Genomic DNA, 55,783 nt, shown 5'->3' on the forward strand with positions numbered 1-55,783 from the left:
TCGCAGCCCTTACCCCTCCGCTTCGCTTCGGGGTACCTGAGCGCTGCGCGCTCAGGAGTGACAAGCCTCGCTGCGCTCGGCCGAAGGCCGCCTTCAGCGCCTAGGCCCCTCCGCTTCGCTCCAGGGCAGTGAACCGTCTCGCTGCGCTCGACGGGGCTCCGCTTCGCGGAGCAAGGTCGGCCCTTCCGGCCGGAGTCCTGCGCTTCGCTCCGGACTGATTTCTCTCCTCCGCGCTGCGCGCGGAGGAGAGAACGGTTGCGCTCCGCGCAACCGGGGCTGCTTCGCAGCCCTTACCCCTCCGCTTCGCTTCGGGGTACCTGAGCGCTGCGCGCTCAGGAGTGACAAGCCTCGCTGCGCTCGGCCGAAGGCCGCCTTCGGCGCCCAGCCCCTCCGCTTCGCTCCAGGGCAGTGAACCGTCTCGCTGCGCTCGACGGGGCTCCGCTTCGCGGCGCCAGTCCGGCGCTTCGGGCCGGACTGGTTTCCTCCGCGCAACGCGGAGGAAAGAACGGTCGCGCTGCGCGCGATCGGGGCTGCTTTGCAGCCCACCCTCCGCTTCGTTCCGGGTGCCTGAGCCCTGCGTGCTCAGGAGGGACCGCCTTGCTGTGCTCGGCGAGGCTCGGCTTCGCTGAGCCAGGGCAGGCCCTTCGGGCCGGAGTCCTACGCTTCGCTCCGGACAAGGTTCGGGGTTTCGCTTTGCTCCACCCCAACGAGCCTGCAGAGCAGGACCGTTGGGGTGGGTCAGCTGCGCTCCCCCACCCGCGGAGTAGGGAATCGCCTTGCTTGGCTTGGTGGACCGGCCCAGAGGGCCCGAGTCTTACTGGATGTCTTTGCGCTGGGGCAGGAGGAGTCGGCTTGGTGGTCTTTTGCCCTCTTTGCTTAGTTCTGGGGCAGGAGTCATGGCCGGCTCTTTGTTTGCGTCGCAGGTCTGTTCTGGGTGATCGGGTGAGGGCGTTGGCTGGAGAAGTGGGGGTGGGGGGCTTGAGGTGTGGTGGGGAGATGGTGGGGGAGTGGGGTGGGGTGTTAACGGCGTTAATGGTGGGTTGAGGGGGTGATTCAAAGTGATGTGCGGATAGAGATAGGAATCAGTCAGATTCTGCGTGGTTACGGACAGGGTGTCCGGTCCGTGACGGTGGGGTGGCTGGAGTGGTTCGGCGTCAGGGAGTGGGGTTGTGGTGGGGGTTCACGACGGCATTTCGTGCGCGCAGCGCGGCAGGAGACGGCCTATAGAGGGTACGGAGATGCGTTGTCGCAGGTCAGGCGGGGTGCGGGGGGAAAGTTATGTCCCCTCAGAAGGGACATAACTCGGGCGATGTGTCCCTGGTAGGGGGACACATCGACTGCAAAACGTCAGTGGGGCTGACGCTTTTTGGGGTAAAATGTCGGGGGGGCTGACGTTTTGCGGGAGATACGTCGGCGAACTGCGCCAGGGTGGGGTGGCGTTGGGCGAGGGGGGTCCGGGAGGGCCTGTCCGGGGGCCGTGGCCGAGATGTGTCCCCCCAGGGGGGACACAAGACACGCCGAACGTCAACGAGCGTGACATTAGTGTCACCCTTGTTGACATACTCTCTCTGCAGATCAACGAAGTGGAGAGCATCCTCGTGTCATCAGAAGCACAGCGCCGCCGGCAGAGTCCGTCGCGCGCGCCGCGTCCTGATCTCCCCGTTGATGACGCGATCTCGGCGTGGAGTCAGCCACTGGCTCCGGTCAAGGATCTGGACAGCCTCGCGAAGAGGTATCCCAGTCGGAAGCTCACGCTGGACGGTGAGCGCAAGCCGCTGGAGTTCTACGGGACGCAGAGTCAGCCAAATGCGTTCTCGATGGACAGCCTGGAGTTCTTCCTGGTGATCGCCCAGTACTTCAGGGAAGCCTTGCCTCTGAGACTGATCCTGCTGCTGATCGCGTGCCAGCGGGCGGGAGGGCGGATTCCACTTACCCAGGAGGAGATGGCTACGATCCTGGATGTCAGTCGGACAAAGACGTCGGAGGCGCTGCACACCGTCATGTCTCATGGGATCGTCTTCAAGGTGCGGCGGGGTGTGTACCAGTTCAACCCGCCCTACAGTTACCGGGTGGCCGAGTTCATCCCGGGAACCGAGACGGCGGGTGAGTTCGTGAAGGTGGAGCAGCACAGCACCATCTCGCAGATTCGCAGCGACACGAGCTTGCCCGACCTGGTGCGGTTCCCGTCGCTGGACCACATGCGGCAGGCAATCGAGGAACTGCGGGCCGAACGGTCCAAAGAGCGCGCTGCGCGCCGGCTGAGCCGGGCACAGCGCAAGGAAGAAGGGACAGCTCAGTGAGCACCTTGCGATTCGCTGCGGTCAACGCCGACGGGCTTCTCTCCGACCTTGACCTTCCGCCTGCCGCGTACCGTGTGCTGCTGAAGCTGCGTTCGCTGAGCGAGCCGGGTGGGCGGATCCTGATCGACCAGGCCAGCATTGGTGGGCTGTTGGAGTTGAGCAGGCCGAGCGTCAACGCCGCTCTGCGCAGTCTGGAGCTGGCGAAGCTCGTGCGGAAGGTCAGGAACGGGGTGTACCAGATCAACCCGATGCTGGCCGGGTACAACTCGTTCGAGGACGCTGTCGCGGCCGTGAACGAGATGGCTGCCGACGAGCGGCTGGACGCCCGTGGGTACGTGGCCAGTTACCACCAGGCGGTGGCGGAGTACCAGGACCAGCTGGCCGAGCAGCGGAAGAAGCGGGCGGCGCAGGCCGCTGCGAAGAAGGCTGCGGAGTCGAAGCGGCGGCGGACCCTGCACGCTGTGGGGTAGGTGGGTTGAAGGAGGGGGCTTGGAGGGCCTCTGGTGGCCTTTCAAGGGCTTTTGAGGGTCTCGGGATATCCCGGGGCCCTCAAAGGGTTTTAGGGGGGTGGGGAGGCGTGTGGGGGCTTGGGAGGGGATGGGTGAGGGGATGGGTGGGGGCGGGTGGGGGCCCTGGGGAGGGAGCTGTGTTGGGTGGGTGGGGGCGGGTTCAGGGGGCGGCCGGTTGGTCGGTGGTCGGGCGTTGGTGGTGGGGTTTTCAGAAGGCGACGTCTACGTAGTCGATGTCGGTGAACTCGACCAGGAGACCGCCGGCTCGGGAGCCGTTGTCCTTGAAGTAGATCTCCTGGAGGGCTTCGGCCGTGATGTGGCGGAGCTGGGCTTCGGTGGCGCCGGTTTCCTGGGCGGCGAAGAGGCGCCCCGCGTATTCCGGGGGGAGGTGCTGGGTGATGCGGCGCATGCGGCCGTCGTCGGTGGTGCCCGGGGCCGCGGTGAAGCCGAAGCGGGCGCGGGTCTCGATGACGAGGCCGGTGGTGCGGGCGGCCTGTTCGCGGGCGCGCTTGCGGACCAGGGGCTGCCAGCGGCGGCGTACTTCGGCCTCCATGCGGGCGGCCAGGGCCGGCTTGGGCTGCTTGATCTCGTTCTTCACGTACCGCTCGACCGTGCGCTGGGAGATGCCGAGGAGGGCCGCGACGTTCCTGGTTGATTTGAGCTGCTTGAGGAGGTAACGCATCTGGGCGCCCGCGGACTTGGGGATGGGGCGGGTGAAGTGCTGTGCGTCGGCCCGGGTGAGGCTGTCGGAGATGTCGGACATCGGTTACTCGCCGTCTGCTGCTGCGTCGTGGCCCTTGATGTGGCGGGCCGGGTTGAGGTGTTCGTCGAGGAGCTGGACGGCCCACAGGAGGGGCTGGGTGCCCTCGTGCTTGACCATGCCGGGGCTGACGCCCAGGCGGAAGCCGCCGGGGAGCGGCTTGCCGTCGGGGGTGCGGGGGAGGAAGTCCAGGGGGCTGGGGCCGTCGGAGAGGTAGACCGCGCAGTCGGACAGGACCGCGATGGGGTAGAGGCCGGCGGAGGTGGCGAGCTTCTGCATCTTGCGGTGCATGTTGACGCGGGCCGTGGAGATGACGGCGGCGCGGATGTCGGGGCGCCAGGTGGGGCGTTCGAGGGCGGGCCAGGGTTCGCCCGGGCGGTAGCCGGCGCCCTGGGGGCGCTCGCGGAGCTTGCCGATGCCGCCCTTGACGGTGGATTTGATCGCGGAGAGGACGGCGGTGGGGAGGGGGCTGTGGTGCTTGTGGGTTTCCATCGCGGTCAGGAACTCGGGTTCCGTGAGGGTGGGGGTGACGCCCATGTCCGCCATCGTGGCCAGGTAGGCGTCGCGGAGGCGGGTGTACCAGGCGTCGAGGTAGGGGCCGTGTTCCGGGCGGATCCAGGCCTCGGTGGGGTGGACGTCGTGGCCGAGCTCCTGGGCGTAGGCCAGGGTCGGGGTCGCGTACCAGGCCGGGCCGGCGGGGGGCCTGCCGTGGGGGGTGAACGGGCTGGGGAGGCGGGGGTCCAGGGTGAGGGAGGAGAGGTCCGCGAGCCAGCAGCCGGGGAGCTTCGGGTCGAAGCGGGGGCTGGTGGTGTGGACGGCGGGCCCGGTGCCGACGGTGAGGCGGTTCGCGGCGGCGGCGAAGGCCATGTTCACGTCGATGCCGACGGCGTGGGTGCGGGCGCACTCGGCGTCGGTGAGGAGCTCCGGGTCGCGGATCCAGTCGTACGCCTCCTCGTCGAGGACCTGGTCCGGGGTGCGCTGGTGGGAGCGGGGGTAGAGGGAGGCGACCACCGGGTGCTCGTCGGGGGCCTCCGGCGGGGCCGGGTCGACGGGGCGGGTGAGGGAGCCGGGGACGGGGGCTGATTCCCAGGTGTTCGTCTGCGGGTTGCGGGCCGCGCGCGTGGGCGGGCGGAGGGCCGTCATGAGTTCGAGGCCGGTGACCGCGGTGGAGCCGCGGGGGGTGAGGACGCGGGTGGCGTAGGTGGAGAGCAGCTCGGCGAGTTCGGGGGCGGGGAGGTCGGCGGTGTCCTCGCCCCAGGCGCGGGGGTCCAGGGCGCCCCAGGGGAGGACCGCGAGCTGGACGCACTGGCGGCCGGTGGTGGGGGAGGCCGGGCGGTAGATGCGGGCCCAGGGGCCGAAGCCGCGGCGGGTGAGCTGCCACTTGGCCTTGGTGAGCTGCTTGATGACGGGGTGGTTGTCGGGGAGACGGAGGGCGCGGCGGTCTTCGAGGGCGAGGGGGAGGCCGAGGCGTTCGGCGGCGGGGGCGGTGAGGACCAGGAGGGGGTCGCCGTCCTTGCCGTTGCGGTGGAGGCGGGGGGCGCGGAGGTCGGCTTCGGGGCTGAGGGCCCAGGTGATGAGGGAGGGGAGGTCGGAGGTGGGGTGGGTGAGGAGGACCCCGCCTGCGGCGTGGGCGTGGCCGGTGCCGTCCAGGACGGCTAGGGGGCCGTTGCCCTGGAGGGGGAGGGGGGTGGGTGAGGTGGGCTTGGTGGGTGGGGTGGGCTTGGTGGGGTGGGTGGTTCGGGTGGGGGGCGTGGTTTTGGGGTGGGGGGGTGCTGTGGGGGGCGTGGGGGTATTAACGGCGTTAATGGTTGCCGGAGGGGTGGGGGGCGTGGTGTTAACGGCGTTGACGGTGGCCTGGGGGGTGGGGGGCGCGGTGTTAACGGCGTTAATGGTGGATTGGGGGGTGAGCGGCTCGGTGGTGGGGGCGGGCGGCCCGGCGGTGGGGGTGGGCGGGTGGAGGGCGGACAGGCCTTCGAGGAGGCGGGCGTAGGCGGCGCGCTTGGGGGGGCGGGGGGCCGTGCGGCCGGTTTCCCAGGAGGTGACGGTCTCGCGGCGGACGGAGAGGGCCTTGGCGATCTGGTCCTGGCTCAGGCCGGCCGCCTCGCGCAGGCGCTTGCGCTCGTCGGGGCTGGGGAGGCCGTCCTTGGCAGCGGCCTCTTCCAGCAGGGCGTCGACCGCGGCGAAGAGGGTCGTCTGTTCGTTCTCGCTCATTGCTACCTCCAGGAGCACCCTATGTGAAGCGCACGGTTGAACGCACATGGAACGCACGTGGGGGCGTTAACGGCGTTAATGCCGTCAGCGCCCCCGGCGTGCGTGCGGTGCCGTTCAGATGCGCTGCATCAGGAGTTCCGTGACGGCCTTGAGGTCGTCCGGGGTCAGGTGGGCGGTGAGGGCGTCCGCGATGGTCTCCGGGGACTGGGCGGAGATCGTGATGCGGGGCGTGGGGGCGGGGGAGGGGGCCGAGGGGGCGGGCGGGGTGGGGGTCGGGGCGTTAACGGCGTTAACGGTCGGGGGGGTCGGGCGGGTGCGCTGGCGCGGGGGGTTGACGGTGTTGATGCTCTCCGTGGCGGCCGCCGCCTGTTCCTCCTGGGGGAGGCGGCCGATGCGGCGGGCCGGCTCGACCTTCAGCTCGCCCGTCTCCACCTTGTCCTGGAGCTCCGGGGTCAGGTTGAGGAGGGTCAGGCGCTGGGAGACCCACGCGGGGGTCTTGCCGATCCGCTTGGCGACCTGGGCCTGGGAGCCGTGGACGTCGACGAGCTCCTGCAGGGCGCGGGCCTGGTCCATGGGGGCTACGTCGACCCGGTGGACGTTGGCGATGAGCGCCGATTCGAGGATGTCGGCGGCCGAGGCGGAGAGGGCGTCGTTGACGTGGATGTGCATCGTCTTGAGCCCGGCCAGCTGGGCGGCCGCGAGCCGGCGGTTGCCGTCGATCACCACGTACGGGGCGCGGCCGAGGCCGTCGGTGGCGCCCGGGTGGGCCTCCATGAAGGCCATGCGGGTCGCGACCGCCAGCGGCTGGAGCTGGCCGCGGACGGTGAGGGACTGGGCCAGCTCGTCGAGGTCGGTGAGGTCCTCGCGGAGGTTGAACGGGTTGTGGGCCAGGGCCTCGATGGGGACCTCGGAGGGCGGGACCACCCCGGAGGTGGGCGCGCCCGTGGCCTCGGCGATGGCGGCGCGGCGGGAGCTGACGCCGACGGGCTGGGCCCGTGCGAAGGACGCCGAGACGCCGAGCTTGTCGGCCTTGCTGCTCATGAGATCTCCCGGGCGAGTGCGCGCAGGGCGACGGCCTGGTCGCCGTTGGGGGCGTAGACGAAGAGGGGCTGCTTCAGGCGGACGGACTCGCGCTGTTCCTTGAGGTCGGGGACGATCGCCACGACCCGCGGATCCTTTATGTCCATCCATGCCTGGAGGGAGCTGGTCGCGATGTAGCCGCGGCGGCCGTCGTAGAGGTTGACGACGAGGCCGAGGTAGTCGATGTCCAGGCTGAGGTCGTCGCGCAGGTCGTTGATCTGGGAGGTGAGGAGGTCGTACGCGTCGGCCGAGGAGTCCTCCGCCTGGACGACGATCAGCGCGCCGGAGGCGCCCGGCTGTTCGGTGTCGCGGCGGCGGCCGTAGTAGATCGCCGCGTCCATGCTCAGGCCGAGGCTGGGCGGGCAGTCGACGAGGATGACGTCGTAGTCGGACTCGACGGGGGCGAGGGCGCGTTCGAGGGCGGCCTCGCGGGCGCGGACCGTGGAGAGGCGGACGTCGAGGAGGAAGGCGTCCGTGCAGGCGGGCAGGAGGTGCAGGCGGTCGCCGAAGCGGTCGTGCTCGATGGGGGCGATCAGGTCCTGGAGGGGGCCCTTGGCCTCGCCGGCCATGTGGCAGGTGAGGCTGTCGCCGCCGATGGGCAGCGGCTGCTGGCCGAGCTGCTTGGTGAGGTGGCCCTGGGGGTCGAAGTCGACGAGCAGGACGCGCATGCCCAGGCCCGGGAGGTCTTCGAGGTCCAGGGGCGTGGTGGTGGGGAGGGCGCCGTCCGTCTCCTCGGGAGGGGCGAGGCGGGCCAGCTGGCGGGCGACGCGGACCGGGTGCAGGGTCGAGGGGTCCTCGGCGAGGGCCTCGGCCGTGCCGGCGGTGATGGCGGTCTTGCCGACGCCGCCCTTCTGGTTGCACACGACGATGCGGCGGACCACGGAGGGACGCTGGACCGTGGGGGCCGGGTTCATCTCCAGCCAGAGGCGGACCGCCTGGGCGAGACCCTGGATGAGGGAGACGCCGCGGTCCTTGGAGTCGGTGCGGAAGGACTCCCACTGGCCTGCGGGCAGCCACGTCGAGAACGACTCGGCGCCGGAGGTGTCGACGGGGGAGGGGGAGGAGGCGAGGGCGCTCCAGTGCGCGATGCCCTGGTGGACGGCGTCCTGGATGTCGACCCGCAGCTGGGCGGTGCGGATCTTCAACTCCTGGCGGAGCCACGGGGGGAGCTTGGAGACGACCTTCTCTCGGTCGCTCGGGGACGAGGGCGAAGTCATGAGAGGGACTTTACTAACGTTCTTGGGTCTATGTGGGCGCCACGCTTGGGTTTTGCTAACGAAATGGGTGGGGAGGGGGTCCGGGCATGCGAAAGGGCGGCCCCGCGGGTGCGCGGGACCGCCCTGGAGGGGTCGTCAGGGGCGGGGGAGGGGCGGTGCGATGGCCGGTTCGAGCGTCCTGCGGCACTCGGGGGAGCCCGCGGGGTCGAAGAGGGGGAGGCGGTCGGCGGGCACGATCCCGGGGAGGAGGTAGGTCCAGAGGTCGACGACCCGGGTGTGCAGGTCCTCGCGGCCGGTGCGGACGTGCGAGGTGACCTGGACACCGGTGAAGGAGCCGACGAGGAAGGTCGCGAGGTCGTGCACGTCGACCGAGGGCAGGACGTCGCCGCGTTCCTGGGCCGGCGTCAGACAGCTGCGGCAGGTCTCGATCCAGGTGTTGTACGGGGACGGGTCGGGGTCGGTGAACGAGCCGAACTCGATGACCAGGCGGATGCCCGCGCGGATGCGGACGTTGGTGCGCAGACCGCACGCCATCCGGTGGGTGAGGTCGATGACGGTCTGGAGTCCCGGTTCCTCGATGGCGGGGACGTCCTCGGAGACCTGGAACTGCTCCTCCACCAGGGTGCGGGCGAGGGCCTGCTTGGAGGGGAAGTGGAAGTAGAGGGCGCCCTTGGTGACTCCGGCGTGCTTGACCACGTCGCTGAGGCTGGTGCCGCCGAAGCCCGCGTGGTCGAAGGCGATGGCCGCGCCGTCGAGGATGGCCTGCCGGGTGATCTCGGCCCGTTCCTGCCTGACCCTCGCCACGTCTGTCTCCCGATGCCGGTTTCGTCCGTTGGTATGGAAGATCAATCTAGTGGGAGGGGAGGAAAAGAAACCAGTCGACCAGTACTTTTAAGGCGCTTAGTAGGTGGGGGTTTGGGTGTTGGGGTTGGTTTGGTTTGGGCTTCGGTGTTAACGCCGTTAATGGTGGCTGTCCGGGGGCCCGGGGGCCCGGGGCATTAACGGCGTTAACGGTGTCCGGCTGTTACAGGTGCATGCCGCCCGAGGCGTCGAGGAGTTGGCCGGTGACCCAGCGGGCGTCGGGTGAGGCGAGGAAGGCCACCGCGTCGGCGATATCGGAGGGCTGGCCGATGCGGTCGAAGACGGACAGGCCGGCCAGTCGGGCCGCCCCCTCGGGCGTGGTGCGGTGCTTCGCGTTCATGTCGGTCTCGGTGAACCCGGGGGAGACCGTGTTGACGGTGATGCCGCGGGGGCCGAGCTCCTTGGCGAGGGCGAGCGTGAGGGTGTTGAGCGCGCCCTTGCTCATGGAGTACACGACGGACTCCGGGTAGGACATGCGGGTGGCGGCCGAGGAGATGTTGATGACCCGGCCGCCTTCCGGCATGCGGGTCAGTCCCTCCTGGGTGAGGAGGAGGAGTGCCTTGACGTTCACCGAGAAGATCCGGTCGATCAGCTCGGGCGTGACCTCGTGGATCCGTGCCGAGCCGCTCACCGCGGCGTTGTTGACGAGGACGTCGAGGCGCGGCTCGATGCCGCGCCGGACGAGCTCGGCGTCGAAGGCGGTGTAGAGGGAGGCGGTGTCGCCGGCGACGCCGAGTTCGACGCGCAGGGGGAAGGCCTCGCCCCCGGCGGCGCGGATCGAGTCCACGACCGCGTCGGCGGCTTCGACGCTGCGCGCGTAGTGGACGGCCACCAGGGCGCCGTCGGCCGCCAGGCGCGTGGCTATGCCGCGGCCGATACCGCGGCTGGCGCCGGTCACCAGGGCTGTCTTTCCCGCCAGCGGGCCGCGGGGGCGGTGGGGTTCGGGGTGGGGCGGGAGGGCGGGCTGTGGGGTGAGCCGGGGGGCGGGGAGCGTGGTCAAGGTGAGCACCGTTCTGCGGGACGGGTCAGGATGATCAGACATAACATTGCGGCTGATCGGTTTTTTCCTGGGGGAGGGAATGTCAGCTGATGGCCGAGCCGCAGCGGCTGGTGATCACCGGCGCCACCGGATTCATAGGCTCGGCGGTACTCGCCGAACTCGCCCGCATCGGGGAAGGGGACGGGACGGCGGGGCCCGGGGGGCGCCCCGGTCCGCGCCCTGTCGTCCGGGCCGTGGGGCGCAGGGCGCCGGAGCCGGCCGGCCGGGCCGACGAGTGGCACCGGGGGGACCTGTCCGACCCCGGATCGCTGCGCGGGAGTTGCGAGGGGGCCGACGTCCTGTTGCACCTGGCCTCGCGGATCGGGTCCGACGAGCGGGAGTGCGCCGCGGTCAACGTCGCGGGTACCGCGGCGCTGATGGAGGAGGCGAAGGCCGCCGGGGTCCGGCGCATCGTGCACCTCTCCACCTCGGCCGTGTACGGCCGCGGGCCGCACCGGGGGATCGCGGTGGACGCCGTCGTACCCGCGCCCCAGTCCCCGGCGAGCCGCACCCGGCTGGCGGGGGAGGCACCGGCGCTCGCCGCGGGGGCGGTGGTGCTCCGGCCCGGTCTGGTGATCGGCGCCGGGGACCGGTGGCTCGTCCCCGCCCTGGACCAGCTCCTCGCGGCCACCGGGGCGCTGTGGGAAGGGGGGCGGGCCCTGCTGTCGGTGGTGGCCGTCGGCGATCTCGCGCGGCTCGTCGCCCGGCTCGCGTTCGGACACGGTCCGGCGGGCGGGACCGTCTGGCACGCCAGCCATCCGGTGCCGGTGCGGGCCGCCGAGCTGGTGCGGGTGCTGACGGAGCGGGGGGTGCTGCCGCCCGTGGACGGTGACCTCTCCGAGGCCGAGTGCCTGGAGCGGATGGCCGCCTCCGGGTGCCGGGTGGGGCCGAGCCAGTTCAAACTGGTCGCGCAGGACCACTGGTACGACAGCGCGCGGGTCTGGGACGCCGCCGGCTGTTCGCCCGGGCCCGGGCCGCTTGCTTGCCTGGACGAGGCCGCCACCTGGTACCGGGAGTACCTGGCGCGGGTGTGAGGTGCCCGTGGGTGGGTGTTGGGCGGTGGTCGGCGGCCGCCGCGGTGGACGCGGTTTTGGTGGTGGCGTCGGGAGACGGCGAGAGGGCGAGAGGGCGAGTGGTGGCGGACGGAGTGGGGGCCGCTGGAGTGGGGGCCGCTGAGTGGCAGGGTGCGGCGGCCGTGCGGTTGTTGTGGGGGCCGCCGGTGACGCCGGCGCGGGGACCGCGGCGGGGGCTGACGCTGAGGCAGATCGCCGAGGCGGGTGTGGGGATCGCCGACGCGGAGGGGCTCGGTGGGGTGTCGATGCAGGGGGTGGCCGGGGAGCTGGGGGTCACCAAGATGGCCTTGTACCGGTACGTCCCGGGCAAGGCGGAACTCGTCGCGCTGATGGTGGACGCCGCTCTGCCCGATCCGGCCGGGGGGCTGGACGCCGCGCTGGCGCGGGCCGGGGGTGGCTGGCGCGAGGCGCTCGGGGTGTGGGCGCGGGAGCTGCTTTCCGGGTACCGGGCCCATCCGTGGCTGCTGGACGCCACCGTGGGGGCGCGCGTGTTGGGGCCGACGGAGGTCGGATGGCTGGAGCGGGCGCTGGCCGCGCTGGCGGGGTGTGGGCTGACCGGGGCCGAGGCGATGGACGTGGTGGTGCTCGTGACCGGGCACGTGCGGGGGATCGCCGGGCAGGAGCGGGCGTCGGACGGCGGGGCCGGAGGGGTGGATGCCGAGCTGGGGGCCGTGCTCGTGCAGGTGGTGCGGGAGCGGGGGGAGGCGTACCCGGCGCTCGCGGTGGCCCTGGGCTCCCTCGCGGAGCACGGGGGGCAGGACCAGGGGATGGAGTTCGGGCTGGAGCGGATCCTTGACGGGGTCGGGATGCTGGTGGAGCGGAGGGGCGGGGGCTGAGGGGGGCTCTGGGGAGGGGAGTTCGGGTCGGGGTGGTTGTGGGGCGGTGGCGCTGGGCGCCACCGCCTTTTGCGTTTCTGGGGGGTTGAGGGGTGGGGGTTGGGGGCTGGGAGCTGGTGCGGGGCATGGGTGTCTGTCGGTCGCCGGGTGGACGCGGTGGGGCTGCGTGGACAGGTTGGGGGAGGGGCTTGGCGGAGCTGCGCTGGTGGAGGTGGTGGTGATCGGCGGGCGGCGCGGAGGCGTACGAGGGTGGGGGCGGGCGTGGGCGTGGGCGGTGGGTGCGGGGAGTGTTAACGGCGTTAAGGGTGGGGGCGTGGTCCTGGGGGTGAGGGGCTGGTGGCGCTGGTGGCGTGGTGTGGGTGCGGGGGCGTTAACGGCGTTAATAGCGGGGGCCGGGGACGGGGGAGCGTTAACGGCGTTAACGGGGCGGAGGAGGCGGTGGGTTGAGCGGGTTGAGCGGGGGGTGGGTGCTTGCGGCGTTGGTGGTGGGGCGGGGAGCGAGGACGGCGTTGCGGGTGGGGTCGGGCGTGGGCGGTGGGTGCGGGGGAGTTAACGGCGTTAAGAGCTGGGGTCCGGGGTTGGTGCTGGTGGTGTGGGCGGTGGGTGTGGGGAGCGTTAACGGCGTTAACGGGGGACGGAGGGGGGCCGGGTGGGTTGAGCGGGGGCGGGAGCGAGGACGGCGTCATAGGTGGGGGAGCGTTAACGGCGTTAATGGTGGCGTGGGGGTGAGGGGTGCTCGGGGGTGTTCGCAAAGTAGCGCCGTCTGCCCGCAGGGCGGGTCCCCGCGGCGTCCGGTGCTCGGTGCGCCGGGCGCGAGACCTCGTACTGGACGTACTCGGTCTTGCGTCCGGTGCGGCGAGAGGGCGTGCCGGGGGTCGCGGGGCGGACATCCCCTAGCGGCGATATCGGTGGGGGCCGGGCGGGGAGTGTCAACGGCGTTAACGGTGGGGGCGCGGAATGCTCATCGGCTTCGGGTGGGACGCGAAGGGCGTGCCTTCCCCGAGTGGGCCCGCGAAGGTACGTCCGTGGTGCGCCTGGTGAATGTCTTGGTCCCGGGGCGACGACATCGTCCGCGAGGGCGCCCGCTGGATGCTGGCTGCTGCCGTAAGTGCTCGAAGGGCAGTGAGGTGCTGTGCGGAGGGCCCAAAGCCGTCAAGAAGATCACCGACGAGGTCGCCCGTCACTGGCTCCATCATGATCGAACGCCCCGGACCCGCCGCGGCCTGGGTGGGATGCCACACTTCGCCCATGATCGATTCCAAGGACACCGTTCGCCAGTTCCTCCTGCAGGTGCGCTCGGGGCTGCACCCTGACCGAGCCGGTCAGTTCATGGCCGACCGGGTCCGGGCCCATCAGGTCGTCTCGGAGGCACCGGTGGTCGTGGAGCGAACGCCACAGCAGTACACCGAGCACGTCCAGGAGATGCTCGACGCATACGGCCCCTTCACTCTGACCGTGGACGAGCTCATTGCCGAAGGGGATCGGGTCTACGCCCGCTGGACCCAGAACGGGCGACACGTCGGACCGGTGGACGGACACCTGCCGACCGGGGCGCGGGTCACGGCGATGACCAGCGCGGTCTATCGCGTCGAGGACGGATTCATCGTCGAGTACTGGATCCAGATCGACCGGCAGGGAATCACCGCTCAGCTACGGCAAGCGGTCGCCGAGCACTGATGCCGGCTCGATCGGCAGGTATGGACACGGACGGGGGTGGGGGCCGGGGGGATCCGAACACGTCCGTGGGGTGGGGTGCTCCGGTGGGAGTCTGGTGGGGCTCCGGTGGGGGAGCCGACTGTGGCGCAGGATGCCGGCCCCTGTCTGTGGGGCGGACCCCTGATGCGGCGGATGCCGTGTGGAGAGCCCCCCATGGTCAAGCAGGAACGTGCCGCGCGCACGCGGGAATCGCTGGTGCGGGCTGCCGCCGAGGTGTTCGCCGAGGAGGGGTTCACCGCAGCGTCGATCGCCGCGATCAGCCGGCGGGCCGGGGTGAGTACCGGTGCCCTCCACTTCCACTTCGAGGGGAAGACCTCCCTCGCCCTGGTCGTGGAGGAGAGGGCCGTGCGCACGCTGCGGGAGGCCGCGGCGGTGGAGAGGGGGCCGTTGCGGGCGCTGGTCGGGTCCACATACACGCTGGCCGAGGATCCCGTCGTACGGGCGGCGTTCGCACTGTGCGCGGACTCCGGGCACCGCAGCCGGGTGGACCTGCGGCGGCAGTGGTGGTCGTCGGCCGCCGAGTTGCTGGCCGCCGCCGAGCGGGCCGGCCTGCTGGCCGAAGGGGTGTCCCCGCAGGACGTGACGCGCCTGGTCGTGGCGGTGACGGTCGGGCTGGACGGGGTCGGGTCCGGGCGCAGTGCCCGGCAGCTTCTGAGCCGGATCTGGAGCGTGGTTCTGCCGGGTATCGCGAGGGGCGAGGCGGCGGCTGCGGCCCTCGTCGAGGCAGCGACCGGCCATGAAACAGACTGAATGGTTTGATTTTTAGCCCTCAGGGGGTGTTATATGGCTGCTGCCGCGAGGTGGAGTAGGGGCGCCGCTTGAGCGTGGGTGAGGGCGAGTTCTGCGAAAGCCCAGGTCAAGTGGCATTGCTGAGTGGCGCCGAGATCTCGCCAGGGTCCAAACTGGCTGCCCGGTTTCGTATTGACAAACCGTCCGGCCTGTTTTCTACTGACTCTTGCGACTCATCCAAAGGACAGGGGAGTACGACGTGGACATCGATGTACTGGGCGCACTCGCCGTGCGGGAGAACGGGATCTCCATCACGCCCACCGCCCCCAAGCCCCGGCAGGTCCTGGCGCTCCTGGCCCTCCACGCCGACCAGGTCGTCCCGGTGTCGGCGCTGATCGAGGAGCTGTGGGGCACGATGCCCCCGCGCAGCGCCCGCACCACGCTCCAGACGTACGTCCTCCAGCTGCGCGCCCTGATCGCGACCGCCCTGGAGGGGACCGACGGCGAGCGCACCGCGAAGGACGTGCTCGTGACGCTGCCCGGCGGGTACCTGCTCAACAGCGACGGCGGAACCAGCGACGTGCGGGAGTTCGACCGGCTGGCCGGCATGGGCTACCGGGCGATCGACGCGGGCGACTTCCCGGTCGCCGCCCAGCGGCTGCGCGAGGCGCTCGCCCTGTGGTCCGGCCCCGCCTTCGCCGACGTACAGGGCGGCGTGCAGCTGGACATGGAGACGCGCCGGCTGGAGGAGACCCGGCTGTGCGCGCTCGACCAGCGCATCGAGGCCGACCTCAAGCTGGGCCGCCACCGCGAACTGCTCGCGGAGCTGACGGTACTGGTGAGCCGGTACCGCACCCACGAGAACCTGCACGGCCAGTTCATGCTCGCCCTGCACCGCTCGGGCCGCCGCGGCGAGGCGCTGGACGTGTACCAGCGGCTGCGCGCCACGCTCGTCCGGGACCTGGGGCTGGAGCCGTCGACGGCGCTGCGCCGGCTGCAGCGGTCGATCCTGATGGCGGGCCCGGAGGCCGGCGTCGGGAAGCAGGCGCCCGTGGCCGCCGCCGCGGTCGCCGGAGCCGGGCTGAGGGCAGACCGGCTCGTACGGGCCTGACCCGCGCGGCTGGTGCCGGCCGGCGGCGGGCGGTGCCGGCCGGGGAACGGCCGGGGAATGGCCAGGGACGCAGCGGGGGCGGAAGGAGACGGAGCGGTGCAGGAGAGGTCGGAGCGGACGCGCAGGCGGTTGGTCTTCGCCGGCGCCGAGTTGTTCCACCGCAACGGGTACGCCAACGCGACGCTCGGAGAGATCGCGGGTGCGGCCGGGGTGACGAAGGGGGCGCTGTACTTTCACTTCGCCTCGAAGGACGAGCTCGCGGACGCCGTCCAGCAGCGGGGCTGCGGTCTGCTGCACGAGGCGGTCCGGGGGCTGCGGGAGAGCGGGGCCTCGCCCCTGCAGGCGCTGATCGACACCACGCACTGGCTGGCGCGGACGCTGCACGAGGATCCGGCGATCCCGGCGAGCTTCCGCATCACCAAGGAGTGCGCCGGCCAGCAGCCTCCCGCGGTCGACTTCCACGGGGCGTGGCTGGAGGCGGTGTGCGAACTGCTGCGGATGGCGCGGGACGTGGGCGAGCTGCCCCTGGATCCGTCGGCCGACGTGCCGCAGGGCGCCGCCGGGGACGGCGGGGGTTCGGCCGCCGACCGGTGGGAGAGCGCCGAGGCGCTCGTGGCCGCCGCCGTCTGCGGGATCGAGGTGCTGGCCGGGACCGGGCTGTCCTACGCGGAGCTCCAGCGGAAGGTGGCCGCCCTGTGGGGGCTGCTGCTGCCGAGCCTGGTGGGGACCGAGCGGGCGCGGGAGTACCGGACGCGGCCCCGTGACACGACCCGTGATACGCGGGTCCCGGCGGACGGGGAGCGGAGCTACCAGTTCCTGGGGAGCGGGGTTTAGGGCCAGGCGAACGGACCGCCCGTGCGCGGGCGGGGGCGGTGGGGCGAAGAGCGACGAACCGAGGAGGGAAGACCGTGAAGATTCAGGTGCTGGGTCCGCTGAGTGCCGACGTGGACGGGGACTCGATCGTGCCGACGGCGTCCAAGCCGCGTCAGATCCTTGCCCTCCTCGCGCTGCACCCCGGGCGGGTGGTGCCGGTGCCCACCCTCATGGAGGAGATCTGGGGGCACGAGCCGCCCCACAGCGCGCCGACCACGCTCCAGACGTACATCCTCCAGCTGCGGCGGCGGCTCGGCACGGCCATGGGGCCCGGCCGGCCGGGGGCCGCGAAGGAGGTCCTCACGACGCGGCACGGGGGGTACCTGCTCCAGGTGCCGCCCGGGGCCGTCGACGTCAACGTGTACGAGGGGCTCGTCGCCCGGGGACAGGCCGCCTTCGACGGCGGTGACGACGCCGGCTCCGCCGCGCTGCTGCGGGAGGCGCTCGCGCTGTGGCAGGGGCCCGCGCTGGTCGACGTACGGGTGGGGCCGGTCCTGGAGATCGAGGTGATGCGGCTGGAGGAGAGCCGGCTCGTCACCGTCGAACGGCGGATCGACGCCGACCTGAGACTCGGACGGCACACCGAACTCCTCGCCGAGCTCACCGAACTGGCCGCCCGGTACCCGCAGCACGAGGGGCTGCACTCGCAGCTGATGGTGGCGCTGTACCGGTCCGGACGGCAGGCGGGCGCGCTGGACGTGTACCGGCGCCTGCGGGGCCGGCTGATCGGGGAGCTGGGCGTCGAGCCGTCACCGCAGCTCCAGCGGCTGCACCAGGCGATGCTGAAGGTCGACCCGGCGCTCGACGTGGCGGCGGGGCCGAAGCGGGGGTCGACCTTCGACCTCTACGCGGCGTAGCGGCGGAAGGGGGTGCGGGCGCTCGACGGGGCCGCGCGGCCGGGGCGTCCGGCATGTGGAATGGCCGGTGGGGGCGGGGACGCCGGTGTGATCATCGGCCGATGAGTGAGGAACAGCGGACCCCGCCCGAGCTGGTGGGCGACGAACGGGCCACCCTGACCAGCGTCCTGCAGTGGCAGCGGGACACCCTGCGGATGAAGTGCGCGGGCCTGACGGACGAGCAGCTGCGGCGTAGGGCCGTCCCGCCGTCCGGACTGAGCCTGCTCGGGCTCGTACGCCACCTCGCGGAGGTGGAGCGCGGCTGGTTCCGCAACGTGCTCGGCGGGGAGGACGTACGCGGGTACTTCCCGAGGAACGAGGCCGGGGAATGGACGGAGTTCCACGTCGACGACGCGGACCCGGCCGAGGCGTTCCGGATCTGGGAGGAGACCTGCGAGCGTTCGCGGAGGATCGTGGCGGCCGCCGACTCCCTCGACGTGCGGGGGCACTTCGGCGACCAGCCGTACTCGCTGCACTACATCCTGGCCCACATGATCGAGGAGTACGCCCGGCACAACGGGCACGCGGACCTGCTGCGCGAGGCGATCGACGGGGTCACGGGGGAGTAGCCGGCTCCTAGGAGGAGCGTTCGGGGGCGGTGCGGTCCACTGCGTCCAGGGCCGTCTGCCACGGGAAGTGCGGCGGGGCGTCGGTGCCGGCCGGGCCGGGGACGAAGCCGCCCTCGCCGAAGAGCACCTCGGCGCCGGCCCCGCGCAGGACCGCCAGGGACTGCTCGAACTGGGGGTGTGCGGCGAGCGCCGCGTTGGTGCAGGGCATCGCGACCACCGGGACGCCCTTGCCGAGGGCCTCCGCGGCGACCCCGACGGTGAACCGGTCGGTGAGGCCCAGCGCCCAGGCGTTGACCGTGTTGAAGGTGGCGGGGGCGAACAGGACGGCGTCCGCCGACGGCCACACGTCGGGCTCCCCGGGGAACTCGTACTGCCAGCGCACCGGGTGGCCGGTCAGGGCGGCGAGACCATCGAGGCTCCCGGCCACCCACTGTGCCGCCGCCGGGGTCAGCCCCACGCACACGTCCCAGCCGCGCGACTGGGCGTCCTCGATCACGTGGGCCACGTCGAAGACGGGCGGGGCGGCGGAGCAGAACAGGTAGAGAGTCCTCGTCATGTGGATCATGGGATCACACGCCTGTGGTCCTGTTGTCCCGAGGGTCCGCCGGAGCCGCCGGAGCCGCCGGAGCCGCCGGAGCCGTCGGAGCCGTCGGAAAGCAGGGAGACGTGGACGTACGCGTATGGGGGCGAGCGTCTGGGCCATGTCGTGTCCCGCCGTGCGGGGATTGACTGGTCCCCATGACGACGAACGCGAACGAGACGAAGAAGACCCTGGTCATCGGCGGCAACGGCAAGACCGGGCGGCGGGTGGCGCAGCGGCTGACGGCCCAGGGACGGCCGGTGCGGATCGGCTCGCGGACCGGCGCGCCGGCCTTCGACTGGCATGCGCCCGCCACATGGGGCCCCGCGCTGCGCGAGGTGGACCGGGTGTACGTCACCTACCAGCCCGACCTCGGCTTCCCCGGGGCCGCCGACCAGGTCGGCGCCTTCGCTGAGGCGGCCGTGGCCGCCGGGGCGCGCCGGCTGGTGCTGCTGTCCGGGCGCGGTGAGGAGGCGGCCCGCACGGCCGAGGACCGGCTGAAGGACTCCGGCGCCGACTGGACCGTCGTGCGTGCCAGTTGGTTCCACCAGAACTTCGACGAGAGCTTCTTCCTGGAGCCCGTGCGGGCCGGGGAGATCGCCCTGCCGGTGGCGGACGCGGTCGAACCCTTCGTGGACGCCGGGGACATCGCCGACGTGGTGCTGGCCGCGCTCACCGACGACCGGCACGTCGGCCGGACGTACGAGCTGTCCGGGCCGCGGCTGCTGGGCTTCGCCGAGGTGGCCGCCGAGCTGTCGAAGGCGACGGGGCGCGAGATCGCGTACGTGCCGATCTCCGAGGGGGAGTTCCGGGCGGTGCTGCGCGAGGAGGGGCTGCCGGAGGAGTTCGCCGAGCTGTTCACCCTGATCCTGGACGGCCGCAACGCGCACCTGGTCCACGGGGTGGAGGAGGTACTGGGGCGCCCGCCCAGGGACTTCGCCGACTACGCGCGGGAGGCGGCGGCGCGCGGGGTCTGGGACGTCTGAGGGGGACGGGGGCGGGAGGACCGGAAGGGGGACGGGTGAGGATGGGGTCATGGACACGTTGACCGGTCTGCTCGACGGGCCCAAGGCCCGGGGCGCCGTCCTGCTGAAGGCCGTCTTCGACCCGCCCTGGGCCGTGCGGATCGAGGACCGGGCCCCGCTGTCGGTGATCACCATGGTGCGGGGGCGGGCCTGGCTGCTGCCCGACGACGGGGAGCCGGCGCTGATCGGCCCGGGTGACGTGGCGGTCGTGCGGGGGCCCGGGGCGTACACCCTCGCGGACTGCCCGGACTCCCCGGTGGAGATCACGGTCGGCCCCGACCAGCGGTGCAGGGCGCCGGAGGGCGAGGACCTCGGCGAGCGGCTGGCGCTCGGGGTGCGGACCTGGGGCCGGCCGGGGGCGGGTGCCGGTTCGGCGGTGATGCTGAGCGGGACGTACCAGGCGCCGGGCGAGATCGGACGGCGGCTGCTGGGCGCGCTGCCCGCCGTGCTGGTCCGGCCGGCGGGGGCCGCCGACGTCACCCTGATCGCGCTGCTGGCCTCGGAGGTGGCGCGGGACGAGCCCGGGCAGGAGCTGGTCCTGGACCGGCTGCTCGACCTGCTGCTGATCGGGGTGCTGCGGGCCTGGCTCGCCGCCCCGGGGGCGGGGGCCCCGGGCTGGTACCGGGCGCAGGGCGATCCGGTCGTCGGGGTGGCGTTGCGGCTGCTGCACGAGTACCCCGCGTACGGGTGGACCGTGGCCGAACTGGCGCGCCGGGCGGGGGTGTCGCGGGCGGCGCTGGCCCGGCGCTTCACCGAGCTCGTCGGGGAGCCGCCCGTCGCCCATCTGACGGGCTGGCGGATCGCCCTGGCCGCCGACCTGCTGCGGGAACCGGACGCCACGGTGGCAACGGTGGCCCGTCGGGTGGGGTACGGGAGCGCGTTCGCGCTGTCGACGGCCTTCAAGCGGGTCCGCGGGGTGAGCCCGCAGCAGTACCGGGCCGGGACCGGGGCGGAGACGCCCGGGCTGCCGGGCACCGTGGTGCTGGGATAGGCCGTCTCTTCCGGATCCGGCCCGGAAGAGACGGCCTAGGACCAAGGGCCTGGGAGGGTGCGGCTGTTGGCCGATCTTTGGTGGGGGTGGGCGGCCTAGCATGATCCACATGGAGATACCCGAGCACCACAGGCAGGCTGTCATCCCCCACATCATGGTCGACGGCGCCGCCGAGGCCATCGCGTTCTACGCGGAGGCGTTCGGCGCCGTCGAGCTCTTTCGGCTCGAAGGTGATGCCGGGCGGATCGCGCACGCCGAGGTCGGTATCCACGGTGCCACCCTCATGCTCGGTGACGCCGACGTCCCGTTCTCGGTTCCGGGCCGGGTCGGAGCGACGGTTGCGCTGCACGTGTACGTGCCGGACGTGGACGGGCTGACCACGACGGCCGTGGCCAGGGGTGCCGAACTGCTCGCGGCGCCGGCCGACATGCCCTACGGCGCGCGGCAGTCGATGCTGCGCGATCCGTTCGGCCACGTCTGGATCTTCCTCACGCCGATCGCGGCGGCGTGATCGGCGTGAGGCACGTCGTCGGACAGGAAGGAACCACGTACTCGGTCGGCCGTGCGCTCGTGCTCGGCCCGGGAGGGCTCGCCGGCACCGCCTGGACGGCCGGGCTGGTCCACGGTCTGCGTCACGAGGGGGTGGACCTGGGCGAGGCGGACCTGATCGTCGGCACCTCGGCCGGTGCGATCGTGGCGGCGGCGCTCGGCGCCGAGGGCGGCCTCGGCCGCCTCGCCGACCGGGCGGCCGGCGATCGCCCCCGGCCCGCCGGCCCGGACCCGGGACGGACGGGCGAGGTGTTCGCCGTGCTCGGCACGCCGGGCCTGGCGCAGGACGAGGTCCGGCGCCGGGTGGGACGGATCGCCTTGGACACGGCCGACCCGCGCGCGCAGCGGGAGCTGCTCGCCGTTCGTCGCGAGCTGATCGGCACCGACGCCTGGCCGGAGCGTCGTCTTCTGATCCCGGCCGTGGACGCGGCGAGCGGCGAACCCGTGGTCTGGGACCGCGACAGCGGCGTGCCGCTGGTCCACGCGGTCGCCGCGAGCAGTGCGTTCCCCGGCATGGCGTCACCGATCGCGGTCGGCGGCCGGCACTACATGGACGGCGCACTGCGCGAGGGCGCCAACGCGGACCTGGCCCGCGGCGCCCGCACGCTCCTCGTCGTCGAACCGCTGGCCCATCAGTTCCCGCGGGAGCCGCACCATCAGGCGCAGGTCGCCCTCGGCACGCGAACCTTGCTCACCGTCGCTCCGGACGAGGCCTCGGTCCGTGCCTTCGGTACCGATCCGGGCGATCTCGCGGCATGGGCCCCTTCCTTCGGGGCGGGATGCGCGCAGGCCGCCGGCGAGCGTGAGCGGCTGCTCGCCGCCTGGACCGGTCCGCGGGCCGAGTGAACCCTCCCGGTGGTCAGGCGGTCAGGGGTTCGGGGGCGAGGTCGAGGACGGCGACGGGTTCGTCGCCGCTGAGTTCGCCGGTGCGGCGGAAGCCGAGACCCAGGTAGAAGGGCTCGGGGCTGTCCTCGGCCGGCTTCCAGGTGACGTACACGCGAGTTCCGCCGCGGCGGCGTATCTCCTCGGAGACCGCCCGCACGGCGAAGCGGCCGTAGCCCTTGCCCTGCCGGTCGGCCGCGATGTTCAGGCGCCACAGTCCCGAGCGGCGGTGCTCGGGGTCCTTCGCCGGGTCCCAGACGTAGTCCATGAAGGCCATGACGAAGCCGACCACCTCGTCCCCGTCGACGATGGCGCGGGGCCAGGCGGTGTCCCCGTGGACGTAGGCCTCGGCGAGGGACTTCATGACGGGGGAGACGAGGTGCTCCTGACCGGGGTGGACGCGCACGGCCGACACCGCGTCGAAGTTGTCCGGTGTCACCGGTACCAGGCGGAGTGAAGAACTGATCATGGGCGCCCAGCCTAGTGCGTGGAGAACCCTTGAAAAGAACGGGACGTGCGGTATATTTCTGTCCCGGGAGAACGGAGGGGGCGCGTGGGGCGGGAACAGGGCGCGGTGGCCCCCGGGGCGGAGCCCGGAGGCTCCGCCCGATGGCGGCCGGTCAGTGCGAGGCGGCCTCTTCGGCCGCGGCCGCCTGGTCCTGGGCCAGCCGCCGCGCCTCGTGGTAGACCTCGGCCGCCCTGCTCTCGCCGAGGTGGAGCGAGGCGAGCACCGAGGGCTGCGCGACGCTGGGCAGGAGGTGGCGCAGCAGTGCGTTGACGCGCTGCCCGAGGTCCTGGTGGTCGGTGAGGACCTGGGACATGGACTGGATGCCGCCGTAGGCGCCCGTGATGACGTCGGCCGTCTCGGCCGGCACCACGTGGGGGAGCAGCTCGCCCTGGGCCTGGGCCTTCTCCAGCAGGTCGGTGAAGGTGACCACCCAGTTGCGGAACGGGCCGCTGCGGTCGAGGCCGACCGCGTTCTGGTCCAGGCTGAGCCGGACCCCGGCCCGGACCATCGGATTGGTCTTCAGGCGGTGCGTGTGCAGCATGACGACGTCCACCACCTCCTGGAGCTTGGCGGCGCGCTCGGGCAGCAGGAGGTCCTCGTTCTGCGCGGTGAGGACCCCCTGTGCCAGGTCTTCCTTCGACTGGAAGTGGAAGTACAGCGCTCCCTTCGTCACCCCGGCGACGGTGAGGATCTCCGAAATGGTGGCCGCCTGATAGCCCCGTTCGTCGAAGACCTTCGCCGCCGCGCTCAGGATCGCCTGTCGCGTGCGGATCGCTCGGACCTGTTCAGCCACGTTGGCTCCTTCCCTCGCTGCTGCTCGGAGCGTCGGAAGCCCTGATGCAAACCGTCCGTCCCGTTCGTATCTTACAGCGGGTGACGCCGACGCCAACGTGGCACCACCCGCCGGGCCGAAAATGGCCGGGGCGCGGGGACGTGCGGACGAGGGGTGGCCGGTGGCACCGGTGCGGTCGGAGCCCTGCCGGTCAGCAGTCGTAGGAAGGCGCCGTGACGGTGCCGCTGAAGACGATCTCCCCCTCCTGACGGCCGGTCACGCGGACGAGTTCCTCCGCGCCCGGCACGTCCTGGTACAGGCGCTCGGTCTCGATGACGCAGGGCAGGTCCAGCTCGGCGTACCGCTTGAACTCGCCCGCTATGCCGAGCGGCAGGAAGGAGGGGCGCCCCAGGGTGGCCGCGGCGGCCTGCCGGGCGGCCTCCATGAGGACCATGCCCGGCACGTGGTCGACCCAGTGGTCGAAGAGGACGGGGTGGCTGGTGTCGACCCGCAGCTGCCACCGGTTCTCCTCGCCCAGGGGGGAGAGGACCACGTCGGTCGGGGACAGCCGGGCCACGCTCTGCGGCGCGGCGGGAGCCGTGAGCGGCAGCGCCCGGTGGTCGGGCAGCAGCGTGTGGGCCGGGCGCAGCCGCTCGTAGACGGCCGGGCTGGTGCAGGTGACCGAGGCCCGGCCCGTGGCGACGACGTGTCCGTCGCGGCGGACGACCGCCTCGTAGCCGAACCCGGACAGCCGGCCCGCGCGCCGCTTGACGTCCACGCACGTGACGTCGAGGTCGAGGACGGCCGGCGCCTCGTCGACCCGCAGCAGCTCCGGGCGGACCAGGGCGACGCTGAGGTCCCACAGGACGAACTGGTGGCCGAAGGGGACGGCGAACTCCGCGTGCCCCAGGAGGTAGGCGATCTGACGAATCGTTTCGGCGCAGAGGAGCGGATCATAGTGGCCGCCGGCCACGGGCCCGAAGAAGGAGTGCGAGCGGGGCCATTGGGCGGTCACCGAGAAACGTGCGTCGTCGAGCCTCTGCCAGTCGACGAGAAGGACCTGGGCCGCGGAGGCGCGGTGCACCAGTTCCTTCGGAACGGTGGTGAGGGAGGGGAGGCGGGAATCGGCCCGCTCGCCTCTGGCCGCAGCCGGCTCCGCCCGGTCGTAGACCGCTGTGCGTCCAACGTGAAACGTGCTCGCGCTCATTGTTCCCCCTAGACAGCGCTGACCAGTAACAGGTGTGACTGCTCAGAAAAATATATACCAACCGGTTTTTTCTCCAGAGGTAGCCGGAACCCGGTCCGCGAATTATGCGGAACAGCCGATTCCGGCCATCTGGTCGGCACATGTTTGCCCTGTTCTCCGCCGGTTGACCGGCGGCGAATCTTCGCCACACGCAGAGAAGGATCTCAAGCGCGTCAAGAGCAATCCTTTAGCCAAGGGGCGGGTGAAGGGGGTCGGAACCGGGGGAGCGGAGGATCGTTGCCCGCTGCACACTTCCGTTTGCGTGGAGGGGGGCACGGCGCGCGGGGCGCCGGCTTTACGGTGGGTGGGGGCGGGCCGGCGGGCCGCCCGCGGGGCGCCGGATGCATACGAGACGCGCCGTTCCGCCTGGTTTGGCGCGGCCGATGGTGTCGCAGGGCGGCGCGGGGGTGTGGGGAGAGCGGTGCCCACCACACTCACGGAGGGTGTTCCCGGGGGCGGGTGCGGGGCGGACGAATGATTTGCCGGCGGGAAGTTTCCGGCCGATGGCGGCCTCCCGGGCTGCGGTGGTCCGCCATGTGGACAGCCGGGAACCGGCCATCGGGCGGCCCCGGACCGGTCCCGAAGCGCCGGTCCGGCGGGGCACGGGAAGGGCTTCGCGGCCGGCCTCGCGCGGCCCGGAACGGGTGCGCCGGGCGCCCCGGCGGGACGGGCCCCCGGGCCCCGCTTCGAGGGGCCCTCCAGCGGGGTTGTGGCCCCGCTCCGGCGTTTGCCCACCGAGGTTGCACGTCAGCAAACCGCGAAAGCGGTTTGTAGAGCCCCTCCAAATCCATACCTCGTGGGTGCGAAGGGGAGTGGGTGGGTCCGGCAGGAGGGGTGAGGGAGGGGTGAAGGAGGGAAATCAGCCAACCCTTCGGTCTGTTCCCGGCCGTTTCGCGCCACTCTGGCGGCTTCTTGGGAGGGTATCTGGCGGGGCCGAGGGGTGGCGGGGAGCTCCTGGAGCGACTCGCCGACCATTGAAACCGCAGGTCAAGTGGGGTTCTGGGAGGTGCGGAGGCGAGGCGACGGCGTGAAAAACGGTACAGCCGGTTTGGTATTGACAAACCGGCTCAGCTGTTTTTTCCTCATTCCAGCGAACTTCAAGGGTTCATCCAAGGACGAAGCAGGGGAGTACGGCGTGGACATCGATGTACTGGGCGCACTGACCGTGCGGGAGAACGGGGTCTCGATCACTCCCACCGCCGCCAAGCCCCGCCAGGTCCTGGCACTGCTCGCGCTCCACGCGGACCAGGTGGTGCCCGTGGCCGCCCTCATAGAGGAGCTGTGGGGCACCGAGCCGCCGCGCAGCGCCCGGACCACGCTCCAGACGTACGTGCTCCAGCTGCGCGGGCTCATCGCCACCGCCCTCGAAGGCACCGACGGGTCGCGCACCGCCAAGGACGTCCTCGTCACGCTGCCCGGCGGGTACATGCTCAACAGCGCCGGCGGCACCAGCGACGTCCGCGAATTCGACCGGCTGGCCGGCATGGGCTACCGGGCCATGGACGCCGGGGACTTCCCCAATGCCGCCCGGCTGCTGCGCGAGGCCCTCGCCCTGTGGTCGGGGCCGGCCTTCGCCGACGTCGAGGGCGGGGTGCAGCTGGACATGGAGACCCGGCGGCTGGAGGAGACCCGGCTGTGCGCGCTCGACCAGCGCATCGAGGCCGATCTGCGCCTGGGCCGCCACCGCGAGCTGCTCGCGGAACTGACCGTGCTGGCCAGCCGCTACCGCATCCACGAGAACCTGCACGGGCAGTTCATGCTCGCCCTGCACCGCTCGGGCCGGCGCGGCGAGGCGCTCAGCGTCTACCAGCGCCTGCGCTCCACCCTGGTGCGCGAGCTCGGCATCGAGCCGTCCGCCGCCCTGCGCAGCCTGCAGCGCTCGATCCTGATGAGCAGCCCCGAGCCCGCGGCGGAATCCCCGGAGACCGCGCGCAAGCGGCTCGCCCGGGTCGGCTGACCCCTCCCCGGAGGGCAGGGAAAGGCGGCCGATATGAGAGATCTTTGTCAGGTCTTTTACAGAGGCTGCCAAGAAACCTGAGAATTAATTTGCACAGCCGGGAATCGGAACAGATACGACGCGCCCGATCCAGGGGCTGAGCATGGGGTTTGACGTTCTGTCGGAATCTTGTGCTGAGAATCCGCCGCCTGTTCGCCCGTTTCGGAGGTCCGCTCGACGTCGGCTTGAGCGCCCGGTGATGTTGCCCTGGGCTGCCTTACCGTCATCGGGTCGAATACTGATAACCGAGAGTATCTCGACGAAATGTGGAGGGGAGACGGGGAGACCGTGGAGATTCAGGTTCTGGGTCCGTTGAGTGCCGAGGTCAACGGGTCATCGATCGTTCCTACGGCGGGCAAGCCGCGTCAGATCCTGGCGCTTCTCGCGCTCTACCCGGGCCGGGTGATGCCCGTACCGACCCTCATGGAGGAGATCTGGGGCACCAAGCTGCCCGAGAGCGCGCTCACCACCCTGCAGACGTACATCCTCCAGCTGCGCCGCAGGCTCGGCACGGCCATGGGGCCGGGCGCTCCGGGCACGGCCAAGGACGTGCTCGCGACGCGGCACGGGGGCTACCTGCTCCAGATCCCGCAGGAGTCCGTGGACGTCCACACCTACGAGGCCCTCGCGGCCGCCGGCCAGAACGCCTTCGACGAGGGCGACGACGAGCGCGCCGCGGACCTGCTGCGCAAGGCGCTCGACCTGTGGCAGGGACCGGCCCTGGTCGACGTGCGCGTCGGCCCGATCTTGGAGATCGAGGTGCTGCGGCTCGCCGAGAGCCGGCTCGTGACCACCGAGCGGCGCATCGACGTCGACCTCCGGCTGGGCCGGCACACCGAACTCCTCGCGGAGCTCACCGAGCTGATGGCCCGCAACCCGCAGCACGAGGGCCTGCACTCGCAGGCCATGGTGGCCCTCTACCGCTCGGGCCGGCAGGCGACCGCCCTGGACGTCTACCGCCGGCTGCGCGCCCGGCTGATCGGCGAACTGGGGGTGGAGCCCTCGCAGCAGCTCCAGCGCCTGCACCAGGCGATGCTGCGGGTGGACCCCGCGCTGGACGTGGTCGCGGGACCGCGGCGCAGCTCCACCTTCGATCTGTACGCCGCCTAGGTATATCAGGGGGCGGCGGGGCGGCCCGGCGGTGTGGTGGCGGGGCTCCAGCGCGGCTGGGGCCCGGCGTGAGCGGGTCTCCAGGACCGTCGGCGAGGCTCCTGGCGACCCGGTATGCGTCGCCACGCCGGCGGACCACGAGAGAGGCACACCATGCACCGGCTGGAACTCACCGACCTGAGCCGCATCCTGCGGATCTGGGGCGGCGAGGAGGAGTGCGTCGAGCTGACCGAGGCCGTCCAGGACCTGTACTGGGACGAGCTCGGCTACGACTCGCTCTCCGTCCTGCAGACCACCGGCACCATCGAGCGGAAGTTCGACGTCCTGCTCGACGGGGAGCTGCTCGAACGGGGCGACACCCCCCGGCGCTTCCTCGAACTGGTCAACCGCGTCCTGGGCAGCCGGGCCGCGGTCTGAAGCTCCAGCGGCGGTCCACTCGGACTCCGGCGGATCGCGACAGGATCTGTGCCAAGCGCTGAGAGAGGTGTCCGATGTCAGTCGAGCGAGTGCACCGGATGTCGTACGCGGTCGACGCGGCCGCGCCGGCCGGTGCCCTGTACACCCTGGTGGCCGACACGACGCCGTGGCCGCTGTTCCTGCCCGACACGGTCCACACGGAGCGGCTGGACTTCGACGGCACCGTCGAGCGGTACCTCCACTGGGCGGGGGCGGACGGCGAGCCGGGGCGGTCGCTGTGGCGGCGCACCCTGGACGCCGGACGGCGGCGGGTCGACTTCCGCGAGGAGCGCCCCGCCGGCGCCGTGACGGCGTCGGCCGGCAGCTGGCGCGTGGAGGACCTGGCCCCCGGCTGGTCCCGGCTGGTCCTGGAGCAGGACCTGACCGTCGCCGAAGGGCCCGGCGCCGAGCGGGCCCTCGCGGACGCCGGGGCGCGGGGGCGGGCGGCGGCCGACGGGCTGCGGGCCGTCGCCGAGCGCTGGCGGGAGCTCGACGGGCTGCTGCTGTCCTTCGAGGAGTCCGTACGGATCCAGGGGCCGGCCGAGCCCGTCCAGGCGTTCCTGTACGACATCGGCTCCTGGCCCGGCCGGGTCGCGCACGTCGCCGGTGCGGAGGTGGTCGAGGAGCCGCCCGGGGTGCAGCGCGTCCGGCTGGCCCACCTGGCCGATGACGGCTCCCCGTACCCGACGGAGGAGGTGCGGGTGTGCTTCCCCGCGGCCGGGCGCATCGTCTTCAAGCGGGTCCGGCCGCACCCCCTGCTCGCGGCGCACGCCGGGGAGTGGTCCGTGGAGCCCGACCCGGCCGGGGTGAGCGTGGTGTGCCGACACGACGTACTGCTGGACGAGCGCGGCGCGGAGCGGGTGCTGGGGCCCGGCGCGGACACCGCGCGGGTGCGCCGGTACGTGCGCGAGCTGCTCGGGCGGGAGAGCCGCGGCGTGCTGGGGCCGGCGCAGGCGTACGCGGGGGAGCCGGTCAGGGCCCTGCGGTCGGTGTGAAACGGGCGGGGGCCGGGGTGCCGGTTCCCCTGCCGGGGTTCGGGAGCGGGTCCGTGGCCCGTCGCCGCTGCGCGCGGCGGCGGGCCACGGGCGCGTCAGCCGCCGCGCCCGGCCGTGTCCAGCCGGCGCAGGGTGTCGGGTGCGGCCAGACAGGGCATGACCACCCGCCAGAACCCGGCCAGCGTACGGGGAGCGAGCCACTGGGGGTCGTCACGGCCGAGGGCCTCGAAGCCGAGGGTGGCCGCCACCACCGTCGTGGCCACGTTGCGGTGGTTGAGGCCGGGCAGCAGGGCGTCCTCCTCCGCCGCCTCGACGAGCAGCCGGTGCACGAACTCGTGCCACTCCCCGGGCAGGGTGAAGGACGACGGACAGGCCGGCTCCCGGTTGAGCTGGAAGGCGGCCCGGGCCACGACATCGGACAGGAGCAGCCGGGCGAGTGCCTGGGAGCTGTCGGCCAGGGCCTGGAGGGCCGACGTCCGCCGCGCGTACACCTCCCCGGCGACCGCGCGCAGGGCCCGGGCCCCGGCGGCTTCCACGGCCTGCGCGACGGCCGCCTTGTTCTCGAAGTGGAAGTGGAGCGCGCCCGGGCTCACTCCGGCGCCGACGCTGATCATGTTCAGCGTCGCCTCTGCGTACCCGCGCCGCCCGAACACCGTGGCCGCTGATTCGAGCAGCGCTTGACGGGTTCGGACGGCGCGTTCTTGTTTCATCACGCATAGCTCCTGTATCAGTTTCCTTCTATTATTAAACCGCCCCGTTGGTATGGGAAGAGCGTGGCTATGCCCCTCGATGGCCTGATCAACGGCGATTCACGCCCCGCTGTGGCCTGATTTGATCTACTTATCGTGAACCTTGCCGCGATTTGGGGGCTTTGACAAACCGACGAAGCGGTTTGTATCTTCGTTGACGTTGGCTCAACCGAGCTTGAGGGAGGGGGGCAGATGAACCAGCGGACCTTCGCTGTACTGGAACCTCACAGCACCGCCGCGGGGGCGAACGGTGCGTTCCTGCCGGCCGAGGGACTGAGGGTGCCACCGCACGCGCCGGCCCAGTCGGCCCTGTGGCGGATCCTCATCGTGGAGAGCAGCACCGCGGAGGCCGAGACCCTGGCACGCGGCCTGCGCCGGCACGGCCACGAGGTCGACATCGTCGGCACCGGGAGCGAGGCGCTGCGCGGCTACGCCGAGGCCGACCTCGTCCTCCTCGACCTCGAACTCCCCGACCTGGACGGGCTGGAGGTCTGCCGGGGCATCCGCGCGGCCCACGAGATCCCCGTCATCGCGGTCACCGCCCGGGGCAGCGAGCTCGACCGGGTCCTGGGCCTCCAGGCCGGCGCGGACGACTACCTGGTCAAGCCGTACGGGTTCCGCGAGCTGATGGCGCGGATGGAGGCGGTGATGCGCCGGGCGAGACCCACCCGGCCGGCCGCGGCCACCATCACCTGCGGACCGCTGCGCATCGACGCGGGCACGCGGGAGGTCACCCTGCACGGGGAACCCGTCGAGACCACCCGCAAGGAGTTCGACATGCTCTACCTCCTCGCCTCGCACCCCGACACGGTCATCCCGCGCAAGATGCTGATGCAGCAGGTCTGGGGCGACTCCTGGTCCCGCCGGACCGTCGACACACACGTGAGCACGCTGCGCAACAAGATCGGCGCGAACTGGATCATAACGATCCGCGGCGTCGGCTTCCGGTTCGGCCAGGGCTGAACCCGTCCACACCGCTGAGCCGAGGGGGAAGACCATGGCAGTGACGGCGCCGTGCCAGGGGGAGGGCTGCCGCCGACGGGCGGCCGACGGACGCTCGCGCCGGCGTACCGCCGAGGGCGGCCGGCTGTGCCGGCCCTGCCGGGAGCACCTCGACGCCGGCCTGGCCGAACTCGCGCACCTCTACGAGGAATGCGGCAGGATGCTCGCCGGCGCCGCCCCCGGCAGTCTGCGCGAGCGGACGACCGGCGGAGACCTGCCCGGCCTGCCCTTCAACGGCGCCGCGGCCGACGTACGGACCCGGATGGTCTCCGTCCTGGGCTCCTGGAGCGGACTGGTCGCCCAGGAACGCGGCTTCGCCTCCCCGCCGCGCACCGTCGCCGCCCTCAGCGCCTTCCTGCGGCGCAACGGGGACTGGCTCGCCGCCCACCCCGCTGCCGCCGAGGCCACTGAGGAGATCGCCCGCCTGGTGCGGGCCGGACGCCGCGCCGCCTTCCCCGACCCCACCCGCAGCATCCGCCTCGGCGCCTGCCCCGAACCCGGCTGCTCCGGCTCCCTCACCGTCGCCGTGCGCGGCGCCGTCCCGGACCCGGACCGCGACGCCGGCCGGGCCGTGGTGTGCGACGCCGACCCGGCCCACCGCTGGACCAGCGACCAGTGGAGCGGGCTCAGCCGCTCCATGGAGGCCGACGAGCGGGCCGCGGCCACCGAACGCTGGCTCACCGCCGCCGACATCGCCCGCCTGTGGCACACCCCGACCGGCACCGTCTACCGGCTGGCCAGCGAAGAGAAGTGGCGCCGGCGCAACCGGGCGGGCCGTACGTACTACAACGAGACCGACGTCCGGTCCTGCTTCGACCGGCGGGCGGCGGCGCGCACCTGAAACGATCTCCTCCCGCACGACCTTCCGCAGCGGTCGGCACTCGATCCGGTAGGAGCCGGATCGAGGCGTCTGACCGCTCTTTGACATTCCCTTGGCCGGTTCGCGAGGCAGCGGACCGGCCCTTGTGGAACCTGACCGAGTCCTGAATCCAGCGCCATTGAACGGCCGCTCGCGTCCGAAGAACCTTGTAGTCAAGATCCGGTGCACTGTCTCCGGAGGCGAATTCAAGGAGACGTGATGGACGCCCCTGTGATCGTCGTCGGTGCGGGTCCCGCGGGCTTGATGCTCGCCGGCGAACTGAGGCTGGCGGGAGTCCCCGTGGTCGTCCTGGAACGCCTGGAACGGCGTACGGGCGAATCCCGCGGCCTCGGCTTCACCACGCGCACGCTGGAGACCTTCGACCAGCGCGGCATCCTCGCCCGCTTCGGCGACATCGAGCGCAGCACGCTCGGCCACTTCGGCGGACTGCCCCTCGACTTCGGCGTGCTCGACGGCGCCTGCCAGGCGGCGAAGACCGTCCCGCAGTCGGTCACCGAGACGCACCTGGAGGAGTGGGCCACCGCCCTGGGCGCCGAGATCCGGCGCGGCCACGAGGTCCTCTCCGTCCACGACGACGGCACGGGAGTCGACGTCGAGGTCCGCGGCCCGGGCGGCACCGACACCCTGCGCAGCTCCTGGCTGGTGGGCTGCGACGGCGGGCGCAGCACCGTGCGCAAGGCCGCCGGCTTCGACTTTCCCGGCACCGCGGCCACCATGGAGATGTTCCTCGCCGACATCAGGGGCATCGAGCTCAAGCCCCGGATGATCGGCGAAACCCTCCCCGGCGGCATGGTCATGGTGGGCCCGCTGCCCGGCGGCACCACGCGCATCGTGGTCTGCGAACGCGGCACGCCGCCCAAGCGGCGCGAGGGCGCGCCCTCCTTCGACGAGGTCGCCGCCGCCTGGCAGCGGCTCACCGGCGAGGACATCTCGGCCGCCGAACCGGTGTGGGTCAGCGCCTTCGGCGACGCCGCCCGGCAGGTCACCGAGTACCGGCGCGGCCGCGTCCTGCTCGCCGGCGACGCCGCCCACATCCACCTGCCCGCGGGCGGGCAGGGCATGAACACCGGCATCCAGGACGCCTTCAACCTCGGCTGGAAACTCGCCTCCGTGGTGCGGGAGCGGGCCCCGCTGGCCCTGCTCGACACCTACCACACCGAACGGCACGCGGTCGGCCGGCGGCTGCTGATGAACACCCGCGCCCAGGGACTGCTGTTCCTGAGCGGCGCCGAGGTGCAGCCGCTGCGCGACTCGCTGCGCGAGCTCATGGCGTACGAGGACGTGGCCCGCCACCTCGCCGCCATGGTCACCGGCCTGGAGATCTCCTACGAGGTCGGCAGGGGCTCCCACCCGCTGCTCGGCCGCCGCATGCCCCACCTGGAGCTGACCGGCGCCGACGGCCCCACCTCCAGCACCGCACTGCTGCGCCCCGCCCGCGGGGTGCTCCTCGACCTGGCGGACAACCCCCGGCTGCGCCGGCGCGCCGCCGCCTGGGCGGAACGGGTCGACACCGTCACCGCCCGGCCGCTCGGGGCCGCCGACGACACGCTGCACGACACCACCGCCCTGCTGATCCGGCCCGACGGGTACGTGGCATGGGCCGCGCCCGGCAGCCACCACGACCTGCCGATGGCGCTGGAGCGCTGGTTCGGGGCCCCCTGACGACCGGGGCCCGCGCGACCGGCACCCCCGAGGCCGACGCACCCGACGGCCCGACGAGCACGTCAACCGGAGGAACCACACATGGCAACGCCGCAAGCAACGATCGAGCGCGCCCCCGTGGGGGCCCGCGCCGGACAGGCCGCCCCGGCCCGCCCGGCCGGCCCCGACGGGGAGCGCCGCGACATCGTCCGGGCGGCCCGGACCGTCCTCGCCCGCGAGGGCTGGAGGCACTGCACCGCCGAGGCCACCGCCGCCGAGGCCGGGGTCGAACCGGCCGCGGTCGCGCGGCACTTCCCCGACCACGAACGGCTGCTGCTGGACGTGCTGCTGGACAGCTCCGCCTCCGTCGCCGCCTCCCTCGCGGCCGTCGCCGAGAGCTACCTCGCGGAGGTCCACGACCTGCGCGAGGACCTGATCGCGCTGGGCCGGGCCTGGCTGGCGCCTCTGGAGGCCTTCCGCGAGCACTTCGCGATCGTCCGGCACATCAGCGCCGAGGTCACCCACCTGCCCGCCGACGCGGTCGACAAGTGGCAGGCCACCGGCCCCCGCCAGGCCCGCCGCGAACTGGCCCGCCGCCTCCAGCAGGTCGCCGGCCGGGGCCTGCTCGACATCGCCGACGCCGACCAGGCGGCGGAGCGCTTCATCCTGCTCGTCCCCTCGTCCGTCGTCCAGCGCTCCTTCCACGGCGCGCTGCCGCTCGGACGCGTGGAGGAGGACGCGCTCATCGCGGACGGGGTCGACGACTTCATCCGCCTGTACGGCCCGGCCTCCCGCTGACACCGCTGACCCCGCCGATCCCCGGAGAGAGTAGAGACAATGCACAGCAACCTGATCGTGGCGCGGATGGACGTCCGTTCGAGCGCCGAGGTGGCCAAGATCTTCGCCGAGTTCGACCGTACGGACATGCCGCAGCGCATGGGCACGCTGCGCCGGCGGCTGTTCTCCTACAACGGGCTCTACTTCCACCTCCAGGACTTCGCCGAGGACGACGGCGGCGAGCGCATCGAGCAGTCCCGCAACGACCCGCGGTTCATGAAGATCAGCTACGACCTCCAGCCCTTCATCCAGCCGTACGACCCCGAGACCTGGCGCTCCCCGGCCGACGCGATGGCCACCCGCTTCTACGACTGGGCGGCGACGGAGTGATGTCCGCGACGGCACGCATGACGGGAGGGCACCGGTCGTGGCCCGCCGGGTAGTCATCACGGGCATCGGGGTGCTGGCGCCGGGCGGCATCGGCGTCCGCGAGTTCTGGGAGCTGCTGAGCTCGGGCCGTACGGCCACGCGGGAGATCACCCACTTCGACGCCTCCCCCTTCCGCTCCCGGGTGGCGGCCGAGGCCGACTTCCTGCCGGAGCTCCACGGGCTCACCGACGACGAGATCCGCCGCATGGACCGCGCCACCCAGTTCGGGGTGGTCGCGGCGCGCGAGGCGGTCGCCGACAGCGGCCTCGACTTCGCCGGCCTCGACCCCTACCGCACGGGCGTCAGCATCGGCACCGGCGTGGGGGCCGTGTCCAGCCTCGACAAGGCCTACCGCGCCGCCGCCGACCACGGCCGGCTCCCGGCGCCCGGCCAGGCCGCCCCCGGCGCCCTGTACGACCACGTCGTCCCCGGCTCCTTCGCCACCGAGGTGGCCTGGGCCGTCGGTGCCGAGGGCCCCGCCACGGTCGTCTCCACCGGTTGCACCTCCGGGATCGACTCGGTCGCGCACGCCGTCGACCTGATCCGCGAGGGCAGCGCCGACGTCATGGTCACCGGCGCCACCGACGCGCCGATCACGCCCCTCACCCTGGCGTGCTTCGACGCGGTCAAGGCGACGACCAGCCTCAACGACGACCCGGCGCGGGCCTCCAGGCCCTTCGACGCCACCCGGCGCGGCTTCGTCCTCGGCGAGGGCGCCGCCGTGTTCGTCCTGGAGGAGCTCGACAGCGCCCGCCGCCGCGGCGCCACCGTCTACGCGGAGGTCGCCGGGTACGCCTCCCGCTCCAGCGCCTTCCACATGACGGGGCTGCGCCCCGACGGCCGCGAACTGGCCGAGGCCATCACGGTGGCCCTCGACGAGGCGCACCTGAACCCCTCCGACCTCGACTACGTCAACGCGCACGGATCCGGCACCCGCCAGAACGACGCCCACGAGACGGCCGCCTACAAGCTGGCGCTCGGACCGTGCGCCCACCGCACCCCGGTGAGCTCGGTCAAGTCGATGATCGGGCACTCGCTGGGCTCCGTGGGGTCCATCGAGATCGCCGCGTCCGTCCTCGCGATGCGCCACCACCTCGTGCCGCCCACCGCGAACCTGCGCACCAGGGACCCCCAGTGCGACCTCGACTACGTCCCGCTCGTCGCGCGGGAGCACCGCACCGATGCCGTCCTCACCGTCGGCAGCGGGTTCGGCGGTTTCCAGAGCGCGATGGTGCTGGCCCGGCCCGACAGGAGGACCGCATGAGCGGCAGGACCCTGGTCACGGGCATCGGCGTGGCCGCCCCCACCGGGCTCGGGGTGGAGGACTTCTGGGCGGCCACCCGCATCGGCAAGAACGCCATCGGGCCCGTCACCCGCTTCGACGCCTCCGGCCACCCCGCGCGCCTCGCCGGGGAGATCCACGGCTTCGACCCCGGGGAGCACCTGCCGGGCCGCCTCGTACCGCAGACCGACCGGGTCACGCAGCTCGCCCTCGTCGCCACCGACTGCGCCTTCGAGGACGCGGGCCTGGCCCCCGGGGACCTCCACCCCTGCGACATGGGGGTGGTCACCGCGGCCGGGTCCGGAGGCCTGGAGTTCGGCGAGAACGAGCTGCGCAAGCTCTGGAGCCAGGGGCCCAAGCACGTCAGCGCGTACCTGACCTTCGCCTGGTTCTACGCCGTCAACACCGGCCAGATCGCCGTCCGCAACGACCTCCGCGGCCCCACCGGGGTCCTCGTCGGCGACCAGGCGGGCGGCCTCGACGCCCTCGCCCAGGCACGGCGCCGGCTCCGCAAGGGCAGCCGGCTGATCGCCACCGGCGGCTTCGACGCCTCCGTCTGCCCGCTCGGCTGGGCCGCGCACCTCGCCGGCGGCTCCCTGTCCACCCGCGACGAGCCCGAACGCGCCTACCTGCCCTTCGACGCGGCCGCCTCCGGCTACGTACCGGGCGAGGGCGGCGCGCTGATCATTCTGGAGGACGAGGAGAGCGCGGCCGCCCGCGGGGCGAGGGACGCCTACGCCGAGTTCGCCGGCTACGGCGCCACGCTCGACCCCCGCCCCGGCAGCGGCCGCGAGCCCGGCCTGCGCCGGGCCGCCCTGGCCGCGCTCGCGGACGCCGGGTGCCACCCGGCCGAGGTGGACGTGGTCTTCGCCGACGGGGCGGGCGTGCCGCGGCTCGACCGCGAGGAGGCCGAGGCCATCACCGCGGTCTTCGGACCGCTCGGCGTGCCGGTCACCGCGCCCAAGACGACGACCGGACGGATCGGCGCGGGCGGGGCCCCCGTCGACGTGGTCTCGGCGGTCCTCGCCATGCGCGAGGGACTGATCCCGCCCACCACCAACGTGGAGCCCTCCCCCGCCTACGACATCGACCTCGTGGCCGTCCGGCCGCGGACGGCGTCGGTGCGCACCGCCCTGGTCCTCGCGCGCGGCCGCGGCGGCTTCAACTCCGCGGTGGTGCTGCGCGCACTCGACTGACGGGCCGGGCCGCACGGCCCGGCCCCCGCCCGCGCCCGTCCTCCGCCCGCTTCCCGGGCGGGGGCGGGCGCTCCCCCTACCCCGCGCCGAACTCCCGCAGCCGGAAACACCGGTGCGGAACTCCGATGAAGGGACCCCACGTGTCCAAGCAGGAATTCACCTTCGACGACCTCAAGCGCATCCTCCTGGAGGGCGCCGGCGCCGACGAGGAGATCGACCTCGACGGCGACATCCTGGACGTCGACTTCGAGTCGCTCGGCTACGAGTCGCTGGCGCTGCTGGAGACCGGCAGCCGTATCGAGCGCGAGTTCGACATCACGCTCGACGACGACATCTTCGCCGACAACAGCACCCCGCGCTCCCTCGTCGAGGCCGTCAACGCGAGCCTCAGGGTCACCGTCGACGCCTGAGCCGAGCGGACCGGGCGGGCCCGGCCGGGCAGGCCGGGCAGGCCGTCCCGCCGGCACCGCCGGAGCCGCGGCCCCGTGCCGGGCCGCGGCTCCGGACACCGCCACCACCCCTCCGCCCCACCCCGCCCCCACCCCCGCCCACAGAAAGGGAGTACGCCCATGGCCATCGATCAGGACCTCACCGAGACCCAGGTGATCGTGGTCGGCGCGGGCCCCGTCGGACTGCTGCTCGCCGGAGAACTCCGGCTGGCGGGCACGGACGTGGTGGTGATCGACACGCTCACCGCCCCCACCTCCGCATCGCGGGCGTCCACCCTGCACGCCCGCACCATGGAGGTCCTCGACAGCCGCGGCCTGCTGGAGCAGGTCGGCGACGTACCGCACGAGAACGCCGGACACTTCGGGGGCATCCCCCTCGACCTCGGCCTGCCCGGCCCCTACCCGGGGCAGTGGAAGGTGGCCCAGACCCGCCTGGAGGAAATCCTCGGGGAATGGGCCGCCGACCTGGGCGCGGACATCCGGCGCGGCCACGAGCTGACCGGGCTGACCGTGACCGGCGACGGGGTGCTGGCCACCGTGCGCACCGAGGGCGGACGGCTGTCCCTTCGGGCGGCGTACATCGTCGGCTGCGACGGCGAGAACAGCGCCGTGCGCCGGCTCGGCGGCTTCGGCTTCCCCGGCACCGACGCCGCACGCGAGCTGCTGCGCGCGGACGTCGCCGGCATCGACATCCCCAACCGGCGCTTCGAGCGCAAGGACGGCGGCCTCGTCGTCGCCTCCCGGCGGCCCGACGGGGTCACCCGGGTGATGGTGCACGAGTTCGGCGCGCGGCCCCGGACCGGCCAGCCCTCCTTCGAGGAGGTGGCCGACGCCTGGAAGCGCATCACCGGCGAGGACATCGGCGGCGGCACCCCGCTGTGGGTGAACTCGTTCGGCGACGCCTCCCGGCAGGCCTCCGAGTACCGGCGGGGGCCGCTGCTGCTCGCCGGGGACGCGGCCCACCAGCAGATGCCGATCGGCGGCCAGGCCCTCAACCTCGGGCTCCAGGACGCCTTCAACCTCGGCTGGAAGCTGGGCGCCCGGGTCGCCGGGCACGGCACCGACGCACTGCTGGACACCTACCACGAGGAACGGCACGCGGTCGGGCAGGCCGTGCAGAGCAACGTCAGGACCCAGGCGCTGCTGCTGCTCGGCGGGCCCGAGGTGGACGCGGTACGGGAGGTGTTCGCGGAGCTGGGCGCCGGCGAGAACGTACGGACGCACCTGGCCGGGCTGGTCTCGGGCCTGTCGGTGCGCCACGACGTGGGCGAGGACGGCCGTGGACTGCCCGGGCTGCGGGTGCCCGCCTGGGAGGTCACCACCTCCGAGGGCGCCACCACCACGCTGGGCCTGCTGAGGCCGGGGCGGGGGCTGCTGCTCCTGCCGCCGGGCGAGGAGGCGCGGCGGGCCGAGCTCGCGGAGGCGGCGGGGGCCTGGGGCGACCGGGTCCGGACCGTGTCCGCGGTGTCGGTGGCCGCCGGGGCCAGTGGGGCGGCCGCGCCCGAGGGCGCCGTTCTCGTACGGCCCGACGGGTACGTCGTCTGGGCCGACGGGCCGGGGGCGGGGGCGCTCGACGAGGCGCTCACGCGCTGGTTCGGGCCCGAACGGCCGGCCGCCGCCGCGCGCCCGCAGGAGCCCGCCGGCGCGCGCAGCACCCCGGCGCAGGCGCCGCCCGCCCGTACCGCCGCGGCGGTGCTCGACGGGGTCCGGCGCGGGGTCGGCGCGGAGCGGCTCTCCGGCCGGACCGCGCTGGTCACCGGGTCGAGCCGGGGCATGGGCCGGGCGGCCGCGATCCGGCTCGCCCAGGAGGGCGCGCTCGTCGCCGTCCACTACCACCGGGACGAGGCGGCGGCGCACGAGGTCGTCACCTCGGTCGAGAAGGACGGCGGACGGGCCTTCGCGGTACGGGGAGAGCTGGGCGTCGACGGTGACGTGGACCGGCTGTTCGCCGTGCTGGAGGAGGACCTGCGGGAGCGCACCGGCTCCACCGACCTGCACGTCCTGGTGAACAACGCCGGGGTGATGGGCGGGGTCGGGGCGGACGAGGTCACGCCGGAGCAGTTCGACCGGATCTTCGCGGTGAACGCGAAGGCGCCGTTCTTCCTGATCCAGCGGGCGCTGCGGAACATGCCGGACGGCGGGCGGATCATCAACATCTCGTCCGGGCTGACGCGGTTCGCCAACCCGGACGAGATCGCGTACGCGATGAGCAAGGGCGCGCTGGAACAGCTCGCCCTGCACTTCGCGAAGGCGCTCGGGCCGCGCGGCATCACCATCAACTCGGTCGCGCCGGGGATCACACGGAACGGGAACCCCGTGTTCGACATTCCCGAGGCGGTCGAGCAGATGGCGGGGCTGTCGGCGTTCGGGCGGGTCGGTGAGCCGGAGGACGTCGCGGACGTGGTGGCCTTCCTCGCCACCGACGAGGCGCGGTGGATCACCGGGTCCTTCGTGGACGCGACCGGCGGCACGCTCCTCGGCTGACACCGTTTCCCGGGGGCTCCGCCCCCGGCCGCGCCCCCTTCGACTCCGCCGGCGTCGTATCCCACGCGCCGCGCCGGCGGCGGGCGGACCGTCCGGGGATCCCTCCCCGGGCGGTCCGCCCCTTTCCTCGGAACGCGAGCGTTGTCGATGAGCATTTCCTCCGGCGCCCGGGTCGGGGCCCGTTGGGCTCTGGTGTCCGTGCTCGCCGCGAACATGTTGGTGGACGCCCTGGAGGTGTCCGCGACCCTGGTGGCGCTGCCGGCCGTCGGCAGCGGGCTCGGGGCCTCCGTCACCGGGGTGCAGTGGATCGTCACCGGCTTCGCCGCCGGGTTCGGCGGAGCGCTGCCGCTCGGCGGGCGGCTGGTGGAGTGGTACGGGCGGCGGCGGGTGTTCCTCGCGGCGCTGCTCGTCTTCGCCGCCGCGTCCCTGGGCGGTGCGCTGACCGACCGCCTGGACCTGCTGGTCGCCACCCGGGTGGTGAAAGGTTTCTGTGTCGCGCTGACCGCACCCACCGGACTCGCGATCATCCTCGCCGCCGTCCCCGAGGGGGAACCCCGGCGGCGGTCCGTGTCCCTCTACTCGCTGTTCGGGGCCGCCGGGTTCTGCGCGGGGCTGCTGCTGTCCGGGTCGCTCACCGGGGCCGGATGGCGGTGGACCCTGGCGTTCCCGGCGCCCGTCGCCCTCGCGCTGTTCGCCCTCGGGCTGCGGGTGGTGCCGCGGGAGACCGCCCGGCCCGGCGGCGGTCCGAGGTGGCACGCGGTGGCCGCCGGGGGCGCGCTGACCGGGGCGGTGCTGCTGCTGGTGGACGCGCTGGCCCGCGGACGGTGGGGCAGCGCCGTCGCCGCCGCGGCCGCGGCGCTCGTGGGCGTACGGGCCGAACGGGCCTCCCCGCGGCCGCTCGTGGACACCGCCCTGCTGCGGCACGCACCGCTCGTGCGCTCCGCCCTGGGGGCGGCCGCGCTCAACGGCTCCTACGTGAGCTTCCTGCTCGTGGCCGTGCTCGACCTGCGGCGCGGCGGCTGGAGCTCCTGGGAGACGGCCCTCGCGTTCCTGCCCGCCAGCGCGCCGCTCGCCCTGACCGCCCTGCGCTCGGGGCGGATCGCCGCCCGGCTGGGACCGGCGCGGGCCGTCGCCGCCGGCGCGGCCGCCGCCCCCGCCGGGTACGCGCTCTACCCGGACTCCGGCGCGGGCGGGGCGCGGTATGCCGAACTGTTGCCCTCCATGTCCCTCGTCGGACTCGCCTTCGTGCTCGCCTTCACCGCGCTGCACCTGCAGGCGACCGCCCGTCTTCCCCCCGGCCTGCGGACGGCGGCCGGCGGGCTCTACCAGACCTGCGTACAGCTCGGCGCGGCGCTCACCCCGGCGCTGACGGCCGCGCTGTACGCGACCTCCGGCCGGAGCGCGGCGCTCTGGCTGGTCACCGCGGTCGGCCTGGCCGGCGCGGGCGTGGCCCTCGCCGGCCTCGCACACCCTTCGACCGACCCCTCCTGAGAGCCGCCGGGTCCCTCTCCCACCGGCGGCTGCCCACCTCGAACCGGGAAGCATCATGACGACACTTCACATGTCACAGACATACGAAACAGCCACAGGCCTGGTCCACATGACCCGGCCCGACATGGCCGTCCTGGCCACCGCCGGGCTCCGCGAGCGCACCCGCATCCTGGAGCAGTACGTGCGCGAGGAGCTCGGCCGGATCCTCGGCATCGAGCCGCACCTCGTCGACACCACGGGCCGCCCCATGGGCTGCCTCGGCATCGGCTCGATCTCCGGCATCGAACTCCAGTACCGGATGGAGGCCACGCTCGGCGTCGACGTGAACCTCCAGCGGCTGCTGCTCGCCAACAGCGCCCAGGAGCTCATCGACTGCCTCGCCGGCCAGCTCGGGCCCGAGGCCCACCTGCACGGGGCAGCGGTGCCGGCATGACCACTACCACGCTGCTGCCGGCCTCCCGCCCGGTGGTGAACCACCAGGGCCTCGACCGGCCCGACTTCACCCTCTCCGCCGACCGGGTCGACCTCTGGCTGCTCCGCCGCCCCACCGGCGCGGACGCCGACGCCCTCGCGGTCGGGGAACTCGACGCGGAGGAGCGCAGGCGCGCCGACGCCTTCATCCGCCCCTCGGACGGCATGCTGTACGCCGCCGCGCACGTCGCGGTGCGCCGACTGCTCGGACGGTACACCGCCACGCTGCCCCAGGACGTCCGCTTCATGCGCGAACCCTGCCCCGGCTGCGGCGAGGCGCACGGCCGCCCGGCGCTGGCGCCCCCGCCGCCGCCCCTGCACTACTCCCTCTCGCACAGCGGGGGCGTGGCCATGGTCGGCGTCGGAACGGTCCCGCTCGGCGTTGACGTGGAGAAACTCCCCGGCGCCGAGACGGTGGACATCTGCTCCAGGGCACTGCATCCCGACGAGCAGCTCGAAATCGCCCAGGCCGGGACCGGCGAGGCGCGCAGGCAGCTCTTCGGACAGATCTGGACGCGCAAGGAAGCGTTCCTCAAGGGGCTTGGTACAGGGTTGAGCCGGTCGCCCGCCGAGGACTACCTGGGCACCTCGCTCGACCGGCACCCCGACGGCTGGACCATGGTCGGCGTTCCCGCCGACACCACCCACGCCGCCGCCGTCGCCGTGAAGGGCCAGGCCCCCAAGGTCGTCAACGTCAGGTGGGTCCCCGACACCTGGCTGGCCGCAGGCAACACCGTGTGCGGCTCCGCCGCCCCCGGACCGGACGACACGGTCCTCGCCAGTTGAACCGCAAGTAAGGACGTGACCGGATGACCCGCACCGCCTTCGTCTTCCCGGGCCAGGGCTCCGAATGCGCCGGCATGGGCAGGGAACTGCTCGCCCTGCGGCCGGACCTCGCCGACACCTACTACCGCGTGGCCGACGACCTCCTCGGGTTCCCGCTGTCCCGGCTGTGCGTCGAAGGGTCCCCCCGGGACCTGGAGGACCCGACGGTGGCCCAGCCGGCCGCCTTCCTGACCAGCATGGCCGTACTGGAGGTGCTGCGCGGCCGGGGCCTGGAGCCGGACGCGGTGGCCGGCCACAGCCTGGGCGAGTACGCGGCGATGGTCGCCGCGGGCGCCCTGGAGTGGACCGAGGCGCTGTGGCTGGTCCGGCTCCGCAGCGAACTGGTGGCCACCGTCGGCGACCGGGTCGGCAGCGCCACGGTCGCGGTCATCGGCCTCAGCCGCCCGGACCTGACGCGTCTGTGCGCCGAGACCCGGGCGGCCACGGGCGAGGTCGTGGAGGTGGCCGGAGACAACGAACCCCGCCAGACCGTGGTCTCCGGGCAGGCCGACGCGGTGGCCCGGGTGGCCGAGGAGGCCCGGGCGGCCGGGGCACGGGTGGAATGGCTGCGCACCGGCGGCCCGTTCCACTCCAGCCTGCTCGGCGAGGCCGAGGCGGAGTTCACCGAGACGCTGATCGCGACCGAGTTCCGCGACCCGGCCGTTCCGCTGGTCTCCGGTGTCACCGGCGGGTGGGTCACGACGGCCGCCGACGCCGTCGTCGCCCTGCGCGGCCAGCTCACCAGCCCGGTGCGCTGGACCGCGGCGGTGGAGACGCTCGCCGCCTCCGGCACGGACCGGTTCGTGGAGGTGGGCCCCGGCCGGGTGCTCGGCGGGCTGGTCCGCCGCATCCTGCCGGGGGCCCGCGTCCACAGCACGCACACGCCCGAGCGGCTGGCCGAGGCCGTGGACGACCTGAGCGCCGCCACCGCGGTCTGACCGGCAGGCACCCACATCCGCCGCCGTGCACGCCGGCGGGACGTCACGAGACGAGGAGCAGTCCATGGACAGGCATCCGGAGCCCGGCCGGCTCATCCACGTGGTCAGGGGGCGTCCCGACGCCGAGGAACTCGCGGCCCTCACCGCCGTCGTCCTGGCCCGGGCGGCGGCGTACGAGGGCCAGCACGGCGGCACCGCCGGCGGCGGGCCCACCCTGGCCGGCTGGAGCTGTCCCCGCCGGCCCCGGGCCTTCCACGGCGCACGCACCTGGCGCGACAGCCCCGCCGCACCCCGCTCCGCCTGACCGGCGCGGGGCACCACCGCCCCGCGCCGTCCCTCGTACCACCGCTCCATCGGCCGTCAGGGCCGGGAAGGGACCCCACTCCGTCATGAACGTCCACAAAGGACTCATCCTCGACGAGACCGCCAAGTTCCATCAGGACGTGCAGGACGATCGGCCTTTCGTCCCCGGCACCACCGAGATCTGGCCCGCCGGCGCGGTCCTCGACGAGCGCGACCGCACCGCGCTGGTCGAGGCCGCGCTGGAGATGCGGATCGCCGCCGGACCCAGCTCGCGCCGGTTCGAGTCCCGCTTCGCCCGCACCCTCAAGCGGCGCAAGGCCCATCTGGTCAACTCGGGCTCCTCGGCGAACCTGCTGGCGCTGACGGCCTTCACCTCGCACCTGCTGGAGGACCGGCGGCTGCGGCCCGGCGACGAGGTCGTCACGGTGGCCGCGGGCTTCCCCACCACCGTCAACCCGATCATCCAGAACGGGCTGGTGCCCGTCTTCGTCGACGTCGAGCTGGGCACCTACAACACCACCGCCGACCGGGTGGCGCAGGCCATCGGGCCCAAGACCCGGGCGATCATGATCGCGCACGCTCTGGGCAACCCCTTCGAGGTCGCCGAGATCGCCCAACTGGCCGAGGACCACGGCCTGTTCCTGATCGAGGACAACTGCGACGCGGTCGGCTCCACCTACGACGGACGGCTGACCGGGACCTTCGGCGACATTACGACCGTCAGCTTCTACCCCGCCCACCACCTGACCATGGGCGAGGGCGGCTGCGTCCTCACCTCGAACCTGGCGCTCGCCCGGATCGTGGAGTCGCTGCGCGACTGGGGCCGGGACTGCTGGTGCGAGCCGGGCGAGACCAACAAGTGCCTCAAGCGCTTCGACTACCAGATGGGCACCCTCCCCGAGGGCTACGACCACAAGTACATCTTCTCCCACGTGGGGTACAACCTGAAGGCCACCGACATCCAGGCGGCCCTCGGCCTGACCCAGCTGGACAAGCTCGACGAGTTCTGCGCAGCCCGCCGCCGCAACTGGCGCCGGCTGCGCGAGGGGCTCGACGGCGTGCCGCACCTGATCCTCCCCGAGGCCACCCCGCGCAGCGACCCGAGCTGGTTCGGGTTCGCGATCACCGTGGACCCCGAGGCCCCGTACAGCCGGGCCGCCCTGGTGGACTTCCTGGAGGGGCGCAAGATCGGCACGCGCCGGCTGTTCGCGGGCAACCTCACCCGCCACCCGGCCTACATCGGGCAGCCCCAGCGGATCGTCGGCGACCTCGCCAACAGCGACATCGTCACCGACCAGACCTTCTGGATCGGCGTCTACCCGGCGCTGACCGACGAGATGCTCGACTACGTCATCGCCTCGGTCAAGGAGTTCGTGGGCGGACACTCCTGACCGCCCGTCCCGTGAGTCCGCCCGCAGGAGAGGCCATGCCATCGACCCATGACACCATCGCGGACCTGCGCGAGCAGATACGGGTGCTGCGCGACCACGCCGAGCTGCGCGAGCTGTTCGACCGCTACGTCGCCGCCCTGGACACCTTCGACGGGGCCGGCCCGGACGAGGCCCGCTTCGCCGGGCTGTTCACCGAGGACGCCACCTTCGCCTTCCCGATCGGCGTGTGCACGGGAGCCGGGGCCTTCGTCGCCTTCCAGCGCGAGGCCCGGGAGCGGTGGGCGCGTACGCACCACGTGAGCGCCAACCACTCCATCACCGTCGACGGGGACCGGGCCGTCGTCCGGGCCCAGCAGCTGACCACCCACGTCCACCACGCCGGAGCGGGCCCCGCGGCCCACTTCGACGTCGGCGGGCACACCGAGGCCCGCGCCGTGCGCACCCCGGACGGATGGCGGCTGAGCCACGTCGCCTTCCGCGTCGTGTGGGACTCCGGCGTCCGCCTGCCCGAGCTCGCGGGGGTCCCGCTGTGAGCCGCCCGGCGCCGCGCCTGACCACGCTCCTGCGGCGCAGGGCCGTCTGGGGGCTCGCCCTCACCCGCGGCCGGGCCGTACGCCCCGCCCCGGACCGGCCGCGCCCGCCGGCCCGGACCGCCTGAACCCGCCGGGGATCCCCGGCGGGACGCCGACCCAGCCCCGGAGACCCCCATGCACCCCACCCCGTCCATCGCCGCGCCGCCGGTGCGGTCCGTCGTCCTCGACGCGGACGGGATCCCGCTGTCGGGGCTGCTCGCCCTGCCCGCGGACCCCGTGCCGCGGGCCGTGGTGGTGGCCCTGCACGGGGCGGGGATGAGCGCGGGCTACTTCGACAGCCGGGTGCGGCCGGGGTTCTCCCTGCTGGAGCTCGGCGCCTCGCTGGGCTTCGCCGTGCTCTCCCTGGACCGGCCCGGCTACGGGGCCTCGGCGGCCGCCGTGCCCCGCGGGCTGGACCTCGCCGGGCAGACGGCCGCCCTGCTCGCCGCCCTCGACGGGTACGCGCGCGGCCACGAGACGGGCGCGGGCTGGTTCCTCGTGGCCCACTCCAACGGCGGCCGCCTCGCGCTGTCCGCGGCGGCCGCCGCCCGGGGCCGCACGGCGCCGCTCGGCGTGGACCTGTGCGGCGTCGGCCGGCACTTCGCGGTGGAGCCCGGGCAGCTGCCCGGGGCGGACTTCCCCGGGCAGTGGCGCCGGCACTGGGGCGCGCTGCGCTTCTACCCGCCGGAGGCCTTCCGGGCCTGTACCGGCCTGGTGCGCCCGGTCCCCGCCGAGGAGGCGCGGGAGACCCCGCTGTGGCCCGACGCGTACCCCGCCGTGGCCGCCGGAGTGAGGGCCCCCGTCCGCTTCACCTTCGCCGAACAGGAGCTGTGGTGGAGGCGGGACCGGACGGCGATGGAGGAACTGCTGACTCCGCTGACCGGGGCCTCCACAGAGGTGGCGGTCCAGCCGCATGCTGGACACAACATCAGTCTGGGATGGGCCTCCCGCGCCTACCACCTGCGGGTCATGGCCTTCCTGGAGGAGTGTCTGCTGCCCCGCGAGGCGGGGACCGGGCGGGGTCCAGGCCCCAACTGACGCGGAAATGTAGAAGGTTGACGAGGATCTGACATGTGGCCCGTTGACCAGGAGATCGGGACCAACGACTCTTTTCGTGAGCATCCCGCGACTTATAGCAAAGCCGTCATACCGGGATGCTTCGACTCAAACTCTCGTACGTCAGTTTGATTCACCAGCTCTTTTGGCGCACCCCACCCCCCCGTTGCGGCTCCCGGAGTCCCGCAAGGCCCCGGGCCCGGCCGCAGCACGTCTCCACGACCGACGAGAAGCAGGTTTCTCATGGCGACCGGCCACCACAATGTCCACCCGCTGCCGCAGACCAACCAGCTCCGCGCCATGCACACGATCGTCCGTGACCGCAGAGCCTCCCGCGCGGACTTCGTGCTCTACTCCCGGCGCATCATCCGCCTCCTGCTCGAATCGGCGCTCGACCAGCTGCCGTTCGACCGGCACGAGGCCATCACACCGGTCGGAGAGACGTACGAGGGACTGAGACTCGGTCCCCAGCTGTGTGCCGTACCCGTGGTCCGGGCCGGTGACTCCATGCTCGACGAACTGCGCCAGGTCATCCCCGACATCACCGTCGGCAAGCTGCTCATCCAGCGGGACAAGACCACCAAGCAGCCGCACCTCTACTACAAGAACTTCCCCGAGGACATCGCCGACCGGCACGTCCTGCTCCTGGAGCCGATGCTCGCCACCGGCGGCAGCGCCAAGGCGGCCATCGCGGTGCTCCTCGACTCCGGCGTCCGCGAGGAGAACATCGTGTTCGTCAACTTCCTCGCCTCCCCAGAGGGCATCGCCGCCGTCCACGCCGCACACCCGCGGGTCAAGATCGTCACCTCCTCGATCGAACAGCGCCTCAACGAGAACGCGTTCATGATCCCGGGCATCGGCGACTTCGGGGACCGGTACTTCGGTACGACCGACTCGGCCGTGGCCTGATGAGGAGCAGCCGTACCTTCGCCGACTCCGCGCTGACGGCACTGGCGCCCGCGATCTGGGGCTCCACGTACCTGGTCACCACCGAGCTGCTGCCGGCGGGCCGGCCGCTGCTGGCCTCCCTGCTCCGTGCCCTGCCCGCCGGCCTGATCCTGGTGCTCATCGGCCGGACGCTGCCCAAGGGCATCTGGTGGTGGCGTGCGCTGGTGCTCGGCGTGCTGAACATCGGCGCCTTCTTCTACCTGCTCTTCGTGGCCGCCTACCACCTGCCGGGCGGCGTCGCGGCGCTGGTGATGTCGATCCAGCCGATGATCGTGCTCCTGCTCGGCGTCGCCCTGCTGAAGGAGAAGATCAAGCCGGTCCACCTGGTCTCCTGCGCCCTCGGCGCGGCCGGCGTGGCCCTGCTGGTCCTCCAGCCGAACGCCGGGCTCAACACCACCGGTGTCGTCGCCGGTCTGCTGGGCGCGCTCAGCATGGCCTCGGGCATCGTGCTCACCAAGCGCTGGGGACGCCCCGAGGGCGTGGGCCTGCTGCCCTTCACGGGCTGGCAGCTCACCGTCGGCGGCCTGGTGCTGCTGCCGGTGGCGCTGATCGGCGAGGGCCTGCCGGACGAGATCACCGGCAAGAACCTCCTGGGCTTCGCCTACCTCGGCATCATCGGGGCCCTGTTCGCCTACGCCATCTGGTTCCGCGGTGTGGCCCGGCTGCCCGCGCTGGCCGTCTCGTTCCTGAGCTTCGCCTCGCCCCTGGCGGCCACCCTGCTCGGCTACTTCGTCCTCGACCAGTCGCTCTCGCCGATCCAGATCGTCGGGGCCCTGACCGTGGTGGCGTCCGTGGTCCTGGCCCAGCCGCGCAAGGGCCGGCCCCGGCCCGAGCCGGAGCCGGATGCGGCCGCGAAGACCCGGCGGGAATCCGTCCAGGCGTAAGCCGCGGAGACCCGCCCCGGACTCCCCGCCCGTTCCCGCCCCCGAGGCGGGCGGGGAGCGGTGGTGGCACACCGCGGCCTCCCCCGTCCGCGGTGTGCCACCAACCCCCCTGCACGAACGACTCGTGAGAGGACCGCAGCCGTGCCCCACGTCCACATCAGGCACTACCCCAGGGAATTCACGGCCGAGCAGCTCCGTGCGGTCGACGAGGCGGTCACCGCCGCCGTGACGAAGGCCTTCGCCACCGGCGAGGACACCGTCTCGATCTCCCTGGAGCCGATCAGGCCGGAGGACTGGGAGGAGCAGGTCCTCTCCGAGATCGCGGCCCGCCGCGAGCTGCTGGTCAAGCGGCCCGGCTACTGGAACGAGAGTTGAGAGAGACCCGATGAGCGCAAGCAGCGGCATCCCCGTCGTCTACACCGAGGAGGTCCGTGAGGCCCTCCACGAAGGCAAGGCCGTCGTCGCCCTGGAGAGCAACGTCATCACCCACGGCCTGCCCTACCCGGACAACGCGGCCACCGCCCGCAAGGTGGAGGACGCGGTACGGGCCGGCGGCGCCGTCCCGGCGACGATCTGCATCGAGGCCGGCGAGATCCGCGTGGGCATGTCGGACGCCGACATCGAGCGGTTCGCCTCCCTGCCGGGCATCCCCAAGGTGTCCAGCCGGGACCTGCCGGTCATCCTGGCGCAGGGCGGCCTCGGCGCCACCACCGTCGCCTCCTCCGTCGTCGCCGCCGAGCTCGCGGGGATCCCCTTCTTCTCCTCCGCCGGCATCGGGGGCGTGCACCGGGGCGCCCAGGACACCTGGGACGTCTCCTCCGACCTGATCCAGTTCACCCGCTCCAAGGTCGCGGTGGTCTGCGCGGGCGCCAAGATGATCCTCGACCTCGGGCTGACCCTGGAGTACCTGGAGACGCAGTGCGTCCCCGTCGTCGCCTACCGCTCGGACGACTTCCCCGCGTTCTACTGCCGTACGAGCGGCCACAAGGCGCCCCACCGCCTGGACGACGAGCGGGTCATCGCCCGCGCCATCGAGGCCCACTGGGCGCTCGGCAACAACAGCTCCTTCCTGATCACCACCCCGGTGCGGGAGGAGGACGCCATCGACTCCGCCGAGGTGGACACGGCCATCCGGGCCGCGGTCGCCGAGGCGGCCCGCGACGGGGTCTCCGGCCAGGCCATCACCAAGTACCTGATGCGCGCCGTCGACGCCGCCACCGACGGCCGCTCGGCCAAGGCCAACATGGCCGTCCTCGCCTCCTGCGCCGAGGCGGCGGGCCGGCTGGCCGTCGCGCACTCCGCGCACCTCGCCGGGATCGGCGCCGCGTGAGCGGCACCGGCCGGATGCTGCTCTTCTCGGGACGGGCGCATCCCGGGCTGGCCGAGGCCATCGCGACGGAACTGGGCACCGAGCTGGTCCCGACGAAGGCGATCGACTTCGCCAACGGCGAGATCTACATCCGCTACCACGCCTCCGTGCGCGGCGCGGACTGCTTCGTCGTCCAGAGCCACACGGCCCCCATCAATAAGTCGATCATGGAACAGCTCATCATGGTCGACGCGCTGAAGAGGGCCTCCGCGCGCAGCGTGACCGTGATCCTGCCCTTCTACGGTTACGCGCGCCAGGACCGCAAGCACAGCGGCCGGGAACCCATCTCGGCCCGCCTGGTGGCGGACCTGCTCAAGACCGCGGGTGCGGACCGGATCCTGACGGTCGACCTGCACGCCGACCAGATCCAGGGCTTCTTCGACGGCCCGGTGGACCACCTCTCCGCCATGCCGGTCCTCGCGGACCACATCGGCTCCGAGGTGGACCGCGAGGCGCTGACCGTGGTCTCGCCCGACGCCGGCCGCGTGCGCGTGGCCGACGGCTGGTGCGACCGCCTCGGCGCTCCGCTGGCCATCGTCCACAAGCGGCGCGACAAGGAGGTGGCCCACCAGGTCACCGCGCACGAGGTGGTCGGCGAGGTCCGCGACCGCGTCTGCGTCCTGGTCGACGACATGATCGACACCGGCGGCACGATCTGTGCCGCCGCCGACGCCCTCTTCGCACAGGGGGCGCGGGACGTCATCGTGGCGGCCACGCACGGGGTGCTTTCCGGCCCCGCGGCGGACCGCCTGAAGAACTCGCGGGTCAGCGAGTTCGTCTTCACGGACACCCTGCCGGTGCCCGGGGGGCTCGGACTGGACAAGATCACCGTCCTGTCCGTCGCACCCCTCATCGCCGGCGCCACGCGCGCGGTGTTCGAGAACGGATCAGTAACCCGGCTCCTGCAGAGCCGGTGATCGCCCGGACGGATACGGGCCCGACGGGGGCCCGTCCGTCCGAAGGGGGAGGCGGCCGCACGCACCGAGCCGCTCCACAACGGAACGTCATAAGGAAGCGGGAAATGACTCTTCAGGAGACCAGCGTGCTTGAGCCCACTCTGCAGGGGACCACGACGTTGCCCGGACTGCTCGCGGAGCGAGTGGCCGAGCACCCCGAGGCGATCGCGGTCGCCTACCGGGACGACAAGCTCACCTTCCGGGAGCTCGCGTCCAGAAGCGCGGCCCTGGCCGACTACCTGGAGCACCTCGGCGTCTCGGCGGACGACTGCGTCGGCCTCTTCGTCGAGCCGTCCATCGACCTGATGGTCGGCGCCTGGGGCATCCTGAACGCCGGGGCCGCCTACCTGCCGCTGTCCCCGGAGTACCCCGAGGACCGGCTCCGCTACATGATCGAGAACAGCCAGGCGAAGATCATCCTGGCGCAGCAGCGCCTGGTGGCCCGCCTGCGCGACCTCGCCCCGCAGGACGTCACCATCGTGACCCTGCGCGAGTCCGAGGCCTTCGTCCGCCCCGAGGGCCAGGACGGCGCCCCCCGCGCCGGCGCCCGCCCGGACACCCTCGCGTACGTCATCTACACCTCCGGCAGCACGGGCAAGCCGAAGGGTGTGATGATCGAGCACCGCAGCATCGTCAACCAGCTCCGCTGGCTGCGCGAGACCTATGCGATCGACCGCAGCAAGGTCATCCTGCAGAAGACCCCGATGAGCTTCGACGCCGCCCAGTGGGAGATCCTCTCCCCGGCCAACGGCGCGACCGTCGTCATGGGCGCCCCCGGCGTCTACGCCGACCCCGAGGGCCTCATCGAGACGATCGTCAAGCACAACGTGACCACCCTCCAGTGCGTCCCGACCCTGCTCCAGGGCCTGCTCGACACCGAGAAGTTCCCCGAGTGCGTCTCCCTCCAGCAGATCTTCAGCGGTGGCGAGGCCCTCTCCCGCCTGCTGGCGATCCAGACCACGCAGGAGATGCCCGGCCGCGCCCTCATCAACGTCTACGGGCCGACCGAGACGACGATCAACTCGTCCTCGTTCCCCGTGGACCCCGCCGACCTGGACGAGGGCCCGCAGTCCATCTCCATCGGCGCCCCGGTGCACGGCACCACGTACCACATCCTCGACAAGGAGACCCTCAAGCCGGTCGGCGTCGGGGAGATCGGCGAGCTGTACATCGGCGGCGTCCAGCTGGCCCGCGGCTACCTGCACCGCGACGACCTGACCGCCGAGCGCTTCCTGGAGATCCGGCTGGAGGAGGGCGCCGACCCCGTCCGCCTGTACAAGACGGGCGACCTCGGCCAGTGGAACGCCGACGGCACCGTGCAGTTCGCCGGCCGCGCCGACAACCAGGTCAAGCTGCGCGGCTACCGCGTCGAGCTGGACGAGATATCCCTGGCGATCGAGAACCACGACTGGGTCCGCAACGCCGCCGTCATCGTCAAGAACGACGGTCGCACCGGCTTCCAGAACCTGATCGCCTGCATCGAGCTCAGCGAGAAGGAAGCCGCCCTGATGGACCAGGGCAACCACGGCTCCCACCACGCCTCGAAGAAGAGCAAGCTCCAGGTCAAGGCGCAGCTGTCCAACCCGGGCCTGCGCGACGACGCCGAGCTGGCCGCCCGCCAGGCGTTCGACCTGGAGGGCGCCGAGCCCACCCCCGAGCAGCGCGCCCGGGTCTTCGCCCGCAAGACGTACCGCTTCTACGAGGGCGGCGCCGTCACCCAGGCCGACCTGCTCGGCCTGCTCGGCGCCAAGGTCACCGCCGGCTACTCGCGCAAGGCGGCCGACCTGGCCCCCGCCGAGCTCGGCCAGATCCTGCGCTGGTTCGGCCAGTACATCAGCGAGGAGCGCCTCCTGCCCAAGTACGGTTACGCCTCCCCGGGCGCGCTGTACGCGACGCAGATGTACTTCGAGCTGGAGGGCGTCGGCGGTCTGAAGCCGGGCTACTACTACTACCAGCCGGTCCGCCACCAGCTCGTCCTCATCAGCGAGCGCGAGGCCACCGGCAAGGCCACGGCGCAGATCCACTTCATCGGCAAGAAGAGCGGCATCGAGCCGGTCTACAAGAACAACATCCTCGAAGTCCTGGAGATCGAGACCGGCCACATGGTCGGCCTCTTCGAGCAGGTCCTGCCGGCCTACGGCCTGGACATCCACGACCGCGCCTACGAGCCGGCCGTCAAGGACCTCCTCGACGTCGCCGACGAGGACTACTACCTGGGCACCTTCGAGCTGGTCCCGCACGCGGGCCCGCGCGAGGACCACGCCGAGGTCTACGTCCAGACGCACGGCAGCAAGGTCGCCGGCCTGCCCGAGGGCCAGTACCGCTACGAGAACGGCGAGCTGACCCGCTTCTCGGACGACATCGTCCTCAAGAAGCACGTCATCGCCATCAACCAGTCGGTGTACCGGGCCGCCAGCTTCGGCATCAGCGTCTACAGCCGCGCCGAGGAGGAGTGGCTGAAGTACATCACCCTCGGCAAGAAGCTCCAGCACCTGATGATGAACGGGCTGAACCTGGGCTTCATGTCCTCCGGCTACAGCTCCAAGACGGGCAACCCGCTGCCGGCCTCGCGCCGCATGGACGCCGTCCTCGCCCAGAACGGCGTGGACAGCGGCCCGATGTACTTCTTCGTCGGCGGCCGCGTCAGCGACGAGCAGATCGAGCACGAGGGCATGCGCGAGGACAGCGTCCACATGCGCGGTCCGGCCGAGCTCATCCGCGACGACCTCGTCAGCTTCCTGCCCGACTACATGATCCCCAACCGGGTCGTGGTCTTCGAGCGGCTGCCGCTGTCCGCCAACGGCAAGATCGACGTCAAGGCGCTCGCCGTCTCCGACCAGGTCAACGCCGAGCTCGTGGAGCGCCCCTTCGTCGCCCCGCGCACGGAGACCGAGAAGGAGATCGCGGCCGTCTGGGAGAAGTCCCTGCGCCGTGAGAACGCCTCCGTCCAGGACGACTTCTTCGAGTCGGGCGGCAACTCGCTGATCGCCGTCGGCCTCGTCCGCGAGCTCAACTCCCGCCTGGGCGTCTCCCTGCCGCTGCAGAGCGTCCTGGAGTCCCCGACCATCGAGAAGCTGGCCCGCCGCCTGGAGCGCGAGGTCGCCCAGGAGTCCTCGCGCCTGGTGCGCCTGCACGCGGAGACCGGCAAGGCCAAGCCCGTGATCTGCTGGCCGGGCCTGGGCGGCTACCCGATGAACCTGCGCGCCCTGGCCGGCGAGATCGGCCTCGGCCGCTCGTTCTACGGAGTCCAGTCCCACGGCATCAACGAGGGCGAGACCCCGTACGAGACGATCACCGAGATGGCCAAGAAGGACATCGAGGCCATCAAGGAGCTCCAGCCGACCGGCCCCTACACCCTGTGGGGCTACTCCTTCGGCGCCCGCGTGGCCTTCGAGACCGCCTATCAGCTGGAGCAGGCGGGCGAGAAGGTGGACAACCTCTTCCTGATCGCGCCGGGCTCCCCGAAGGTGCGCGCCGAGAACGGCAAGGTGTGGGGCCGCGAGGCGTCCTTCGCCAACCGCGGCTACACCACGATCCTCTTCTCCGTCTTCACCGGCACCATTTCCGGTCCGGACCTGGAGCGGTGCCTGGAGACCGTGACGGACGAGGCGTCCTTCGCCGAGTTCATCAGCGAGCTCAAGGGGATCGACATCGACCTCGCCCGCCGGATCATCTCGGTCGTGGGCCAGACCTACGAATTCGAGTACTCCTTCCACGAGCTGGCCGAGCGCACCCTCCAGGCGCCGATCAGCATCTTCAAGGCCGTGGGCGACGACTACTCCTTCCTGGAGAACAGCAGCGGCTACTCGGCCGAGGCGCCGACGGTCATCGAGCTCGTCGCCGACCACTACAGCCTGCTGCGCGAGGACGTCGGCGAGCTGGTGAAGCACATCCGCTACCTGCTCGGCGAGTGAGCGCCTAGGGGAAAGCGGTCCGAATGAAGACGGCCGCCCCGCCGGATTTCCCCGGCGGGGCGGCCGTCTTTTCGTGTTTCCCGAGACGGGGAGAACCGGCCAGTAGGCGGCTCAATTCTGACGCAAATTCACCGCGTTCTGACATGCGCCCTGTTGACGCGTGCATTACCGGCGCAAGACACTTCTGGTAATTCCACCCGTCCCGTTTTCCGTGGTTTTCGCTGATGAGGAGTCATCTTCCATGCGCTTCAATCTCATCGGCCCCTTCGAGATCGTCACCGACGACGGCAGGACCTATCAGCCCGGGACCCCCAAGGTCTGCCAGACGCTCGCGCTGCTGCTCACCCGGCCCGGCGAGATCGTCACGGCCGAGGCCCTCATCCGGGAGCTGTGGGGCGAGAACCCCCCGCGCAGCGCCGTCACGACGCTCCAGACGTACGTCTACCACGCCCGCCGGATGTTCGCGCAGGAGCGGCTGGCGCCCGCCGGCCGCTGCCTGATCGCCACCACCGCCGCCGGCTACGTGATGAACGTCGAGGACTCCGAGGTCGACGTACGCGTCTTCGAGCGCCTCGTCACCCGGGCCCGCTGGGAACTGGCCGAGGAGGAACCCCACAGGGCCCTGCGCACGGTCGGCCGGGCGCTCGACCTGTGGCGCGGCCCCGCCCTGTCGAACTTCCCGGCCGGGGACGTGCTCGCCGGGCACGTCGTGCACCTGGAGGAGCTGCGGATCCGGGCCTTCGAGACCCGCATCGAGGCGCAGGAGGCGCTGGGCCGCCACCGCGAGTCCATACCGGAGCTGCGCAAGCTGATCAGCGACTACCCGCTCAACGAGTGGTTCCACAGCCGGCTCATCGGCGCGCTCGGCGCCGCGGGACGGCGGGCG

Annotated in this window: 53 protein-coding genes (1 of these 53 cut by a window edge); 42 read left to right on the forward strand and 11 right to left on the reverse strand. The window is 72.4% G+C overall.

The window, feature by feature from the left end; genetic code table 11:
- The first annotated feature begins 1,583 nt into the window (after positions 1-1,583).
- The gene (locus tag ACZ5NJ_RS35725; RefSeq protein ID WP_042811490.1) at positions 1,584-2,300 is read left to right on the forward strand and encodes a hypothetical protein; all 717 of its coding nucleotides are present in this window, start codon (positions 1,584-1,586) and stop codon (positions 2,298-2,300) included.
- Complete coding sequence (locus ACZ5NJ_RS35730) at positions 2,297-2,770, forward strand: MarR family transcriptional regulator (RefSeq protein ID WP_351892967.1); 474 nt, start codon at positions 2,297-2,299, stop codon at positions 2,768-2,770. Before ACZ5NJ_RS35725 ends, ACZ5NJ_RS35730 begins: the two co-directional genes overlap by 4 nt.
- Before the next feature lie 247 nt (positions 2,771-3,017).
- Here ACZ5NJ_RS35730 and tpg read toward each other — a convergent pair whose 3' ends face one another.
- From tpg to ACZ5NJ_RS35760, 6 genes are all read right to left on the reverse strand, one after another.
- Positions 3,018-3,572, reverse strand: coding sequence for a telomere-protecting terminal protein Tpg (tpg, locus tag ACZ5NJ_RS35735; protein WP_468770648.1), 555 nt, complete (start codon positions 3,570-3,572; stop codon positions 3,018-3,020).
- A 3-nt stretch (positions 3,573-3,575) separates the two neighbouring features.
- Positions 3,576-5,780 carry a telomere-associated protein Tap gene (tap, locus tag ACZ5NJ_RS35740; RefSeq protein WP_468770650.1) on the reverse strand — a complete coding sequence of 735 codons (2,205 nt, stop codon included), beginning with the start codon at positions 5,778-5,780 and terminating at the stop codon, positions 3,576-3,578.
- Positions 5,781-5,894: 114 nt separating this feature from the next.
- Entirely contained in the window at positions 5,895-6,821 is a 927-nt protein-coding gene (locus ACZ5NJ_RS35745) for a ParB/RepB/Spo0J family partition protein (RefSeq protein ID WP_468770652.1), read from the reverse strand.
- On the reverse strand, positions 6,818-8,077 hold the full coding sequence (locus ACZ5NJ_RS35750; protein WP_468770654.1) for a ParA family protein: 1,260 nt from the start codon (positions 8,075-8,077) through the stop codon (positions 6,818-6,820). Before ACZ5NJ_RS35750 ends, ACZ5NJ_RS35745 begins: the two co-directional genes overlap by 4 nt.
- Positions 8,078-8,212: 135 nt before the next feature.
- The gene (locus ACZ5NJ_RS35755; RefSeq protein ID WP_468770657.1) at positions 8,213-8,881 is read right to left on the reverse strand and encodes a ScbR family autoregulator-binding transcription factor; all 669 of its coding nucleotides are present in this window, start codon (positions 8,879-8,881) and stop codon (positions 8,213-8,215) included.
- A 220-nt stretch (positions 8,882-9,101) separates the two neighbouring features.
- Positions 9,102-9,857 carry an SDR family NAD(P)-dependent oxidoreductase gene (locus ACZ5NJ_RS35760; protein WP_468770754.1) on the reverse strand — a complete coding sequence of 252 codons (756 nt, stop codon included), beginning with the start codon at positions 9,855-9,857 and terminating at the stop codon, positions 9,102-9,104.
- A gap of 170 nt (positions 9,858-10,027) precedes the next feature.
- Here ACZ5NJ_RS35760 and ACZ5NJ_RS35765 point away from each other — a divergent pair, with 170 nt between their 5' ends.
- The 8 genes from ACZ5NJ_RS35765 to ACZ5NJ_RS35800 all read left to right on the forward strand — a co-directional run bounded on the left by ACZ5NJ_RS35765 (position 10,028) and on the right by ACZ5NJ_RS35800 (position 17,780).
- Positions 10,028-11,011, forward strand: coding sequence for an NAD-dependent epimerase/dehydratase family protein (locus ACZ5NJ_RS35765; protein WP_468770659.1), 984 nt, complete (start codon positions 10,028-10,030; stop codon positions 11,009-11,011).
- Between the two features lie 161 nt (positions 11,012-11,172).
- Positions 11,173-11,886 carry a TetR/AcrR family transcriptional regulator gene (locus tag ACZ5NJ_RS35770; protein WP_468770661.1) on the forward strand — a complete coding sequence of 238 codons (714 nt, stop codon included), beginning with the start codon at positions 11,173-11,175 and terminating at the stop codon, positions 11,884-11,886.
- A gap of 1,248 nt (positions 11,887-13,134) precedes the next feature.
- Positions 13,135-13,563, forward strand: coding sequence for an ester cyclase (locus tag ACZ5NJ_RS35775; protein WP_468770663.1), 429 nt, complete (start codon positions 13,135-13,137; stop codon positions 13,561-13,563).
- A 192-nt stretch (positions 13,564-13,755) separates the two neighbouring features.
- The gene (locus tag ACZ5NJ_RS35780; protein WP_468770665.1) at positions 13,756-14,352 is read left to right on the forward strand and encodes a ScbR family autoregulator-binding transcription factor; all 597 of its coding nucleotides are present in this window, start codon (positions 13,756-13,758) and stop codon (positions 14,350-14,352) included.
- A 238-nt stretch (positions 14,353-14,590) separates the two neighbouring features.
- Positions 14,591-15,442 (forward strand): AfsR/SARP family transcriptional regulator, encoded by an 852-nt coding sequence (locus ACZ5NJ_RS35785; protein ID WP_468770667.1) that lies wholly within the window; start codon positions 14,591-14,593, stop codon positions 15,440-15,442.
- Between the two features lie 96 nt (positions 15,443-15,538).
- The gene (locus tag ACZ5NJ_RS35790; protein ID WP_468770669.1) at positions 15,539-16,276 is read left to right on the forward strand and encodes a ScbR family autoregulator-binding transcription factor; all 738 of its coding nucleotides are present in this window, start codon (positions 15,539-15,541) and stop codon (positions 16,274-16,276) included.
- A 74-nt stretch (positions 16,277-16,350) separates the two neighbouring features.
- Positions 16,351-17,172, forward strand: coding sequence for an AfsR/SARP family transcriptional regulator (locus ACZ5NJ_RS35795; protein WP_468770671.1), 822 nt, complete (start codon positions 16,351-16,353; stop codon positions 17,170-17,172).
- Positions 17,173-17,273: 101 nt separating this feature from the next.
- Complete coding sequence (locus ACZ5NJ_RS35800) at positions 17,274-17,780, forward strand: DinB family protein (protein WP_468770673.1); 507 nt, start codon at positions 17,274-17,276, stop codon at positions 17,778-17,780.
- Between the two features lie 7 nt (positions 17,781-17,787).
- Here the strand turns inward: ACZ5NJ_RS35800 and ACZ5NJ_RS35805 are convergent, their stop codons facing one another.
- Positions 17,788-18,336, reverse strand: coding sequence for a flavoprotein (locus ACZ5NJ_RS35805; RefSeq protein WP_468770675.1), 549 nt, complete (start codon positions 18,334-18,336; stop codon positions 17,788-17,790).
- A 182-nt stretch (positions 18,337-18,518) separates the two neighbouring features.
- Between ACZ5NJ_RS35805 and ACZ5NJ_RS35810 the strand changes: the two genes are divergently transcribed.
- From ACZ5NJ_RS35810 to ACZ5NJ_RS35825, 4 genes are all read left to right on the forward strand, one after another.
- Complete coding sequence (locus tag ACZ5NJ_RS35810; RefSeq protein WP_468770676.1) at positions 18,519-19,346, forward strand: NAD(P)H-binding protein; 828 nt, start codon at positions 18,519-18,521, stop codon at positions 19,344-19,346.
- 49 nt (positions 19,347-19,395) lie between these two features.
- A complete protein-coding gene (locus ACZ5NJ_RS35815) occupies positions 19,396-20,376 on the forward strand; it encodes an AraC family transcriptional regulator (protein ID WP_468770677.1) in 981 nt (326 codons plus the stop codon).
- 109 nt (positions 20,377-20,485) lie between these two features.
- Entirely contained in the window at positions 20,486-20,887 is a 402-nt protein-coding gene (locus tag ACZ5NJ_RS35820; RefSeq protein ID WP_468770678.1) for a VOC family protein, read from the forward strand.
- Positions 20,884-21,771: a patatin-like phospholipase family protein gene (locus ACZ5NJ_RS35825; RefSeq protein WP_468770680.1), complete on the forward strand. Its 888-nt coding sequence runs from the start codon at positions 20,884-20,886 to the stop codon at positions 21,769-21,771. Before ACZ5NJ_RS35820 ends, ACZ5NJ_RS35825 begins: the two co-directional genes overlap by 4 nt.
- Positions 21,772-21,784: 13 nt before the next feature.
- On the opposite strand, the gene ACZ5NJ_RS35830 is transcribed toward ACZ5NJ_RS35825, so the two are convergent.
- The 3 genes from ACZ5NJ_RS35830 to ACZ5NJ_RS35840 form a co-directional block, all read right to left on the reverse strand.
- Positions 21,785-22,276 (reverse strand): GNAT family N-acetyltransferase, encoded by a 492-nt coding sequence (locus ACZ5NJ_RS35830; RefSeq protein WP_468770683.1) that lies wholly within the window; start codon positions 22,274-22,276, stop codon positions 21,785-21,787.
- A 151-nt stretch (positions 22,277-22,427) separates the two neighbouring features.
- A complete protein-coding gene (locus ACZ5NJ_RS35835; protein WP_468770685.1) occupies positions 22,428-23,108 on the reverse strand; it encodes a ScbR family autoregulator-binding transcription factor in 681 nt (226 codons plus the stop codon).
- A gap of 190 nt (positions 23,109-23,298) precedes the next feature.
- Entirely contained in the window at positions 23,299-24,294 is a 996-nt protein-coding gene (locus tag ACZ5NJ_RS35840; protein ID WP_468770687.1) for a ScbA/BarX family gamma-butyrolactone biosynthesis protein, read from the reverse strand.
- Positions 24,295-25,468: 1,174 nt separating this feature from the next.
- Between ACZ5NJ_RS35840 and ACZ5NJ_RS35845 the strand changes: the two genes are divergently transcribed.
- From ACZ5NJ_RS35845 to ACZ5NJ_RS35860, 4 genes are all read left to right on the forward strand, one after another.
- Entirely contained in the window at positions 25,469-26,290 is an 822-nt protein-coding gene (locus ACZ5NJ_RS35845; protein WP_468770689.1) for an AfsR/SARP family transcriptional regulator, read from the forward strand.
- 327 nt (positions 26,291-26,617) lie between these two features.
- Positions 26,618-27,439, forward strand: a complete 822-nt coding sequence (locus ACZ5NJ_RS35850) for an AfsR/SARP family transcriptional regulator (protein WP_468770690.1) — start codon at positions 26,618-26,620, stop codon at positions 27,437-27,439.
- 153 nt (positions 27,440-27,592) lie between these two features.
- Positions 27,593-27,856: a phosphopantetheine-binding protein gene (locus ACZ5NJ_RS35855; RefSeq protein WP_468770692.1), complete on the forward strand. Its 264-nt coding sequence runs from the start codon at positions 27,593-27,595 to the stop codon at positions 27,854-27,856.
- Positions 27,857-27,930: 74 nt separating this feature from the next.
- Positions 27,931-28,890: an SRPBCC family protein gene (locus ACZ5NJ_RS35860; RefSeq protein WP_468770694.1), complete on the forward strand. Its 960-nt coding sequence runs from the start codon at positions 27,931-27,933 to the stop codon at positions 28,888-28,890.
- 95 nt (positions 28,891-28,985) lie between these two features.
- Here ACZ5NJ_RS35860 and ACZ5NJ_RS35865 read toward each other — a convergent pair whose 3' ends face one another.
- Positions 28,986-29,600 (reverse strand): ScbR family autoregulator-binding transcription factor, encoded by a 615-nt coding sequence (locus tag ACZ5NJ_RS35865; RefSeq protein ID WP_468770696.1) that lies wholly within the window; start codon positions 29,598-29,600, stop codon positions 28,986-28,988.
- Between the two features lie 231 nt (positions 29,601-29,831).
- Here ACZ5NJ_RS35865 and ACZ5NJ_RS35870 point away from each other — a divergent pair, with 231 nt between their 5' ends.
- The 24 genes from ACZ5NJ_RS35870 to ACZ5NJ_RS35985 form a co-directional block, all read left to right on the forward strand.
- On the forward strand, positions 29,832-30,602 hold the full coding sequence (locus ACZ5NJ_RS35870; RefSeq protein WP_468770697.1) for a response regulator transcription factor: 771 nt from the start codon (positions 29,832-29,834) through the stop codon (positions 30,600-30,602).
- 34 nt (positions 30,603-30,636) lie between these two features.
- Positions 30,637-31,482, forward strand: coding sequence for a hypothetical protein (locus tag ACZ5NJ_RS35875; RefSeq protein ID WP_468770699.1), 846 nt, complete (start codon positions 30,637-30,639; stop codon positions 31,480-31,482).
- A 237-nt stretch (positions 31,483-31,719) separates the two neighbouring features.
- A complete protein-coding gene (locus tag ACZ5NJ_RS35880) occupies positions 31,720-33,183 on the forward strand; it encodes an FAD-dependent monooxygenase (RefSeq protein WP_468770701.1) in 1,464 nt (487 codons plus the stop codon).
- Between the two features lie 81 nt (positions 33,184-33,264).
- Positions 33,265-33,960: a TetR/AcrR family transcriptional regulator C-terminal domain-containing protein gene (locus tag ACZ5NJ_RS35885; protein WP_468770703.1), complete on the forward strand. Its 696-nt coding sequence runs from the start codon at positions 33,265-33,267 to the stop codon at positions 33,958-33,960.
- A gap of 39 nt (positions 33,961-33,999) precedes the next feature.
- On the forward strand, positions 34,000-34,329 hold the full coding sequence (locus tag ACZ5NJ_RS35890) for a TcmI family type II polyketide cyclase (protein WP_351889049.1): 330 nt from the start codon (positions 34,000-34,002) through the stop codon (positions 34,327-34,329).
- A 37-nt stretch (positions 34,330-34,366) separates the two neighbouring features.
- A complete protein-coding gene (locus tag ACZ5NJ_RS35895) occupies positions 34,367-35,632 on the forward strand; it encodes a beta-ketoacyl-[acyl-carrier-protein] synthase family protein (RefSeq protein WP_468770704.1) in 1,266 nt (421 codons plus the stop codon).
- A complete protein-coding gene (locus ACZ5NJ_RS35900) occupies positions 35,629-36,846 on the forward strand; it encodes a ketosynthase chain-length factor (protein WP_468770705.1) in 1,218 nt (405 codons plus the stop codon). Before ACZ5NJ_RS35895 ends, ACZ5NJ_RS35900 begins: the two co-directional genes overlap by 4 nt.
- Before the next feature lie 140 nt (positions 36,847-36,986).
- Positions 36,987-37,256, forward strand: coding sequence for an acyl carrier protein (locus tag ACZ5NJ_RS35905; RefSeq protein WP_468770707.1), 270 nt, complete (start codon positions 36,987-36,989; stop codon positions 37,254-37,256).
- 159 nt (positions 37,257-37,415) lie between these two features.
- The gene (locus ACZ5NJ_RS35910) at positions 37,416-39,779 is read left to right on the forward strand and encodes an SDR family oxidoreductase (protein ID WP_468770709.1); all 2,364 of its coding nucleotides are present in this window, start codon (positions 37,416-37,418) and stop codon (positions 39,777-39,779) included.
- Positions 39,780-39,926: 147 nt separating this feature from the next.
- Complete coding sequence (locus tag ACZ5NJ_RS35915; protein WP_468770710.1) at positions 39,927-41,270, forward strand: MFS transporter; 1,344 nt, start codon at positions 39,927-39,929, stop codon at positions 41,268-41,270.
- Positions 41,271-41,340: 70 nt separating this feature from the next.
- The gene (locus ACZ5NJ_RS35920; RefSeq protein ID WP_468770712.1) at positions 41,341-41,703 is read left to right on the forward strand and encodes an acyl carrier protein; all 363 of its coding nucleotides are present in this window, start codon (positions 41,341-41,343) and stop codon (positions 41,701-41,703) included.
- Positions 41,700-42,527, forward strand: a complete 828-nt coding sequence (locus tag ACZ5NJ_RS35925; RefSeq protein WP_468770714.1) for a 4'-phosphopantetheinyl transferase family protein — start codon at positions 41,700-41,702, stop codon at positions 42,525-42,527. Before ACZ5NJ_RS35920 ends, ACZ5NJ_RS35925 begins: the two co-directional genes overlap by 4 nt.
- 23 nt (positions 42,528-42,550) lie before the next feature.
- Positions 42,551-43,504: an ACP S-malonyltransferase gene (locus tag ACZ5NJ_RS35930; protein WP_468770716.1), complete on the forward strand. Its 954-nt coding sequence runs from the start codon at positions 42,551-42,553 to the stop codon at positions 43,502-43,504.
- A gap of 64 nt (positions 43,505-43,568) precedes the next feature.
- Positions 43,569-43,808, forward strand: coding sequence for an acyl-CoA carboxylase subunit epsilon (locus ACZ5NJ_RS35935; RefSeq protein ID WP_468770717.1), 240 nt, complete (start codon positions 43,569-43,571; stop codon positions 43,806-43,808).
- 85 nt (positions 43,809-43,893) lie between these two features.
- Positions 43,894-45,198, forward strand: a complete 1,305-nt coding sequence (gene rfbH / locus ACZ5NJ_RS35940; protein WP_468770719.1) for a lipopolysaccharide biosynthesis protein RfbH — start codon at positions 43,894-43,896, stop codon at positions 45,196-45,198.
- A 35-nt stretch (positions 45,199-45,233) separates the two neighbouring features.
- Positions 45,234-45,731 carry a nuclear transport factor 2 family protein gene (locus ACZ5NJ_RS35945; protein WP_468770721.1) on the forward strand — a complete coding sequence of 166 codons (498 nt, stop codon included), beginning with the start codon at positions 45,234-45,236 and terminating at the stop codon, positions 45,729-45,731.
- Between the two features lie 174 nt (positions 45,732-45,905).
- Positions 45,906-46,808, forward strand: a complete 903-nt coding sequence (locus tag ACZ5NJ_RS35950) for an alpha/beta hydrolase (protein WP_468770723.1) — start codon at positions 45,906-45,908, stop codon at positions 46,806-46,808.
- A gap of 261 nt (positions 46,809-47,069) precedes the next feature.
- The gene (gene upp, locus ACZ5NJ_RS35955; protein ID WP_468770725.1) at positions 47,070-47,735 is read left to right on the forward strand and encodes a uracil phosphoribosyltransferase; all 666 of its coding nucleotides are present in this window, start codon (positions 47,070-47,072) and stop codon (positions 47,733-47,735) included.
- A complete protein-coding gene (locus ACZ5NJ_RS35960; protein ID WP_468770727.1) occupies positions 47,735-48,658 on the forward strand; it encodes a DMT family transporter in 924 nt (307 codons plus the stop codon). The genes upp and ACZ5NJ_RS35960 overlap by 1 nt, the downstream gene beginning before the upstream one ends.
- 141 nt (positions 48,659-48,799) lie before the next feature.
- Positions 48,800-49,033: a tautomerase family protein gene (locus ACZ5NJ_RS35965; RefSeq protein ID WP_468770729.1), complete on the forward strand. Its 234-nt coding sequence runs from the start codon at positions 48,800-48,802 to the stop codon at positions 49,031-49,033.
- 10 nt (positions 49,034-49,043) lie between these two features.
- Complete coding sequence (locus tag ACZ5NJ_RS35970) at positions 49,044-49,988, forward strand: pseudouridine-5'-phosphate glycosidase (RefSeq protein WP_468770731.1); 945 nt, start codon at positions 49,044-49,046, stop codon at positions 49,986-49,988.
- A 14-nt stretch (positions 49,989-50,002) separates the two neighbouring features.
- Complete coding sequence (locus tag ACZ5NJ_RS35975) at positions 50,003-50,944, forward strand: ribose-phosphate diphosphokinase (RefSeq protein ID WP_468770756.1); 942 nt, start codon at positions 50,003-50,005, stop codon at positions 50,942-50,944.
- Between the two features lie 104 nt (positions 50,945-51,048).
- Positions 51,049-54,897, forward strand: coding sequence for an amino acid adenylation domain-containing protein (locus tag ACZ5NJ_RS35980; protein WP_468770732.1), 3,849 nt, complete (start codon positions 51,049-51,051; stop codon positions 54,895-54,897).
- A gap of 241 nt (positions 54,898-55,138) precedes the next feature.
- Positions 55,139-55,783, forward strand: partial view of an AfsR/SARP family transcriptional regulator gene (locus tag ACZ5NJ_RS35985; RefSeq protein WP_468770735.1) — the 5' portion only. It continues 144 nt past the right edge of the window; the window shows 645 of its 789 coding nt (coding positions 1-645); it begins with the start codon at positions 55,139-55,141; the stop codon falls past the right edge of the window.

The organism is Streptomyces sp. NPDC032091, from assembly GCF_055580265.1.

Excerpts from the sequence above, each read along its gene's own strand:
- ACZ5NJ_RS35805 (WP_468770675.1), bottom strand. The coding sequence starts at position 18,336 with ATGACGAGGACTCTCTACCTGTTCTGCTCCGCCGCCCCGCCCGTCTTC.
- ACZ5NJ_RS35870 (WP_468770697.1), top strand. The coding sequence starts at position 29,832 with ATGAACCAGCGGACCTTCGCTGTACTGGAACCTCACAGCACCGCCGCG.
- ACZ5NJ_RS35750 (WP_468770654.1), bottom strand. The coding sequence starts at position 8,077 with ATGACTTCGCCCTCGTCCCCGAGCGACCGAGAGAAGGTCGTCTCCAAG.
- ACZ5NJ_RS35875 (WP_468770699.1), top strand. The coding sequence starts at position 30,637 with ATGGCAGTGACGGCGCCGTGCCAGGGGGAGGGCTGCCGCCGACGGGCG.
- ACZ5NJ_RS35815 (WP_468770677.1), top strand. The coding sequence starts at position 19,396 with ATGGACACGTTGACCGGTCTGCTCGACGGGCCCAAGGCCCGGGGCGCC.
- ACZ5NJ_RS35830 (WP_468770683.1), bottom strand. The coding sequence starts at position 22,276 with ATGATCAGTTCTTCACTCCGCCTGGTACCGGTGACACCGGACAACTTC.
- ACZ5NJ_RS35765 (WP_468770659.1), top strand. The coding sequence starts at position 10,028 with ATGGCCGAGCCGCAGCGGCTGGTGATCACCGGCGCCACCGGATTCATA.
- ACZ5NJ_RS35935 (WP_468770717.1), top strand. The coding sequence starts at position 43,569 with ATGGACAGGCATCCGGAGCCCGGCCGGCTCATCCACGTGGTCAGGGGG.
- ACZ5NJ_RS35800 (WP_468770673.1), top strand. The coding sequence starts at position 17,274 with ATGAGTGAGGAACAGCGGACCCCGCCCGAGCTGGTGGGCGACGAACGG.
- ACZ5NJ_RS35960 (WP_468770727.1), top strand. The coding sequence starts at position 47,735 with ATGAGGAGCAGCCGTACCTTCGCCGACTCCGCGCTGACGGCACTGGCG.
- ACZ5NJ_RS35945 (WP_468770721.1), top strand. The coding sequence starts at position 45,234 with ATGCCATCGACCCATGACACCATCGCGGACCTGCGCGAGCAGATACGG.
- ACZ5NJ_RS35915 (WP_468770710.1), top strand. The coding sequence starts at position 39,927 with ATGAGCATTTCCTCCGGCGCCCGGGTCGGGGCCCGTTGGGCTCTGGTG.
- ACZ5NJ_RS35920 (WP_468770712.1), top strand. The coding sequence starts at position 41,341 with ATGTCACAGACATACGAAACAGCCACAGGCCTGGTCCACATGACCCGG.
- ACZ5NJ_RS35860 (WP_468770694.1), top strand. The coding sequence starts at position 27,931 with ATGTCAGTCGAGCGAGTGCACCGGATGTCGTACGCGGTCGACGCGGCC.
- ACZ5NJ_RS35980 (WP_468770732.1), top strand. The coding sequence starts at position 51,049 with ATGACTCTTCAGGAGACCAGCGTGCTTGAGCCCACTCTGCAGGGGACC.
- ACZ5NJ_RS35865 (WP_468770696.1), bottom strand. The coding sequence starts at position 29,600 with ATGAAACAAGAACGCGCCGTCCGAACCCGTCAAGCGCTGCTCGAATCA.
- ACZ5NJ_RS35810 (WP_468770676.1), top strand. The coding sequence starts at position 18,519 with ATGACGACGAACGCGAACGAGACGAAGAAGACCCTGGTCATCGGCGGC.
- rfbH (WP_468770719.1), top strand. The coding sequence starts at position 43,894 with ATGAACGTCCACAAAGGACTCATCCTCGACGAGACCGCCAAGTTCCAT.
- ACZ5NJ_RS35780 (WP_468770665.1), top strand. The coding sequence starts at position 13,756 with ATGGTCAAGCAGGAACGTGCCGCGCGCACGCGGGAATCGCTGGTGCGG.
- ACZ5NJ_RS35950 (WP_468770723.1), top strand. The coding sequence starts at position 45,906 with ATGCACCCCACCCCGTCCATCGCCGCGCCGCCGGTGCGGTCCGTCGTC.
- ACZ5NJ_RS35970 (WP_468770731.1), top strand. The coding sequence starts at position 49,044 with ATGAGCGCAAGCAGCGGCATCCCCGTCGTCTACACCGAGGAGGTCCGT.
- ACZ5NJ_RS35900 (WP_468770705.1), top strand. The coding sequence starts at position 35,629 with ATGAGCGGCAGGACCCTGGTCACGGGCATCGGCGTGGCCGCCCCCACC.
- tpg (WP_468770648.1), bottom strand. The coding sequence starts at position 3,572 with ATGTCCGACATCTCCGACAGCCTCACCCGGGCCGACGCACAGCACTTC.
- ACZ5NJ_RS35855 (WP_468770692.1), top strand. The coding sequence starts at position 27,593 with ATGCACCGGCTGGAACTCACCGACCTGAGCCGCATCCTGCGGATCTGG.
- tap (WP_468770650.1), bottom strand. The coding sequence starts at position 5,780 with ATGAGCGAGAACGAACAGACGACCCTCTTCGCCGCGGTCGACGCCCTG.
- ACZ5NJ_RS35925 (WP_468770714.1), top strand. The coding sequence starts at position 41,700 with ATGACCACTACCACGCTGCTGCCGGCCTCCCGCCCGGTGGTGAACCAC.
- ACZ5NJ_RS35975 (WP_468770756.1), top strand. The coding sequence starts at position 50,003 with ATGCTGCTCTTCTCGGGACGGGCGCATCCCGGGCTGGCCGAGGCCATC.
- ACZ5NJ_RS35910 (WP_468770709.1), top strand. The coding sequence starts at position 37,416 with ATGGCCATCGATCAGGACCTCACCGAGACCCAGGTGATCGTGGTCGGC.
- upp (WP_468770725.1), top strand. The coding sequence starts at position 47,070 with ATGGCGACCGGCCACCACAATGTCCACCCGCTGCCGCAGACCAACCAG.
- ACZ5NJ_RS35775 (WP_468770663.1), top strand. The coding sequence starts at position 13,135 with ATGATCGATTCCAAGGACACCGTTCGCCAGTTCCTCCTGCAGGTGCGC.
- ACZ5NJ_RS35840 (WP_468770687.1), bottom strand. The coding sequence starts at position 24,294 with ATGAGCGCGAGCACGTTTCACGTTGGACGCACAGCGGTCTACGACCGG.
- ACZ5NJ_RS35820 (WP_468770678.1), top strand. The coding sequence starts at position 20,486 with ATGGAGATACCCGAGCACCACAGGCAGGCTGTCATCCCCCACATCATG.
- ACZ5NJ_RS35930 (WP_468770716.1), top strand. The coding sequence starts at position 42,551 with ATGACCCGCACCGCCTTCGTCTTCCCGGGCCAGGGCTCCGAATGCGCC.
- ACZ5NJ_RS35885 (WP_468770703.1), top strand. The coding sequence starts at position 33,265 with ATGGCAACGCCGCAAGCAACGATCGAGCGCGCCCCCGTGGGGGCCCGC.
- ACZ5NJ_RS35890 (WP_351889049.1), top strand. The coding sequence starts at position 34,000 with ATGCACAGCAACCTGATCGTGGCGCGGATGGACGTCCGTTCGAGCGCC.
- ACZ5NJ_RS35880 (WP_468770701.1), top strand. The coding sequence starts at position 31,720 with ATGGACGCCCCTGTGATCGTCGTCGGTGCGGGTCCCGCGGGCTTGATG.
- ACZ5NJ_RS35745 (WP_468770652.1), bottom strand. The coding sequence starts at position 6,821 with ATGAGCAGCAAGGCCGACAAGCTCGGCGTCTCGGCGTCCTTCGCACGG.